This window comes from Intrasporangium chromatireducens Q5-1 (assembly GCF_000576575.1).
Taxonomy (GTDB): domain Bacteria; phylum Actinomycetota; class Actinomycetes; order Actinomycetales; family Dermatophilaceae; genus Intrasporangium_A; species Intrasporangium_A chromatireducens.
Window position 1 is genome coordinate 1 of record NZ_AWQS01000013.1, and the last position, 42,764, is coordinate 42,764.

Annotated in this window: 38 protein-coding genes and 1 tRNA gene; 12 read left to right on the forward strand and 27 right to left on the reverse strand. The window is 72.0% G+C overall.

The annotated features are described in order from the left end of the window. Positions 1-26 precede the first annotated feature (26 nt). The 5 genes from N864_RS03090 to N864_RS03110 all read right to left on the reverse strand — a co-directional run bounded on the left by N864_RS03090 (position 27) and on the right by N864_RS03110 (position 4,038). Positions 27-824, reverse strand: coding sequence for a sugar phosphate isomerase/epimerase family protein (locus N864_RS03090; RefSeq protein ID WP_034713378.1), 798 nt, complete (start codon positions 822-824; stop codon positions 27-29). Between the two features lie 45 nt (positions 825-869). Next, the gene (locus N864_RS03095; protein WP_034713381.1) at positions 870-1,799 is read right to left on the reverse strand and encodes a Ppx/GppA family phosphatase; all 930 of its coding nucleotides are present in this window, start codon (positions 1,797-1,799) and stop codon (positions 870-872) included. A gap of 133 nt (positions 1,800-1,932) precedes the next feature. Next, a complete protein-coding gene (locus N864_RS03100; protein WP_034713383.1) occupies positions 1,933-2,667 on the reverse strand; it encodes an ABC transporter permease in 735 nt (244 codons plus the stop codon). Further along, a complete protein-coding gene (locus tag N864_RS03105; protein ID WP_034713385.1) occupies positions 2,664-3,422 on the reverse strand; it encodes an ABC transporter ATP-binding protein in 759 nt (252 codons plus the stop codon). Before N864_RS03105 ends, N864_RS03100 begins: the two co-directional genes overlap by 4 nt. Before the next feature lie 10 nt (positions 3,423-3,432). Next, on the reverse strand, positions 3,433-4,038 hold the full coding sequence (locus N864_RS03110) for a TetR/AcrR family transcriptional regulator (protein WP_034713386.1): 606 nt from the start codon (positions 4,036-4,038) through the stop codon (positions 3,433-3,435). Positions 4,039-4,178: 140 nt separating this feature from the next. Here N864_RS03110 and N864_RS03115 point away from each other — a divergent pair, with 140 nt between their 5' ends. Both N864_RS03115 and N864_RS03120 read left to right on the forward strand, forming a co-directional pair. Next, on the forward strand, positions 4,179-4,976 hold the full coding sequence (locus N864_RS03115; RefSeq protein ID WP_034713446.1) for a DUF3109 family protein: 798 nt from the start codon (positions 4,179-4,181) through the stop codon (positions 4,974-4,976). Further along, the gene (locus N864_RS03120; protein WP_034713389.1) at positions 4,973-5,662 is read left to right on the forward strand and encodes a class I SAM-dependent methyltransferase; all 690 of its coding nucleotides are present in this window, start codon (positions 4,973-4,975) and stop codon (positions 5,660-5,662) included. Before N864_RS03115 ends, N864_RS03120 begins: the two co-directional genes overlap by 4 nt. Positions 5,663-5,793: 131 nt before the next feature. On the opposite strand, the gene N864_RS03125 is transcribed toward N864_RS03120, so the two are convergent. Continuing rightward, on the reverse strand, positions 5,794-6,684 hold the full coding sequence (locus N864_RS03125; RefSeq protein ID WP_034713392.1) for a Rossmann-like and DUF2520 domain-containing protein: 891 nt from the start codon (positions 6,682-6,684) through the stop codon (positions 5,794-5,796). Positions 6,685-6,712: 28 nt separating this feature from the next. Here N864_RS03125 and N864_RS03130 point away from each other — a divergent pair, with 28 nt between their 5' ends. From N864_RS03130 to N864_RS03145, 4 genes are read left to right on the forward strand one after another with little or no spacing between them, the layout of a single operon-like run. Beyond that, positions 6,713-7,813: an SAM-dependent methyltransferase gene (locus N864_RS03130; RefSeq protein WP_034713394.1), complete on the forward strand. Its 1,101-nt coding sequence runs from the start codon at positions 6,713-6,715 to the stop codon at positions 7,811-7,813. Between the two features lie 4 nt (positions 7,814-7,817). Beyond that, the gene (locus tag N864_RS03135) at positions 7,818-8,378 is read left to right on the forward strand and encodes a copper resistance CopC family protein (RefSeq protein WP_034713396.1); all 561 of its coding nucleotides are present in this window, start codon (positions 7,818-7,820) and stop codon (positions 8,376-8,378) included. A gap of 16 nt (positions 8,379-8,394) precedes the next feature. Continuing rightward, a complete protein-coding gene (locus N864_RS03140; RefSeq protein ID WP_034713398.1) occupies positions 8,395-9,570 on the forward strand; it encodes an NADH-quinone oxidoreductase subunit D in 1,176 nt (391 codons plus the stop codon). Positions 9,571-9,578: 8 nt separating this feature from the next. Beyond that, the gene (locus N864_RS03145; protein WP_034713399.1) at positions 9,579-9,824 is read left to right on the forward strand and encodes a hypothetical protein; all 246 of its coding nucleotides are present in this window, start codon (positions 9,579-9,581) and stop codon (positions 9,822-9,824) included. Positions 9,825-9,940: 116 nt separating this feature from the next. On the opposite strand, the gene N864_RS03150 is transcribed toward N864_RS03145, so the two are convergent. From N864_RS03150 to dacB, 11 genes are all read right to left on the reverse strand, one after another. Beyond that, positions 9,941-10,429 carry a DUF3180 domain-containing protein gene (locus tag N864_RS03150; RefSeq protein ID WP_034713402.1) on the reverse strand — a complete coding sequence of 163 codons (489 nt, stop codon included), beginning with the start codon at positions 10,427-10,429 and terminating at the stop codon, positions 9,941-9,943. Continuing rightward, a complete protein-coding gene (gene folK / locus N864_RS03155) occupies positions 10,426-11,313 on the reverse strand; it encodes a 2-amino-4-hydroxy-6-hydroxymethyldihydropteridine diphosphokinase (RefSeq protein ID WP_034713404.1) in 888 nt (295 codons plus the stop codon). Before folK ends, N864_RS03150 begins: the two co-directional genes overlap by 4 nt. Next, complete coding sequence (gene folP / locus N864_RS03160) at positions 11,310-12,173, reverse strand: dihydropteroate synthase (protein WP_034713405.1); 864 nt, start codon at positions 12,171-12,173, stop codon at positions 11,310-11,312. Before folP ends, folK begins: the two co-directional genes overlap by 4 nt. A gap of 22 nt (positions 12,174-12,195) precedes the next feature. Continuing rightward, positions 12,196-13,935, reverse strand: a complete 1,740-nt coding sequence (locus tag N864_RS03165; RefSeq protein ID WP_205620848.1) for a phosphatidylglycerol lysyltransferase domain-containing protein — start codon at positions 13,933-13,935, stop codon at positions 12,196-12,198. Beyond that, positions 13,932-14,504 carry a GTP cyclohydrolase I FolE gene (folE, locus tag N864_RS03170; protein WP_034713407.1) on the reverse strand — a complete coding sequence of 191 codons (573 nt, stop codon included), beginning with the start codon at positions 14,502-14,504 and terminating at the stop codon, positions 13,932-13,934. The genes N864_RS03165 and folE overlap by 4 nt, the downstream gene beginning before the upstream one ends. Positions 14,505-14,506: 2 nt before the next feature. Next, positions 14,507-16,597 (reverse strand): ATP-dependent zinc metalloprotease FtsH, encoded by a 2,091-nt coding sequence (gene ftsH / locus N864_RS03175; RefSeq protein WP_034713409.1) that lies wholly within the window; start codon positions 16,595-16,597, stop codon positions 14,507-14,509. A gap of 274 nt (positions 16,598-16,871) precedes the next feature. Next, positions 16,872-17,699, reverse strand: coding sequence for a DUF1028 domain-containing protein (locus tag N864_RS03180; protein WP_034713412.1), 828 nt, complete (start codon positions 17,697-17,699; stop codon positions 16,872-16,874). 11 nt (positions 17,700-17,710) lie between these two features. Beyond that, the gene (hpt, locus tag N864_RS03185) at positions 17,711-18,262 is read right to left on the reverse strand and encodes a hypoxanthine phosphoribosyltransferase (RefSeq protein WP_034713414.1); all 552 of its coding nucleotides are present in this window, start codon (positions 18,260-18,262) and stop codon (positions 17,711-17,713) included. A gap of 81 nt (positions 18,263-18,343) precedes the next feature. Further along, complete coding sequence (tilS, locus tag N864_RS03190; RefSeq protein ID WP_034713415.1) at positions 18,344-19,339, reverse strand: tRNA lysidine(34) synthetase TilS; 996 nt, start codon at positions 19,337-19,339, stop codon at positions 18,344-18,346. Between the two features lie 9 nt (positions 19,340-19,348). Next, positions 19,349-20,425 (reverse strand): zinc-dependent metalloprotease, encoded by a 1,077-nt coding sequence (locus N864_RS03195; RefSeq protein WP_051518125.1) that lies wholly within the window; start codon positions 20,423-20,425, stop codon positions 19,349-19,351. 232 nt (positions 20,426-20,657) lie between these two features. Continuing rightward, the gene (gene dacB, locus N864_RS03200) at positions 20,658-22,088 is read right to left on the reverse strand and encodes a D-alanyl-D-alanine carboxypeptidase/D-alanyl-D-alanine endopeptidase (RefSeq protein WP_034713418.1); all 1,431 of its coding nucleotides are present in this window, start codon (positions 22,086-22,088) and stop codon (positions 20,658-20,660) included. Positions 22,089-22,201: 113 nt separating this feature from the next. Between dacB and N864_RS03205 the strand changes: the two genes are divergently transcribed. The 4 genes from N864_RS03205 (at position 22,202) to N864_RS03220 (ending at position 25,839) form a co-directional block, all read left to right on the forward strand. Then, entirely contained in the window at positions 22,202-22,720 is a 519-nt protein-coding gene (locus N864_RS03205; RefSeq protein ID WP_034713420.1) for an inorganic diphosphatase, read from the forward strand. Positions 22,721-22,732: 12 nt separating this feature from the next. Continuing rightward, positions 22,733-23,665, forward strand: coding sequence for a TIGR03560 family F420-dependent LLM class oxidoreductase (locus tag N864_RS03210; RefSeq protein WP_034713423.1), 933 nt, complete (start codon positions 22,733-22,735; stop codon positions 23,663-23,665). Between the two features lie 503 nt (positions 23,666-24,168). Continuing rightward, positions 24,169-24,618, forward strand: a complete 450-nt coding sequence (locus N864_RS03215) for a MarR family winged helix-turn-helix transcriptional regulator (RefSeq protein WP_034713427.1) — start codon at positions 24,169-24,171, stop codon at positions 24,616-24,618. Between the two features lie 6 nt (positions 24,619-24,624). After that, on the forward strand, positions 24,625-25,839 hold the full coding sequence (locus tag N864_RS03220; RefSeq protein ID WP_034713429.1) for an MFS transporter: 1,215 nt from the start codon (positions 24,625-24,627) through the stop codon (positions 25,837-25,839). Between the two features lie 12 nt (positions 25,840-25,851). Here N864_RS03220 and N864_RS03225 read toward each other — a convergent pair whose 3' ends face one another. Both N864_RS03225 and N864_RS03230 read right to left on the reverse strand, forming a co-directional pair. Continuing rightward, entirely contained in the window at positions 25,852-27,186 is a 1,335-nt protein-coding gene (locus N864_RS03225; protein ID WP_081793326.1) for an MFS transporter, read from the reverse strand. A gap of 28 nt (positions 27,187-27,214) precedes the next feature. After that, positions 27,215-28,648, reverse strand: a complete 1,434-nt coding sequence (locus tag N864_RS03230) for an NAD-dependent malic enzyme (RefSeq protein ID WP_034713431.1) — start codon at positions 28,646-28,648, stop codon at positions 27,215-27,217. A gap of 284 nt (positions 28,649-28,932) precedes the next feature. On the opposite strand from N864_RS03230, the gene N864_RS03235 reads away from it, so the two are divergent. Beyond that, entirely contained in the window at positions 28,933-31,365 is a 2,433-nt protein-coding gene (locus N864_RS03235; protein ID WP_051518126.1) for an HAD-IC family P-type ATPase, read from the forward strand. Positions 31,366-31,445: 80 nt separating this feature from the next. Further along, complete coding sequence (locus N864_RS03240) at positions 31,446-32,690, forward strand: MFS transporter (protein WP_034713433.1); 1,245 nt, start codon at positions 31,446-31,448, stop codon at positions 32,688-32,690. Positions 32,691-32,833: 143 nt separating this feature from the next. Here the strand turns inward: N864_RS03240 and N864_RS03245 are convergent, their stop codons facing one another. The 8 genes from N864_RS03245 to N864_RS03285 form a co-directional block, all read right to left on the reverse strand. Continuing rightward, a complete protein-coding gene (locus tag N864_RS03245) occupies positions 32,834-34,351 on the reverse strand; it encodes an acyl-CoA synthetase (RefSeq protein ID WP_034713435.1) in 1,518 nt (505 codons plus the stop codon). 100 nt (positions 34,352-34,451) lie between these two features. Next, positions 34,452-35,972, reverse strand: coding sequence for an amidase (locus N864_RS03250; protein WP_034713437.1), 1,521 nt, complete (start codon positions 35,970-35,972; stop codon positions 34,452-34,454). A 357-nt stretch (positions 35,973-36,329) separates the two neighbouring features. After that, a tRNA-Thr gene (locus N864_RS03260) sits at positions 36,330-36,406 on the reverse strand. A 198-nt stretch (positions 36,407-36,604) separates the two neighbouring features. Beyond that, a complete protein-coding gene (locus N864_RS03265) occupies positions 36,605-37,159 on the reverse strand; it encodes an alpha/beta hydrolase (protein ID WP_034713444.1) in 555 nt (184 codons plus the stop codon). 222 nt (positions 37,160-37,381) lie between these two features. Further along, positions 37,382-38,224: an alpha/beta fold hydrolase gene (locus N864_RS03270; protein WP_051518127.1), complete on the reverse strand. Its 843-nt coding sequence runs from the start codon at positions 38,222-38,224 to the stop codon at positions 37,382-37,384. After that, positions 38,218-40,020 (reverse strand): alpha/beta fold hydrolase, encoded by a 1,803-nt coding sequence (locus tag N864_RS03275; RefSeq protein ID WP_051518128.1) that lies wholly within the window; start codon positions 40,018-40,020, stop codon positions 38,218-38,220. Before N864_RS03275 ends, N864_RS03270 begins: the two co-directional genes overlap by 7 nt. After that, on the reverse strand, positions 40,014-41,570 hold the full coding sequence (locus N864_RS03280) for an alpha/beta hydrolase (RefSeq protein ID WP_051518129.1): 1,557 nt from the start codon (positions 41,568-41,570) through the stop codon (positions 40,014-40,016). The genes N864_RS03275 and N864_RS03280 overlap by 7 nt, the downstream gene beginning before the upstream one ends. 18 nt (positions 41,571-41,588) lie before the next feature. After that, positions 41,589-42,740: a DNA polymerase III subunit delta' gene (locus N864_RS03285; protein ID WP_051518130.1), complete on the reverse strand. Its 1,152-nt coding sequence runs from the start codon at positions 42,738-42,740 to the stop codon at positions 41,589-41,591. Positions 42,741-42,764 lie beyond the last annotated feature (24 nt).

Here is a 42,764-nt window from a genome sequence, read left to right on the forward strand (position 1 = left end):
CGGGTGGTGGGTGGTGGGTGGTGGGGTTAGATGCGGCTGTCCCCGCGGGCCGGCATGAGGTTGAGCTCGGCGAAGGTCAGCGCCTCGATGAGGTCGATCTCGCGCTCGTCCGGCGTCAGCTTGCGGGTGCCGATCTCGACGATGACGTGCCCCTCGTAGTGCGTGTCCGCCAGCAGCTGCAGGACCTCCGAGCACGGCTGCGTCCCGTGGCCCGGCACGAGATGATCGTCCTTGAACGTGTTGAGCCCGTCGGTGAGGTGCAGGTGGGCGAGCCGCGGACCCAGGGCCTTGGCCATCGCCAGGCCGTCGACCCCGGCCGTCGCCGCGTGCGACAGGTCGAGGGTCACGTGCCGGTAGGGCTGGCCCACCGGGTCCCAGTGCGGCAGGTACGCCAGCATCTGCCGCCGCGCCGTGATCCACGGGAACATGTTCTCGACGGCGAGCTTGAGACCCGAGGTGCGCTCGCGGTCAGCGACCCCGTCGACGAACTCAGCGGCATACTCACGCTGCCAGCGGAACGGCGGGTGCAGCACGACCGTGTCGGCACCGACTTCCTGCGCGAGCTCGATGGAGCGGTCGACCTTGCCCCACGGGTCCGCACCCCAGACGCGCTGCGTCAGCAGCAGGGTCGGCGCGTGGATGGAGACGATCGGGATGCCGTGCAGCTCGCTCAGCGAGCGCAGGGCGCCGGCCTCCTGCGTGACCGGGTCGGTCCAGACCATGACCTCCATGGCGGTGTAGCCGAGCCGCGCCGCGGTCGCGAAGGCGGTGGCCGCGTTGGCGGGGTACACCGACGCCGTCGACAGGCCGATCCGGATGGTCATGGGCCCATTCTCCGGTATGTGCCGTCCACGGGTCGTTCCCGACCCTCAGCCCTCGAGGTGGTCGAGCCGCCGCAGGATGAGCCCCTCCCGCATCGCCCACGGGCAGATCTCGAGCGACTCGATCGACAGCAGGTCCATCGCGGCCTCGGCGACGAGGGCCCCGGCGAGCAGCTGCGGCGCGCGGGTGCTCGACACCCCCGGCAGGGTCGAGCGCTCCGCCACGGTCATCGTCCGCAGCCGCGCCACGATGTCGGACGCGTCGGTGCGGGACAGCGCGCGCGGGACGAACGGGCCCTCGTCCGAGGGGGCCGCCCCGGCGATCCGGGCGAGCGAGCGGAGCGTCTTCGACGTGCCGACGTGTCGGTTCGGCCTGCCCGAGCGGAGCACCGGGCGCAGCTCCCGGGCCAGCTGGGCGCGGATGTGCTTGCGCAGCGCGGCAACCTGCTCAGCGGACGGTGGGTCGCCGCGCAGGTGGTCGCGGTGCAGTCGCCCGGCACCGAGCGGCAGGCTGAGCGCGACGTCCGGCTCCTCGTCCAGGCCGGTCGAGATCTCGAGCGACCCGCCACCGATGTCGACGACGAGCAGGCGCCCGCTCGACCAGCCGAACCAGCGCCGCACCGCGAGGTAGGTCATCCGGGCCTCGTCGGTCCCCTCGAGCACCTGCAGCCCGAGCCCGGTGGCCTCAGCAACACCGGCGATGACGTCGTCGCCGTTCGGGGCGTCCCGGATGGCCGACGTCGCGAAGGCCATCAGGTCCTCCACCCCCTGGTCCTCGGCGACGCCCAGGCACTCCTGCACGAAGCCCTCGAGCCGGGCGGCCGTGTCGGGCGAGACGTTGCCGTCGGGAGTGAGGTTCTCGGCCAGGCGCAGCTCGATCTTGTGCGAGAAGGCCGGCAGCGGGTGGGCGCCCACGTGCGCGTCGACGACGAGCAGGTTGACGGTGTTCGAGCCGACGTCGATGACGCCGAGCCTCATGCGCGGGCTCCCGTGGTCACGCTCCGACCCTACAAGCGCCCCGGTCTTCCTGCGTCGGTCGCCCGAGCGGGAGGTATGCCGCTCACCGGCCGCAGCTGGGCGGCATACCTGCCCGGTTGTCGGAGGGCGCGGCTCAGCGCGAGCGGCGGCTCAGCGTCAGCGAGGCGAGCGCGAGGGCGAGCACGATGAAGCCGCCGACGACCGCGAGGTCGGCGCCGACGGTGCCGTACGGGTCGGTCTCGGTCGTGATCGTCTTCATGGCGTCGACGGCGTAGGACAACGGCAGCACGTTCGAGACCCAGTGCAGGACGTCCGGCATCTGGTCGCGGGCGATGAACAGGCCGCAGAGCAGGAACTGGGGGAAGATGAACGCCGGCATGAACTGGACGGCCTGGAACTCGGTGCGGGCGAAGGCGCTCGCGAGCAGGCCGAGGGCGCTGCCGAGGAGGGCATCGACGACGGCGACGACGACGAGCAGCCAGAGCGGACCGGCCACGTCGAGGCCACACACCCAGACGGCAAACGCCGTTGCGACCAGGGCCTGCAGGGTGCCGAGGACGGCGAAGGCGACCGCATAGCCGAGCATGAAGTCGCCCTTGCCGAGCGGCGTCGTGAGGAGCCGTTCGAGCGTGCCGGACTGCCGCTCGCGCAGCGTGGCGACGGAGGTGACGACGAACAGGACCGTCATCGGGAAGATCCCGAGGATCGCCGCACCGGTCCGATCGAAGACCGGGGTGCCGCTGAACATCCACGCGAGCAGCCCGATGAGCACGCACGGGACGACGACGATGAGGGCGATGGTGCGGCGGTCGGTGCGCACCTGTCGCAGCACGCGGGCGGCGGTCGCGAGGGTGAGGGCCGGGTTCATGACGCCGCCTCCTGCGAGCGCTGGGCCGCGTCGACGAGCGCGAGGAACGCGGCGTCGGGGTCGGTCGTGTGGGTTCGGGCGAGCAGTTCGTCGGGCGTGAGGTCGGCGAGGACCACGCCTTCGCGGAGCAGGACGAGGCGGTCGCAGCGGCTCGCCTCGTCCATGACGTGGCTCGACACGATCAGGGAGTGGCCCGCGTCCGCGAGCCGGCGGAAGAGCGCCCACAGGTCGCGGCGCAGGACGGGGTCGAGGCCGACGGTCGGCTCGTCGAGGACGAGCAGGGTCGGCCGGCCGACGAGCGCCGCCGCGAGGGAGACCCGTGACTCCTGCCCGCCGGAGAGGTCCTGCACGAGCTGGTCGGCGTGGCGGGTCAGGTCGACCTCGACCAGGGTCCGGTCGACGGCCTCGGTGAGCGCCGCCCCCGTGAGTCCGACGACCCTGCCGAAGTAGCGGATGTTGTCCCGGACGGACAGGTCGCCGTAGACGCTCGGCGACTGGGTGACATAGCCGACCTCGCGTCGCAGGGACGCCGACCCCGCCGGGTGCCCGAGCACCGTGACGGTGCCGCCCTCGATGACCTGAACGCCGACGATGGCGCGCATCAGTGTCGTCTTGCCCGACCCGGAGGGGCCGAGCAGGCCGACGACCTGGCCGGCCGGCAGGTGCAGGGACAGGTCCGGCAGGACGAGGTGCCGGCCCCGGAGCACCCGGAGCCCGGCGATGACGACGGCGGAGCCCTCCGCGTTATTCATCATGTGATGAAATCTAGTCCGGTTCCGGCGCGGTGTCCACGAGATGGGCCTGCAGGATCGGGCCCAGCCGCTCGACGATGAGGGCGTTCGGGGCGTCGACGAGGGCCGGCACCTTCAGGACGTAGCGCATCACCGCCATCCCGAGCATCTGCGCCCCGGCGAGCGACCCGCGCAGCTGTGGGTCCGACGCCCCGGTCGCCAGCGCGATCCGACCGAAGATCTCCCGGTTGAGGAACTCACGCAGGGCCCGAGCCCCCTCGTCACTCGTCATGCTCGACCGGAGCAGGGCGACGAGGACCTGCCGCCGCTCGGGCGGGTCCCACAGGAGCAGGAAGGTCTCGATGACCCGCCAGCCGAGCCGCGCGGGGTCGCCCTCGAAGATCCGGCCGACGACGACGGTGGGGTCCACGGACAGGTCCACGGTCTCGGCGAACAGCTGCGCCTTGCCGGCGAAGTAGTGGTGCACGAGGGCGGGGTCGACGCCCGCGTCCCGCGCGATCCCCCGGATCGAGGCCTTGTCGTAGCCCTTGGCAGCGAACTGCCCACGGGCGGCAACGATGATCGCGGCCCGCGTGTCGACCCCACCGGGACGCCGACCGCGCCCTCGTGCCGTCGTCATGCCGTCACCGTATCCACCCGTGGGCGGTCGCGGAGGCACCGACGCCACCGCGAGCGGGAGGTCACCAGCGGACGGCAGCCGGCTCAGCGGCATACGGACCGAGCACGGGCGTGCAGCGGGAGGAGGCATACAGTGTGCCGGTGGCCGAAGCACCGCTCGATCTTCCCCGCGTGTGGGTGGAGTTCACCGACCCGGCGGATACGGGACAGCGGTTCCGCTGCGACCTCACCTGGCTCACGAGCAGCTGGACGTGCATCTTCGGGGCCGGCTGCCACGGCATCTACGCCGACCGGCCGGACGACGGCTGCTGCACGCTCGGCGCCCACTTCACCGACAAGGACGACCGCAAGCGGGTCGCCGCCGTCGTCGCCGAGCTCGGCCCGGACGAGTGGCAGTACCACGACGTCGGCACGGCGACGGGCTCGAAGAACGACTGGTCCGAGAAGGAGGACGGCGCGCGCAAGACCCGGGTCGTCGACGGCGCGTGCATCTTCCTCAACCGGCTGGGGTTCCCCGCGGGCGCTGGCTGCGCGCTGCACCAGCACGCCGTGCTGACCGGCGTCGCCCCGCACACGACCAAGCCCGACGTCTGCTGGCAGCTGCCGATCCGCCGCACCTATCGCACCGTCGAGCTGCCGGACGAGTCGAGCTACCTCGAGGTGACGATCACGGAGTACGACCGGCGCGGCTGGGGGCCGGGCGGACACGACCTCGACTGGTACTGCTCCGGCAACCCCGAGGCGCACGTCGGCCGCGAGCCGGTCTATCGCAGCTGTGCCGCCGAGCTGGTCGAGCTGATGGGCCGGCCGGCCTACGAGCAGCTCGTGCTGCGCGCCGAGGCCCACCTCGCCCAGGTGAAGGCTGCCGGGTCGCGCGGTGACCGGGCCCTGCTGCCGCTGCTCGTTCACCCCGCCACGCTGGAGGCCAGGCGCCGATGACCGACATCATCCCGTCCCCGAACATCTGGGAGACACCCGACGTCTACGAGGTCGAGAACCGGGGCGTCGACCGCGACCACGTCATCGAGTCGGCCATGCGGTCGATCGCGGACTGGGCCGGGCGCGACGTCGTCGACATCGGCTGCGGGACCGGCTTCCACCTGCCGCTGTTCGCGTCGACCGCACGCTCGGTGGTCGGCGTCGAGCCGCACCCACCGCTCGCTTCGCTTGCGCGCCAACGCATCTCGGGTATGCCGCAGTGCTCGGTCCTCGAGGACGGCGCGGCCGCGATCGGGGTGCCGGACGCGTCCTTCGACGTGGCGCACGCGCGCTGGTCGTACTTCTTCGGGCCCGGTGCCGAGCCGGGGCTGGCCGAGCTGTCGCGGGTGATGCGGCCCGGCGGCACGGCGTTCGTCATCGACAACGACGCGACCCGGTCGACGTTCGGCGCGTGGTTCCGGCGGGCGCTGCCGCACTACGACGCCCGGGCGGTCGAGCGGTTCTGGGAGCGGCACGGCTGGCAGCGCGAGCGCCTCGACATCCGGTGGGACTTCGACTCGAGGGAGGACTTCGAGGCGGTCGTCGGGATCGAGTTCTCGCCGAGTGAGGCCGACCTGATCCTGGCCGAGCATCCGGACGCGACCGGCGTCGACTACGCCGTGAACCTCTGGTGGCGCCACTACTGACCACCGGCCCTGGTTCGAGGTATTCGGCGGACACCACTGACCGGTAAATACCTCGAACCCGCGAGCCCCGGACCTGGTTCGAGGTATTCGGCGGACACCACTGACCGGTAAATACCTCGAACCCGCGAGGGTCAGGAGTCGTCGGCGAGGGCCTCGAGGACCGGTTCGGCCGCGGCGGCGCTGAGCCGGCCCGACAGCACGGCCCGTTGCGCCGTCGCCCGCGCCATCGCCAGGTAGGTCGCACGGATGTCGGGAGCCTCGGACCCGAGCAGCTCCACGTGCTCGGCGACCGTCTCGGCGTCTCCGCGGGACACCGGGCCGCCCAGCGCCGCGTCACCGAGCTGCAGCGCGTTCGCCAGCGACGCCGACAGCAGCGGCTCGAGGACGCGCGCAGGGTCCTCGATCCCCGCCTCGCCGAGCAGCTGCATCGACTGGGCGACCAGCGTGACGAGGTGGTCGGCGGCATGCGTGAGCGCGGCGTGGTAGGCCAGCCGTTGAGACTCGGGCACCCACACCGGGTCGCCCCCCATCTCGATGACGAGCGCCTCGCCGAGCGGCCGGGCGAGGTCCATCGTCGTCACGGCGAAGCAGCAGTCGGCGAGCCGCTCGACGTCCATCGCCGTGCCGGTGAACGCCATCGCGGGATGGATCGCCAGCGGGATGATGTTGCTGTCAGCGGCCGCCTCGAAGACCGAGATCCCGTGCGCCCCCGAGGTGTGCATGACGATCTGCCCGGGCGTGAAGACCCCGGCCCGGTGCAGCCCCGACACCAGGCCGGACAGCGTGTCGTCCGGCACCGCGAGGATGACGAGGTGCGCGCCGGCGATGACGTCGGGCACCGGCTTGACCGGCGCCCCCGGCAACAGGTCGGCGGCGCGCGACAGCGACGCCTCGCTCACGGCCGAGACGCCGGTGACCCGGTGCCCGGCCCGTTCCAGCGCCGCCCCGAGCACTGCGCCGACGCGCCCGGCGCCGACGACCCCGATCTCGAAGCGCGCCGGTCGCTCGTGCGGAGTACTCACCCCGGCACGCTATCGCTACAGTCCCAGCGTGAGCTCAGTCCCGTGGCGGGTGGCCTGGCAGCGGGCCCTGTATGACGCTGAGCTCGGTTTCTATGTCACGCGCGGCGGTCCCGCCGCGCACTTCTCGACCGCGGCCCAGGGACCGACCGGCCGGGTCCTGGCCGAGGCTCTGCTCCGCCTCTGGGACCGCTACTGCCCGGACCACCTCCCCTCGGCCATCGTCGACGTCGGCGCAGGCCGCGGCGAGCTGACCACCCACCTCGCCGCCCTGACCGCCTCCCTCACGCGTATCTCCGACACTCTCGCCCGCCCCACCACCCCCGAACGGTCCGTTCGCGGTCGAACTGGACGGTCTACCGGCCAGTTCGACCCCGAACGGTCGGTTCACGGAGAAGGGGGTGGGCGCACGCGGGTCGTCGGAGTCGACGTCGTGGACCGGCCACCCGGTCTGGACGCCAACATCGACTGGGTCCGGTCGCCCGGCGGACCGGACCTGCCGGACGGCCTGCGCGGCTTGACGAACGCCCTCGTCGTGGCTCATGAGTGGCTCGACGTCGTCCCGTGCACGATCGCCGAGGTCGACGACGACGGCACCCTGCGCGAGGTGCTCGTCGACCCCGCGACCGGCGAGGATAGCGCTGGCTCGGCCGTGGAGCCCGCGGACCGGCTCTGGGCCGAGCAGCACTGGGCCGCAACCGCGCCCGGCGACCGCGTGGAGGTCGGCCGGAGTCGCGACGCCGCCTGGGCGGACCTCGTCGCCCGCGTCGACACCGGCCTCGTCGTGGGCATCGACTACGGCCACGACGCGAGCGAGCGGCCGAGCGGCGGGACGCTCGCGGCATACCGGCAAGGACACCTCGTGCACCCCGTGCCCGACGGCACGTGCGACCTCACCGCCCATGTCGCGATGGACACCCTCGACGCCGACGCGCTGCACCGCCAGCGCGAGCTGCTCGTCGACCTCGGGATCGAGGCCCGACCCCCTGACCATGACAGCGCCCGCGCCGACCCGCTCGGCTACCTCGGCGCCCTCGAGCGGGTCTCGGCCGAGGCCCGGCTCATCGACCGGGCCGGGTTCGGCGCCTTCTGGTGGGCGGTGAGGCGGGTGCACGGCCCCGACGTACCCTGAGGCCATGCGTCGGTTCCTTGCCCTGGTCCTGCTCGCAGTCGGATTCGTCGTCGTCGGCGCCTCCGCTGCGAGCGCCCACGACGTCCTCGAGTCGACCTCGCCGGCCGACGGGACGACCGTGGACCGGCTCCCCCAGGCCGTCACGCTGACTTTCTCGGACGACCCCCTCGCCCTCGGGACGCAGATCCTCGTCAAGGGCCCCAACGGCAGCGTCGCGCAGGGCGAGCCGACGATCGACGGGCGGGCGGTCCACCAGCAGCTCGACCCGCACGCACCGGCCGGCGACTACGTCGTCACCTACCGCGTCACCTCGTCCGACGGGCACCCGATCTCCGGCACCTTCTCCTTCCACGCCACCGTGGGGCTCGACGGGTCGACGGCCACGAAGGGCGCGGCCGTGCCCGTCCCGCAGCACGACACCCCCGAGCAGGCCGCTGCGAAGAACTCCCAGCTCGTCCCGGTCCTGCTCACCATCGCCGCCGTCGTCATCATCCTCATCATCGGCACCGCCGTCTGGATCGGGTCACGCCGGCGCGACGCGGCGAACGCCGCGCACCGAGGCTGAGCGGCATACTCGAGCCATGACCGAGGCGACCACGTCCGCGCGCGAGCTGACCGTCGGGGTCGGCGCCGGCGGGCTCGCGACGGCCGACATGGTGCTCAACATCGGCCCGCAGCACCCCGCGACGCACGGCGTCCTGCGCCTCCGGATCGTCGTCGACGGAGAGCGCATCGTCAGCGCGGAGCCGATCATCGGCTACATGCACCGCGGCGCGGAGAAGCTCTTCGAGGTGCGCGACTATCGGCAGATCATCGTGCTTGCCAACCGGCACGACTGGCTCTCGGCCTTCGCCAACGAGCTCGGCGTGGTGCTCGCGGTCGAGGACATGCTCGGCATGGAGGTCCCCCAGCGGGCCGTCTGGGCGCGCACGCTGCTGGCCGAGCTGAACCGCGTCCTCAACCACCTCATGTTCCTCGGCTCGTATCCCCTCGAGCTCGGCGCGATCACGCCCGTCTTCTACGCGTTCCGGGAGCGTGAGGAGCTGCAGGCCGTCATGGAGGAGGCGTCGGGCGGCCGGATGCACTACATGTTCAACCGGGTCGGCGGCCTCAAGGAGGACCTGCCGGCGGGCTGGCTCGGTCGCGTCACCGAGGCGGTCGCCGCGGTGCGTCGCCGGCTGCCCGACCTCGAGCGGCTCCTGGTCGGCAACGAGATCCTCGAGGCCCGCACCCGCGGCGTCGGTGTCCTGTCCCGCGACCTCGCCCTCGGGCACGGCGTGTCCGGGCCGATCGCCCGGGCCAGCGGCGTCGACGTCGACCTGCGCCGGGACACGCCCTACCTCGGCTACGGCGAGCTGTTCGGCCCCGGCGGGCCCGGCCGGGTCGTCACCCTCGAGGCCGGCGACTGCCTGGCCCGCCTCGAGGTCCTGCTCGAGCAGACGCGGGTCAGCCTCGACCTCGCCGACGCCTGCGTCGACCGCCTCGCGGGGCTGCCGCAGGGCCCCATCAACGTCAAGCTGCCGAAGGTCCTCAAGGTCCCCGAGGGCCAGATCTACTGCGCGACCGAGAACCCGCTCGGCTTCAACGGCTACTACCTCGTCTCCCGCGGCGACAAGACGCCGTGGCGGCTCAAGCTGCGCTCCGCCTCGTTCAACAACGTCTCCGTGCTGGCCGAGATGCTGCCTGGCCAGCTCATCGCCGACATGGTCGCGATCCTCGGGTCGATGTTCTTCGTCGTGGGCGACATCGACAAATGACTGTCCGTATGCCGCTCACCCGGCTTTCGCGCGCCGGTGCCCTCCGCGCCACAGGGGTCGTCGTGATCACCGCCGTGGTGTCGATCGCCGCCGCGTGCTCCGACGAGGACACCGTCGACACCATCCCGCCGCCGTGGCCGAACGCGACGAACCAGAGCCTCGACGAGGGGCCACAAGTGCCGACCTCCACGACGACCCAGACAACCCGGACGTCGACCGGGAGTACCGCTCCCACCAACTCCACGCGCCACTGAGCGGCAGCCGCGCGGGCCGGTGGGACCTCGGACAACCGGACCACGGCCCGATCGTTGGCGGTCGTGCCCGTGACACCTCCGACTATCGGGCCACGGCCCGATAGTCGCCAGTGCGGTCAGTCGCGGCCCTCGTCGTCCTCGTCGTCGTCCTTGTGCTTGGGCGGCTTGATCCGGCACATCGACTGGGTGACCATGCCGGCCACGCAGAGCAGGATCGCGACGCCGAGGTGGGCGAGCAGTGGCCACAGCCGGGCGAGCTGCGAGGCCACGTCGATGTCGGGCAGCAGGATGAGGGCGTTCGAGGCGTACCAGCCCGTCAGGACCGCGCCCGTCAGGGCCGCCGCCTGACCGAGCACGAGGGTGCGGGCAGCGCGCATCGGGCTCATCGCGGTCTGGCCGCGACCGTCGCGGACCTGCTTGACCTGGAAGCCGGCGACCAGCACGCCGCCCCCGAGGAACGCCATCACCGCGAGGCCGACCCAGCCGGGCTCCGGCACGGCGTGGGCGCCGGAGACCCACCACTTCATCACGACCCAGCCGATGATGAGGGCGACGAGCGCGACGATGACGAGCGTGGTGACCCGCAATCCCTCGCGTGGCCTCATGAGTCCTCCCCTTCGGGCCCGGGCCGGACCCCTGACCGGTCAAGTCCCGCGAGCAGCTCACCGATCGGTCGGATGCCGTCCCGGCCCTTGGCCACGCGCAGCCGGGCGGCCGGGTCGACGAGGTCCCAGGGAACCAGGACGAATGCCCGCTCGGCGGCCCGGGGGTGCGGCAGTGTCAACTCCGGTGTCTCGCTGCACACCTCATCAGAAGAGCCGGGGCGGCCATACTGGATCAGGTCGAGGTCGAGCGTCCTTGCGCCCCAACGGATCTCGCGGGTGCGACCGTGCTCCGCCTCGATCTCGTGCAGCACCCGCAGCAGCGCGTCGGGTGCGAGATCGGTGCGTGCGAGCGCCACGGCGTTGAGGTAGGGCGGCTGGTCCGCGGGGCCACCGACGGGGTCCGTCTCGACGACGGGTGACACTGCGGCGACAGTGATGTCTGGCCGCGCCGCGAGGACGTCGACGGCGCTGTGGAGCGTCTCTCCGCGGTCACCGAGGTTGGACCCGAGCGCGAGGACGACGGGGACGCCGCCGCGTCGCACCCGCACCTGCACGTCGGTGAACGGCTGACCGACCGGCGCCTCCGGCTTGTGCACGACGACCTCGACGGCATCGACCCGGTCGCGCCGGAGCACGTCGGCTGCGATGACCTCCGCGAGGCGCTCGATCAGGTCGAACCCCGGGCCGGTGACGCGTCGCACGACGTCGTCCGCGACCTCGGCATAGCTCACCGTCGTCGACAGGTCGTCGCTCCGACCTGCCTCCGACAGGTCGAGCTCGAGGGTCACGTCGACGACGAACGTCTGGCCCTCGCGCTTCTCGAAGTCGAGCACGCCGTGGAACCCGCGGGCAGAGACGCCCTGCAGGAGGATGCGGTCGGTCACCAGGCCCCCTCCTCGACCGGGGCATGGGCCTGGGCGGCCGCGACGACGGCGAGCGCCCGCACCGTGCGGGGCACATCGTGCACCCGCACGCACCACAGCCCGGCCATCGCGGCCATCACCGACGTTGCCGCGGTCTCGAGGTCGCGCTCCAGCGGCGGGCGCGGCTCTGCTGCGGCCGGGCGCCCGACCCGGCCGAGGAAGCCCTTGCGGGACGCGCCGAGGAGGACGGGCTGGCCCAGGTCGTGCAGCCGCGGCAGCGCCGCCATGAGGGCCCAGTTGTGGTCGGCGGTCTTGGCGAACCCGAGGCCGGGGTCGAGGACGAGCAGCTCCTCGGCCAGCCCCGCGCCCAACAGCTCGTCGCGGCGGGAGGCCAGCTCGCGGCATACCTCCTCGACGACGTCGTCGTAGACGGCGCGCGCGTACATGTCGGTGCTGTGACCGCGCCAGTGCATCGCGACGTAGGGCCGCTGGGCGCTGACGACGTAGGGCACCATGTCGGGATCGGCGTGGCCGCCCGAGACGTCGTTGATGATGGCCGCACCGGCCGCGACGGCCGCCTCAGCGACCTCCGCGCGCATCGTGTCGACGGACACCACCGCCCCCTCGGCTGCGAGCGCCTCGACGACGGGCACGACCCGGCGCAGCTCCTCGGCGACGGACGGCCGCTCGGCGCCCGGCCGGGTTGACTCGCCGCCGACGTCGATGATGTCGGCGCCCGCCGCGAGGATGTCGCGGCCGTGGTCGATGGCGGCGGCCGGCTCGAACCACACGCCCCCGTCGGAGAACGAGTCGGGCGTGACGTTCACGACGCCCATCACCAGCGTCCGGTCGCGTTCGGCAAGCAGGTCGGCCGCGGTCATGGGGACCATCCTGCCACTGGGCTCACGCACGCCGACGGGCGAGCAGGCGGGGCGGCGACGGCCACGACACGAAGGCCTCGGCGCGCAGTGCGGCGAGGGCGACGCGGGGCAGTGTGCCGGCCGGGTAGACGAGGAACCGGCCGATCCACCGGGGCTGGAACTTGCTGTTGAAGCGGTAGAGCGACTCGAGCTGGAACCAGCGGGAGCCGAGCCCGAGCAGGCGGCGCATGCCCCGGGTGATCGGGCCCGCGCCGAGACGCTCGGCCCGCTCGAAGACGCTCCGGAAGGCCGCGAAGTTGAGGGAGACCCGGCGGATGCCGAGGCCCTGGGCGGCCTCGAGGACCGAGACGATGAGCAGCTCGTTGACGCCGGCTTCGGCCTCGCGGTCCCGACGCATGAGGTCGAGCGAGATGCCGTCGCTCCCCCAGGGGACGAACTGGAGGAAGCCGCGCACGACGCCCTCGTGCACGGCGAGGACGACGAGCGCGTCGGGATCCCGGGGGTCGGCGACCCGCCCGAGCGCCATGGAGAAGCCGCGCTCCGTCTCGCTGCCGCGCCAGGCCTCCGCGTCGTGGAGCAGCTCGTCCCGCGCCGTCGCCGACATGTCGCGGACCCGCACGATCCGCGTCTCGTAGCCGGCGCGCCGGACGCGGGTCACCATCTGGCGCACGTTGCGCATCGCCCGACCGGACAACGAGAAGGCCTCGGTGTCGACGACCGCCTCGTCGCCGAGCTCGACCGCCGCGAAGTCGGTGAGCCGCTGCCAGGCGCGGCCCGCCCGCTCGGAGCAGCCGAGCGCCGCCGGCACCCAGGCGTGCCGGTCTGCCTCGAGGAGGAAGTTGGTCATCGCACCGGGCCACGCCTCGGGGTCGCCGATGGGGTCACCGCTCGCCAGCATGACGCCCCCGACGACGCGGTAGGCCACGGCAGCCTTGTGCGTGTCGGACCACAGCACGCTCTTGTCGCTGCGGAGGTTGAAGTAGCCGAGCGAGTCGGGGGCCTGGGGCAGCATCGTCCGGATCGCCGCAGCGTCCTCGTCGGACAAATGCGGCAGGGGCCGTGGCGAGCGAAGGGCCAGCACGATCGGGACGAGGACGGTGACGACGCCGAGCCCGAGCAGCACGTCGGAGATGAAGTCCTCGAAGCGGCCCTGCCGGAAGACGAGGTCGCCGGAGACCCCGACCATGCCGAGCCACACCTGCTGCATCGCCAGCCATACACCGGGCCAGCCTCCGACGACCTCGCGCTCATACCACGCGAGCATGCCGAGACCGATCAGCGTGCTGCCGACGAAGAGCGCGACCGCGGTCCACAGGGCCCGCCACCTGGTCGTCGGGTCGCCGGCGGCGTAGAACTCGTCGCGGTGCCGCAGCAGCAGGTAGAGCAGGATCGCCGACGCGGTCGCGATGCCGAGCCGGGCGTGGACCGCGTCGAGGATGGTGGCCGCCACGGTGAGGGGGACGGCGGCCCGCCAGGCGCGGTGCTTGCGTCGCTTGAGGGCGTGTCCGAGCAGCGCCAGCAGGACGCCGAACACGACCATGCCGGCGGCCGCGAGGTTGCCGAGGCCCCACGGCAGGAAGCTGCCGAGCCAGTGCGCCCGCCCGCGGAAGCCGTGGGTGAGCCCGCTCGCGATGTTGAGGGCAGCGACGGCGTAGACAATGGTCCCGACGATGCGGGGCATGTGTGTCGAGACGGCCCGGACCCGGCCCAGCGCGTCGGTGACGGCGGTCCGGTTGTCGGTGAGCTGCCGGTCCCGGCTCACTTGTTGCCCTCGAGCATGAGTGCCATAGCCTCTGCTCGAGTGGCGGGATCGCGCAGCTGGCCCCGGACGGCGGAGGTGATCGTCGACGCGCCCGGCTTGCGGATCCCCCGCATCGACATGCACAGGTGCTCGGCCTGGATGACGACGATGACGCCCTGCACGCCGAGGTGCTCGACGAGGGCGTCGGCGATCTGGGAGGTGAGCCGCTCCTGGACCTGGGGCCGGCGGGCGTACACCTCGACGAGCCGGGCCAGCTTGGACAGGCCGGTGACCCGGCCGTGCTTGTCGGGGATGTAGCCGACGTGGGCGACCCCGTGGAACGGCACGAGGTGGTGCTCGCACGTGGAGTAGAGCTCGATGTCGCGGACGATGACGAGCTCTTCGTGGTCCATGTTGAACGTCTTGTCCAGGACGTCGGCGGCCTCCATGTCGAGGCCCGCGAAGACCTCGGCGTAGGCGCGGGCCACCCGTTCGGGGGTGTCCCGCAGTCCCTCGCGGTCGGGGTCCTCCCCGACCGCGATGAGCAGCTCGCGGACCGCCTTCGCGGCCCGCGCCTGATCGACCGCCACGGTCAGCCCTTCTCGTCGGGGTCGACGCGGTGGTCCTCGGGGACCTCGACGACCTCGGCGGGCGGGTGCTCGTCGGCGAGCGGGTGTGCCCCGACCGACGCGGCCTGGTCGATCTCCTGCTCGAGCCGCTTGTCCGGCGGGACGGGCGGCGGCAGGTGCCCGTTGTGCTGGGCGGCGATCTCGGCCGGCGTCAGCACCGGCGGGATGGTGCTCGGCTGGCGGGTCTGGGAGGAGAGCCAGGTGGGGCGCTGCGGCAGCTTGACGACGTTCTTGAACACCTCGGCGAGCTCGGCCTGGTTGAGCGTCTCCCGCTCGAGCAGCTGGAGCACGAGGTGGTCGAGGACGTCGCGGTTCTGGTTGAGCGCGGTGTAGGCCTCGTCGTGCGCCGACTCGATGAGCTTCTTGACCTCCTCGTCGACGATCCCCGCGACCTCCTCGGAGTAGTCGCGCTGGTGGCCCATGTCACGGCCGAGGAACACCTCACCGTTGCTCTGCCCGAGCTTGATCGCGCCGATCCGCTCGGACATGCCGAACTCGGTGATCATCTTGCGGGCCATCCCGGTGGCCTTCTCGATGTCGTTGCTCGCGCCGGTCGTCGGCTCGTGGAAGACGATCTCCTCCGCGACCCGGCCACCGAGGGCGTAGGCGAGCTGGTCGAGGATCTCGTTGCGGGTCGTCGAGTACTTGTCGTCGACCGGCATGACCATCGTGTAGCCGAGCGCGCGACCACGCGGCAGGATCGTGATCTTCGTGACCGGGTCGGTGTGGTTGAGCGACGCGGCGACGAGGGCGTGGCCGCCCTCGTGGTAGGCCGTGATCTTGCGCTCCTTGGCCGACATGATCCTGGTGCGCTTCTGCGGGCCGGCGATGACACGGTCGATCGCCTCGTCGAGTGCCCGGTTGTCGATGACCCGCTTGTCGCTGCGGGCCGTCAGCAGGGCGGCCTCGTTGAGCACGTTGGCGAGGTCGGCGCCCGTGAAGCCGGGCGTGCGCCGGGCCACGGCGAGCAGGTCGACGTCAGGCGCCATCGGCTTGCCCTTGGCGTGCACGTCGAGGATCCGGTGCCGGCCGATCATGTCGGGGGCCTCGACGGCGATCTGCCGGTCGAAGCGGCCCGGGCGGAGCAGCGCCGGGTCGAGGATGTCGGGTCGGTTCGTCGCGGCGATGAGGATGACGTTGGTCTTGACGTCGAAGCCATCCATCTCGACGAGCAGCTGGTTGAGGGTCTGCTCGCGCTCGTCGTGGCCACCGCCGAGACCCGCGCCACGGTGCCGGCCGACCGCGTCGATCTCGTCGACGAAGACGATGGCGGGCGCGTTGGCCTTGGCCTGCTCGAACAGGTCGCGGACGCGGCTGGCACCGACACCGACGAACATCTCGACGAAGTCGGAGCCGGAGATCGAGTAGAACGGCACCCCCGCCTCACCGGCGACGGCGCGGGCGAGCAGGGTCTTGCCGGTGCCGGGCGGCCCGTAGAGCAGGACGCCCTTGGGGATCTTCGCGCCGACGGCGAGGAACTTGGCCGGCTCCTGGAGGAACTCCTTGATCTCGTGGAGCTCCTCGATCGCCTCGTCGACACCCGCCACGTCGGCGAAGGTCACCTTGGGCATGTCCTTGGTGGCCAGCTTGGCCCGGGACTTGCCGAACTGCATGACCCGCGAGCCGCCGCCCTGCATCTGGCCCATCAGGAACCAGAACAGACCGAGGATGATGATGATGGGCAGGACCGAGTAGAGCATCGACCCGAGCCAGCTCTGCTGGTCGATCTGGTCGGTGTAGCCCTTCGGCGGGTTGGCCTTCTCGATCGCGTCGACGACCTGCGCACCGCGGGCGTCGACGTAGTAGGCGTAGACCGTCTTCGCGTCCTTGACCGTGCCGTCCGGCGAGGAGTAGGGCGTCTTGAGGTCGAGGGTCACCTGCTCGTTGTTGAGCAGCGTCGCCGACTCGACCTGACCGGACGAGATGAGCTTCATCGCCTCGGACGTGTCGATGCGCGGCGGCCCGGCGTTGGAGAACATCAGGCCGAAGACCAGTGCGCCGATGAGGAGCAGGATCCACACCATCGGGGTGCGAAGAATGCGCTTTGCGTCCATGTACGTGCGGGGCTGCGCCCCGGTCCTCCTGCTCGTCCGGCGATGGTGACTGCTCGATCAACGTCTGGGCAGGCTTCAGTGTTCCGTATCCGCCCCGTCAGTGCCCAACCAGCGAAGGTCGGATCTGAACCTTCCGGTACCCCTCGGACCAGCCAGTATGCCGCTCACCCCGGTTCCGTCGGTTGGTGGCCTCTCGACGTGGTTGTCGTCGAGAGGCCAGCAACCGACGAAGGGCCAGTAGCCGACGAAGGGCCAGTGACCGACGAAGGGCCCGTCAGTTCGGCGTCGCGGCCCGCAGCGCCTCGAGGACCCGACCGTCGATGCCCTCCGGGGAGAGCCGGGACTCGTAGTTGACGATGCCGGCCCAGTCGGCGAGCGCCGCCGCGACGTCGTCGTTCGGGTGACCGAGCCGGGCGAGCCGGCCACGGACCTCGTCGGCGAGGTCACCCTCGAGCGGCAGGACGTCCTCGGCGTGGCCGAAGACCATCTCCCACTCCCCGAGCAGGCGGCCGACCTCGCGGACGGGGTCGGCGTGGTCGTCGACGCGAAGGTCGACGAGCACCCCCGAGCTGTCGTAGCCGGCACCCGGCTGAACGGCATACAGGGCAGCACTCTGCCGACCACGTGCGTCACCGCCGGCGGCGTCACCCGCCCCGAGCGCGGCGAGGAGGCGGCGGGCGAACGGCTCGCCCTCGGAGGCGAGCCAGGCACGCTCCATCTCCGCGACGACGTCCGGGCCGGTGAGGATGTTGCCCTGGATGGCGTATGCCGCGGTCCCCGAGTCGCGCGCGACCCCGCCGCACCAGGGGAGGCAGTTCGCACCCGTGTAGGTCGCGGCGCTCGAGGGGCCGACGAGTCCGAGCTGGCGTTCGTCGCGGCCCTCGTCGGCTGCGGTCGTCGCCGCGATCGCCGCCTCGGCGTCGTCTCCGGCCTTGAGGCGCTCGAGCAGCTCGTCGATGTAGGCGACGCGGGCGAAGGACTGCGTCGCGACGGCTCCCACACCGGAGCGCGCCCCGGGCACGACCGCGCCGACGGCGAGGAACTTGCTGGCGACGGCGACGCCGTAGGCGTCACCGACCCGCGCGACGATCGAGAAGGTCATCGGCGCGGCCCTCAGGCGTAGACGTGCGGGGCGAGGGTGCCGACGCAGCGGAGGTTGCGGTAGCGCTCCGCGTAGTCGAGGCCGTAGCCGACGACGAACTCGTTGGGGATGTCGAAGCCGACGTACTTGACGGGGATGTCGACCTTGACGACGTCGGGCTTGCGCAGCAGCGTGCAGATCTCGACGGAGGCCGGCTTGCGGGACTCGAGGTTGGCCCGGATCCACGACAGGGTCAGGCCGGAGTCGATGATGTCCTCGACGATGAGGACGTCCTTGCCGGTGATGTCCGCGTCGAGGTCCTTGAGGATCCGCACGACCCCGGAGCTCTTCGTGCCCGAGCCGTAGGACGAGACCGCCATCCAGTCCATCGGCGCCGTGCCGGGCAGGGCCCGCATCAGGTCGGCCATGACGACGACGGCGCCCTTGAGGACGCCGACGAGGAGCAGGTCCTTGCCCTCGTAGTCGTGCCAGATCTGCTCGGCCAGCTCGGAGAGCCGGGCCTGGATCTGCTCCTCGGTGAGGAGGACCTTGGCCAGGTCGTCTCCCATGTGCTCGCTGTCCACTAACGGCTCCTCACGTGTCGGGCTGGGCGAACCGACCCCCATTCAACCGGATCGGCGGCGGGGTCCGGCGGGGCGCTGGGGTCAGCGGTCGGCGACGGCGATCGGGCTGAACCGGATGGCGCCGTCGTCGCGGGCCACGGCGATGCCGCCGGGCACGTGCAGCGGCCCCTGTCCGTGCCACGAGGTCAGCAGGGCGTCGAGCGACTCGACGTGTGCGGCCGAGACGTCGGCGATCGGCGCGCCCGCCTCGGAGGCGAGGATCCGCCAGACCCGGGTCCGGATCGCGCGGGGCAGCGCGGCGAGGGCGTCGAGGTCGACCCCCGGCTGGCCCGGCGCGTTGGGCAGCTCGGCGCGTGCTCGACGGGCGAGCTCCTCGAGGTGGTCGGCGTCCTCACGCAGCAGGTCGGCGGAGCGCGCCAGGGCCGCGCCGAAGCCGGGGCCGAGCTCCGCCTCGAGGATCTCGAGGACCTTGCGGGCACGGACCCGACGGAACGACTCGTCGCCGTTGTGCGGGTCGTCCCACGGCTCGATGCCGTGCGCGGCGCACACGGCGCGCGTCGTCGCCCTCGGCAGCGCGAGGAAGGGCCGGACCACCCGGCCCCGGCGCACCGGCATCCCGGAGAGGGAACGCGCCCCGGACCCTCGGGCGAGGCCGAGCAGCACCTGCTCGGCCTGGTCGTCGCGCGTGTGGCCGACCAGGATGAGCGCCGCCCCAAGCCGGGTGGCGGCCGCGTCGAGGACCGCATACCGGGCGGTGCGGGCGTCCGCCTCGGGGCCCGCGCCGGTCGTCGGGACGTCGGCGGTGTCGACCTCGACCGGCGAGAGCCCGAGCTGGCGGCACGTCGCTGCCGCGCGGTGCGCCACGGTGCTCGACTCGTCCTGCAGCTGGTGGTCGACGATGACGGCCCCGCCGCGCATGCCGGCACGGGGTGCCTCGAAGGCGAGGGCGGCGGCGAGTGCCATCGAGTCGGTGCCGCCGGAGACGGCGGCGACGACGAGGGAGCCCTCGGGGACGTCCTTGAGGTGCTCGCGCACGGCGAGGCGCGCCGCGGCGACCGCGGGATCGGGTCCGGTCACGTCGCCGCCTCAGCCGTGCACGCGCCGCACCCAGGCGGCGGGGTCGAGAATCTCCGGTGCCCGTGGGAGCGTCTCGGGCGAGGCCCACACGGCGGCCAGGCCCTCCCGGCCGACGGCGTCCATGACGGCCCGGACGAACCCCGCGCCGTCGCGGTACTGCCGCAGCTTCGCCTCGAGTCCGAGCAGCTTGCGCAGCAGGCGGTCCACACCGACCGAGCTCATCCGGCGCCGGTCGAACTTGGATCGAATCTCCGCCACGGAGGGGATGACGCGCGGGCCCACGTCGTCCATGACGACGTCGGCATGCCCCTCGAGGAGCGACATGATCGCCGTGATGTCGGCGATCTTGGCCTTCTGCTCGGGGGTGGCGAACAGCTGGCCGAGGCCCTCGCCCGAGCGGATCACCTCGGGCAGCCGGTTGGCGAGCTGCTGCAGCCGGTTGCCGATGTCCTCGGGCGTGGGCGCGAGGTCGACGGCGAGCTGCTGGGACTGGCGGATCATGTGCTCGCGCAGCCATGGCACGGCGGTGAACTGGACCCGGTGGGTCTCCTCGTGCATCGCGACCCAGCGCCGGAAGTCGTGCGGGTCGACGTCGAGCTGCCGCTCGACCTGGACGATGTTCGGCGCGACGAGGAGCAGCCGCGGTGTCCCGCCGGGCGCGAGGTCGTACTGGCCGAGGATCTTGCTCGAGAGGAAGGCGAGCAGGCCGCCGATCTCGGCGCCCGTCACCTTGCTGCCGATCGCGGCCGCGGTGGGGCCGAGGTTGACCTTTCGCTTGGCCGTGAGCTTGTCGATGATCGGGTCGAGCATCGCCTCGAAGGAGTCGACGTTGGCGCCGATCCATCCGGCCCGGTCGACGACGAGCGGCGGTGGCGCGGCGTCCGGCGCGCGCATGCCCGACGTCTCGGCGACCGGTTCGACCGCCTCGGCGGCCGCGGCCCGGAGGTCCGCGACGATCTCGGCCGCCTCCTCGGGGCTGACCTGGGGGCCGGCCTTGGTGATGACCTGCCCGGTCCGCTTGGCGAACTCGTAGTCGACGTATGCCGCTGCCCCGGCTGGCGCCGGCAGCCTGGTCGATTCGCTCATGCTGAGTCTCTCGCCCGTCTGTTCTCGGTCTCGTCCTCGAGGCCACCCCGCTTGCTCGAGGCAGTCACCGGACCAACGCTACGCGCCGGTTCTTCGTTCCCGGAGGACCCTACTCGCGAGGGTGGACAGGACCTGCCGGAACGGCAGGAACAGCCCTTGAGGGGGCGGCAGGAACCCCCTCGGCAACCGCAGGCCCAGCAGGACCAGCGCGCGCCGCGGTCAGCCCTGGCGCTCAGCCGCGGCACCCGCAGGCGGCCAGCTCGGTGACGAGACGGTCGAGCGCCGCGCGGGCGTCCTCCCGGCCGGCCGAGGGGACGAGACCGGCGAAGACGAGGAGTCGGCCGTCGTCGTCCACGACGCTGCCGGCGAGGGCGTTCGCGCCCGTCAGGGTGCCGGTCTTGGCCCGGACGCGGCCTGCTGCGGCGTGGCCGGCGCCGGACAGGTACCGGTCCTCGAGGGTGCCGGTCAGACCGGCGATCGGCATCCCGTCGACGGCCAGCCGGAGGGCTGCGTGCCGGCCGTCGTAGGCCTTGGCGAGCAGGTCGGTGAGGAGGAGCGCGGTGACCCGGTTCTCCCGGGAGAGGCCACTCGCGTCGCTCAGGGTCACCCCGTCGACACCGATGCCGAGGCTGGCGACCCGCTTGACGATCCAGGCCCCGACACTGGCGAAGTCGGTCTGGGCGCCGGCGCGGAAGGCGGCCTGGCGGGCCAGGATCTCGATGAGGGCGTTGTCCGACTCGGTCAGCGCGAGGGCGAGCTGGTCGAGGACGGGAGCGGAGTCCACCGAGCCGAGGACCGGCCCGTCGATGGGTGCGAGTGCCTCCCGCGCCGCGGAGGCGGTCGCGGTGATGCCCCGGCGGCCGAGCTGTTTGACGAAGAGGTCGAGCGTGGTCGCCACCGGGTCGGCCGGGCCGGGGCTGCCCGGCAGCGCGCGCTGGTCGGCGCGACCGAGCATCGCGACAGCCCCGGTGATGCCGTCGGGACGGAACGACGAAGCCCACGTCGGCGCGACGAGCGGACCCGGCGCGTAGGACACGTCAACCGCCACGGTGACCTTCTTCGTCCCGCTCTGGCGCAGCGACGCGGCCACCTGCGTCGCGAGGTCGCCCAGACCCGCGTGCCCGACGACGGAGCGAGGGTCGCCCCGGTCCGGCGCGAGCAGCGAGTCGCCTCCCGCCACGAGGACGATCGACCCCCCGGTGGTGCCGCGCACCACCTTGGTCGTCAGCACGTCGTCCGGGCCGAACACCTGCCCGACGGCAGCGGCCGACAGCAGCTTCGTCGTCGAGGCGGGCACCTGCGGCACGGCACCACGCTCGTCGAGCAGCACCGTCCCGGACTGGCCGTCGCGGACCACGAGCGACGCGGACCCGAGGGCCGGCAGCCGCAGCACCGCATCGAGCCGCGCCCGCAGGGCGGCCGCGCTCGGACCGGCCGCGTCGTCGGCAAGCGAGCCCAGCGGCATACCGACCGAGGTCGACGGGGTGGGCGGGGGGACCACCGGCAGCGTGCGGATGCCGGGCGTCGCGGTGGGCGCCGGGGGCGGAAGGGGACGGGTCGTGAGCACGCCGGGAGCCACGTCGACGGCGTCGAGCGCGGCGTAGCCGACGAGCACCGCGAGGACCGAGCCGATGACGACCGAGCGCCGGACCGCGCGCCTCACCCGTCCACCCCCGTCGTCGTCGTTTTCCCGTCGCGCTGCCGTGTGCGCAAGACTGTCCCGGAACATTCTGTCAGCAGCCGGCCTCGGAGCCGGCGGAGGAGAGAGGCACGAGGGTGGAGTTCGACGTTACGATCGAGGTCCCGCGCGGCCAGCGCAACAAGTACGAGATCGACCACGAGACGGGACGGATCCGCCTCGACCGCTTCCTCTTCACGTCGATGGCGTACCCGACGGACTATGGCTACATCGAGTCGACCCTCGGCGAGGACGGCGACCCCCTCGACGCGCTCGTCATCATCCCCGAGCCGCTCTATCCCGGTGTCGTCGTCGAGGCCCGCCCGATCGGCGTCTACCGGATGACCGACGAGGCCGGCGGCGACGACAAGGTCGTGTGCGTCCCGACCGACCCCCGGATGGACGCGATCCAGGATGTTGCCGACCTCGACCACTTCAAGCGCGACGAGATCAAGCACTTCTTCGAGCACTACAAGGACCTCGAGCCGGGCAAGCACGTCGAGGGCTCCGACTGGGCCGGTCGCGAGGAGGCCGAGCGGATCGTCGGCGAGGCCCTCGAGCGGGCCAAGCAGCAGGGCCTGTCGACGGCCCGGTGGGCGCCGCCGGCCGGTCACTGAGGGGCCGCTCGGATGGTCGAGCTCCGGATCTTCACCGAGCCCCAGCAGGGCGCGACGTACGACGACCTCCTCGCCGTGGCGCAGGCCGCCGAACGGCTGGGCTTCGGCGGGTTCTTCCGGTCCGACCACTACCTGCACATGGGCGGCGACGGGGGGCCCGGGCCGACCGACGCCTGGGTTACCCTCGCCGGGCTCGCGCGCGAGACCTCGACGATCCGGCTCGGCACGCTCGTCACGTCGGCGACGTTCCGGCTCCCGGGACCCTTGGCGGTGGCCGTCGCCGGCGTCGACCAGATGAGCGGCGGCCGGGTCGAGCTCGGCCTCGGGGCCGGCTGGTTCGAGGAGGAGCACCGCGCCTACGGCATCCCGTTCCCTGCCCTCGGCGAGCGGTTCGACCGGCTCGAGGAGCAGCTCGAGGTGGTCACCGGGCTGTGGGCGACGCCGCCGGGCTCCCGCTACTCGCACGACGGCGCGCACTACCCCATCGTTGACTCCCCCGCGCTCGCGAAGCCGGTCCAGGACGGCGGCGTCCCGATCATCATCGGCGGCGGGGGCCGTCGCCGCACGCCCGCACTCGCAGCACGGTATGCCGCTGAGTTCAACGCCGCTTTCCGGTCCGCTGACGAGACGGCTGAGTTGTTCAAGGGCGCCCGACAGGCGTGCTCCCGGATCGGGCGCGAACCCTCGTCTCTCGCCCTGTCGGCGGCGCAGGTGGTGTGCCTTGGCCGGGACGAGGCGACCGTGCGGCGCCGGGCCGCCGCGATCGGGCGCGAGGTGGACGAGCTGCGGGCCAACGGACTGGCGGGGACGCCGGACCAGGTGGCCGACAAGCTCCGGTCCTTCGCCAAGCTCGGCGCGGAGCGGATCTACCTGCAGGTCCTCGACCTGTCCGACCTCGACCACCTCGTCGACATCGCCGAGACCGTCCTGCCACTCGTCGCCTGAGAACCAGGCCCCCGGTACGGCCGGGTGTGGTCGACCGCGGCTGAGCGCCGCACTCCTCCCCTGCCGCTGATGACCTGCTGCGTGTGAGTAAGCAGGGGGCCCGCTGCTGCGTGTGAGTAAGCAGGGGGCCCGCTGCTGCGTGTGAGTAAGCAGGGGGCCCGCTGCTGCGTGTGAGTAAGCAGGGGGCCCGCTGCTGCGTGTGAGTAAGCAGGGGGCCCGCTGCTGCGTGTGAGTAAGCAGGGGGCCCGCTGCTGCGTGTGAGTAAGCAGGGGGCCCGCTGCTGCGTGTGAGTAAGCAGGGGGCCCGCTGCTGCGTGTGAGTAAGCAGGGGGCCCGCTGCTGCGTGTGAGTAAGCAGGGGGCCCGCTGCTGCGTGTGAGTAAGCAGGGGGCCCGCTGCTGCGTGTGAGTAAGCAGGTGCCGAGTGCTGACCACCGGCAGGGGGTCGGGATGCCAAAAATGAGACGCGGCACATTTACATAGTTTGTCTATGTAAACTGTGCGTCATGACCAGCCGGCAGAGTGCAGCGAACGACCTCCTCAGGGCCGCCGCGCGCCTCAACCGGTGGGCGAGCCAGGCAGCGGCGTTCGACGTCCCCTACGCACAAGCGCGGCTGCTGGCCCTCATCGACGAGATGCAGCCGGTGCGGATCAGCGCGCTCGCCGAGGCCGACCACAGCAGCCAGCCGACCGTCACCACCCAGGTGCAGCGGATGGAGACCGCCGGGTGGGTGCTGCGGCAGACCGATCCGGACGATGCGCGGGCCACCCTCGTGAGCCTCTCCCCCGCCGGCGCGCAGGCGCTCGACGAGGTTCGGGCCGCCCGCGCCCAGGTGCTCGACCCCGCTCTCGACCGGCTGGACGGGCCGGCGCTCGAGCGGGTGCACGCCGCCGTGTCGGTCATGACCGAACTGCTCGAGCTCGCCTCGAGCACCGCTTCCCGAAAGGACTCCTGACCCCCTATGTGGCGCCAACCCAAGACCGTCTGGTCCGTCGCCTTCGCCTGCGTGATCTCCTTCATGGGGATCGGGCTCGTCGACCCGATCCTCAAGCCGATCGCCGACGAGCTCGGCGCCGGCCCCTCGCAGGTGTCGCTCCTGTTCACCAGCTACATGGCCGTCATGGGCATCGCGATGCTCGGCACCGGCTGGGTCTCGAGCCGTGTCGGCGCCAAGCGCGCCCTCATGATCGGACTCGTCCTCATCATCGCCGGCTCCGCCTTCGCCGGCATGCAGGACACCGTGGGCGGGATCGTCGCCTTCCGGGCGCTGTGGGGACTCGGCAACGCACTCTTCATCGCGACCGCTCTGTCGACCATCGTGAGCGCCGCGAGCGGCTCGGTCGGCCAGGCCATCGTCCTCTACGAGGCGGCGCTCGGCGTCGGTATCGCGGCCGGCCCCCTCCTTGGCGGCTGGCTCGGCGGGATGTCGTGGCGGGCGCCGTTCTTCGGCGTCGCCGTGCTCATGCTCCTCGCCCTCGCCGCGACGGCCGTCACCCTGCCGCCGACGCCTCGGGCCGAGCGCCCGTCGTCGCTCCTCGCCCCGCTCCGCGCGCTGGGCCATCGGGGGCTGCTCACCGTCGGCATCACCGCGCTGCTCTACAACTTCGGCTTCTTCACCCTGCTCGCCTTCACGCCCTTCCCACTCGACATGGGAGCGCAGGCCATCGGGTTCATCTTCTTCGGCTGGGGCCTCCTGCTTGCCATCACGTCGGTCTTCGTCGCACCGTGGCTCCAGCGCCGGATCGGCACTCTGCCGGGCCTCGTCGGCGCCCTCGTCGGCTTCGCGGCCGTGCTCGCCGTCATGGGCTTCGGGGCCCACACCAAGCCGGTCCTCGTCGTCGGGGTGGTCCTCGCTGGCGCCTTCCTCGGGATCAACAACACCCTCGTCACCGAGACGGTCATGAAGGTCTCCCCCGTCGAGCGGCCGGTCGCGTCAGCGGCCTACAGCTTCGTCCGGTTCGGCGGCGGCGCCGTCGCCCCGTGGCTGGCCGGCACCCTCGGCGAGCGCTCGATCCAGCTGCCGTTCTGGGTCGGGGCCGGCGCGGTGCTTCTCGGGGTCGCCGTCCTCCTGACGGCCGCGCCCATCATCCGGCGGATCGACCAGCAGCCCGGCCACGGGGCCGAGGCGGTCAACTCGGAGATCGAGGCCGAGGCTCTGACGGTCGGCGACGCCTGACCGGTCCGCCCGTCAGTGGAAGGTGACCGAGTTGCTGCCGCCACGGAGCGCCTCGTAGCCCTCCGGGTCCATCGCGAGCGCCGCCCGCCGGGCCTTGCTCCGGTAGCGGAGCACCTGGACGATGCCGAGCCCCCAGACGAGGTACTGCACGGCCATTGCGGGCCGGAAGGCGTCGATGTTCCACGTCGACGGCCCACCCGGCGCGACGCGGTCGAGCACGATCCCGATCAGCGCCACGGCCGATAGGGTCGCGATGAAGCCGCCGGTGTTGACGATGCCCGTGGCACTCCCGATCCGGGTCGGCGGGTTGAAGGTGCGGGCCAGGTCGAAGCCGATCATCGAGCCGGGACCGCCCGCCGCGATGAGCACGACGAGGACGACCAGCAGACCGACCGGCGCCCGGCCCGGCCAGAGCAGCACCACCGTCCACGCCGCGATCCCGACGACGACGATCCACAGGACGAAGGTCGACCGCGAGAAGGGGAAACGGGCGGTCAGCGAGCCGAACACCACGCTGAAGACCATCGTCGCGGCCACCATGATCATGAGGAGCAGGCTCGCGGCGAAGGGTGAGAGCCCCTCGCCCGAGACGAGGAAGGGGTAGCCCCAGAGCAGCGTGAACAGGTTCGCCGAGAACTGCGAGGTGAAGTGGCTCCACAGCCCGAGCCGCGTGCCCGGCACCTGCCAGGCCGACTTGAGCGTGCGGGCCAGGGCACGCAGGCGCAGCTCGTCCCGCGCGTGGTCGTCATAGGGGCTGTCCCGGACGAGGACGACGATGAGGACCCCGGTCAGGGCACCGACCCCGGCCGAGACGGCATACGACGGGGTCCAGCCGAAGTGCGTCAGGGCGGCGGCGAGCGGGCCCGCCGCGAGGAGCGCGCCGAGCTGCCCGAGCAGGCCCGTCACCTGGGTCACCATCGGTGAGCGTCTCGGGGAGAACCAGAGCGCGACGATCCGCATGACGGAGATGAAGACCATCGCGTCGCCCATCCCGAGGAAGACCCGGCACACGAGGGCGGCACCGAGGGTGTCGACGAAGGCAAAGGTGAGCTGGGCGGCGGTCATGAGCGTCAGGCCGACGCCGAGCAGGCGCTTCGAGCCATAGCGGTCGAGCAGTGCCCCGACCGGCAGCTGCATCGCGGCGTAGACGGCGAGCTGGACGATCGTGAAGAGCGACAGCTGCGAGCTGCTGATCTCGAACCGCTCGGCCGCCTTCAGCCCCGCCACCCCCAAGGAGGTGCGGTGGAAGACGGCGAGCACGTAGACCGCGATCGCACTGACCCAGACGAGCCAGGCGCGACGGCCGTCGATGGCGTACCGCTGGACCCCGGCGAGGCCTCCGCTCACCCGCCCCACCGCCGCCTCCGCGTCGCGCTCACTGGGTCATCGGGATGGAGGGCTCGGGCGCCTTCGGGACACAGTCGACGATCGCCTTCGCGACGGTCTTGCTCATGTCGGGGTGGAAGACGCTCGGGATGATGTAGTTCGGGTTGAGCTGCTCGTCGGTGACGACCGAGGCGATCGCCTCGGCGGCCTTGATGAGCATCTCGGTCGTGACGTCCGTGGCGCGCGCGTCGAGCAGGCCCCGGAAGACGCCGGGAAAGGCGAGCACGTTGTTGATCTGGTTGGGATAGTCGCTGCGGCCGGAGGCGACGACGGTGGCGCGCTGGGTGGCCTCGAAGATGTCGACCTCGGGGTCGGGGTTGGCGAGGGCGAAGACGACGCGCTCGGGCGCCATCTCGTCGATCCACTCCGGCTTGAGGATCCGGGGTGCGCTGACGCCGATGAAGACGTCGGCGCCCTGGATGCCGTCGCGCAGGGTGCCGCGGAGCCCGCGCGGGTTGGTCCGCTCGGCGAGCTGGCGCCAGGCCGGCGTCAGCGACTCGTCGTCCTTGTTGAGCAGACCCGGCCGGTCGAAGACGGTGACGTCGACGGCGCCCGCGGCGAGGAGCAGCTGGACGATGGCGGAGCCCGCGGCGCCGCCACCGGAGACGAGGATGCGGGCCTCGGGCAGCGGCTTGTCGATGACGCGCAGGGCGTTCGTCAGCGCGGCGAGCACGACGATCGCCGTGCCGTGCTGGTCGTCGTGGAAGACCGGGATGTCGAGCCGCTCGCGCAGCTTGGCCTCGATCTCGAAGCACTTGGGGGCGGCGATGTCCTCGAGGTTGATCCCGCCGAAGCCGGGCGCGATGAGCTCCACCGCCCGGACGATCTCGTCGGCGTCCGTCGTGTCGAGGCAGATCGGCCACGCGTCGATGTCGGCGAAGCGCTTGAAGAGGGCCGCCTTGCCCTCCATGACCGGCAGCGCCGCCTGCGGGCCGATGTTGCCCAGACCGAGGACTGCCGTGCCGTCGGTGACCACCGCGACAGAGTTGCCCTTGATCGTCAGGCGCGGCACGTCCTCCGGGTGCTCGTAGAGGGCCATGCTGACGCGCCCGACGCCCGGCGTGTAGGCCATGGCGAGGTCCTGTCGGTTGCGCAGGTTGACCTTCGACTCGACGCTGATCTTGCCGCCGAGGTGCAGCAGGAAGGTGCGGTCCGAGACCTTGTGGACGCGCACGCCGTCGAGCGTCTCGATCGCCTCGACGATCTCGGCCGCGTGGTCCGCGTCCGATGCCGAGCAGGTCAGGTCGATGACGAGCCGGTCGGGGTGCGAGTCGACGATGTCGAGGGCGGTCGTGATCCCTCCGGAGTCGGCCACCTTGATGGCGAGCTGCCCGATGACGGCCGGGTCGGTCCCGGCGTGGATGCGGACGGTGATGGAGTAGGAGGCCGTGGTTGCCTTCGCACGCTGGATCGACTCAGTCACGCCGACATGGTCCCACCGCTCGCGATGCGGTCGCCAATCGGTCCGTATGCCGCTCACTCGCGTCCCGCGCGACCGCGCGGTCCGCGCGTCGCCGGCTCAGCGCCGTACCCGCGTCGGTTCGTGGCCCTTCGACGGTTGGTGGCCCTTCGTCGGTTGGTGGCCCTTCGACGATTGAGACGTCGAGAGGCCAGTAACCGACGAGAGGCCACTCGTGGCGAGTGAACAGTTCGTCACGAAACGGCGGTCCGGCGTGACGCCGCCGGCTCCCCCGGGACAATGACGGCGTGACGACACGCGGCGAGCAGGTCCGAGTGACCGCCCACCCCCAGCGCGACACCGGCCTGACCCGCGCCGAGGTGGCCGAGCGGGTCGAGCACGGCCAGACGAACGAGCTGCGCGAGCGGACGTCACGCTCGCTCGGCGAGATCGTCCGCGCCAACGTCCTCACCCGGTTCAACGCGATCCTCGGCGCGCTGTTCGTCCTCGTCATGACGACGGGTAGCTTCGCCGACGGCCTGTTCGGGATCGTCCTCGTCATCAACTCGGCGATCGGGATCGTGCAGGAGTACCTCGCCAAGCGGAAGCTCGACCGGCTCGCGCTCCTCAACGCGCCGCGGACCCGGGTGGTGCGCGAGGGCCAGCTCAGCGTCATACCGACCCGCGAGGTCGTCCTCGGCGACCTCATCGAGCTGCGGACCGGTGACCAGGTCCCCGCGGATGGGCAGCTGCTCAGCTCCGTCGGGCTCGAGCTCGACGAGTCGAACCTCACCGGCGAGGCGGATCCTGTCCATCACGCTCCGGGCGACGAGATCCGTTCGGGGACAACGGTGGTCGCCGGAATGGGCCGGTTCCACGCCAGCGCCGTGGGGCCGGACGCCTACGTCAACCGCATCGCCGCGGAGGCGCGGCGCTTCACGCGGACGCACTCGGAGATCCAGGCATCGATCAACAAGCTGCTCACCTACATCACCTGGGTCATCATCGTGGCGCTGCCGCTGCAGATCTGGTCCCAGTGGCGGGCGGTCGGTGGCGAGGGCTGGCGCTCGGTCGTGATCCGCTCCGCGGCGGGCCTCGTCGGGCTCGTCCCCGAGGGGCTGGTCCTGCTGACGTCGATCGCGTTCCTGCTCTCGGCGGTCCAGCTGACCCGCAAACAGGTCCTCGTCCAGCAGCTGCCCGCGGTGGAGGGTCTGGCCCGGGTCGACGTCGTCTGCCTCGACAAGACGGGGACCCTCACCGTCGGGGACATCGCGTTCGAGGACGTGGAGGCGCTCGACGGCCTCTCGGTCGAAGACCTCCGCGACGCCCTGGGGGCGCTCGCCGACGACCCGAACCCGAACGGCACCCTCGCCGCCGTGGCCGCCTCTCTCCCGGCGCCCGGCGGCTGGGAGCGGACCGGCACGATCCCGTTCACGTCCGAGCGCAAGTGGAGCGCCGGCTGCTTCGGGGAGCGGGGCACCTGGCTGCTGGGCGCGCCGGAGGTGCTGCTGCCGGACGGCCCCGGACGAGCGCGGGCGGCGGAGCTCGCGGCGACCGGACGCCGTGTCGTCGCCCTCGCCTGCAGCGACGAGCACCTGACCGAGCCGACCCTGCCGAGCGACCTCCGTCCGGCGGGGCTGGTGCTGCTCACCGAACAGGTGCGCGACGACGCGCACGAGACGCTGCGCTACTTCGCCGACCAGGACGTCGCGATCAAGGTCATCTCGGGCGACAACCCGCAGACCGTGGCCGCGGTCGCGCGGCGCGTCGGGCTCGACCCCGGCGCACCAGTCGACGCCCGCACCCTCGCCGACGACCCCGAGTCGCTGCGCGAGGTCGCCCGCGCCACGACGGTGTTCGGCCGGGTCACGCCGGAGCAGAAGCGCGCCCTCGTCCACGCCCTGCAGGCCGACGGACACGTGGTTGCGATGACGGGCGACGGCGTCAACGACGCCCTCGCCCTCAAGGACGCCGACATCGGCGTGGCGATGGGCAACGGCGCGCAGGCGACGAAGGCGGTCGCCGAGCTCGTCCTGCTCGACGGACGTTTCGCGCACCTGCCCACCGCCCTGCACGAGGGACGCCGCGTCATCGGCAACGTCGAGCGCGTCGCGAACCTCTTCGTCGCCAAGAACGCCATGAGCCTCGTCGCCATCGTCGCCACCGCCCTGATGGCGACGGCCTTCCCGTTCCTGCCCCGGCACCTGACCCTCGTCTCGTCGGTGACGATCGGCATCCCGGCGTTCTTCCTCGCCCTCGGCCCGAACCGACGCCACTACCTGCCGGGGTTCCTCGGCCGGATCCTCCGGTTCGCCGTGCCGGCCGGGGCCGTGGCCGGCCTCGCGGTCATCGCCTCCTACCTCATCGCCGGGAGCCACTACGGCGTGCCGAAGGACCAGTTCCTCGCCCAGTGCGCCTTGACGACCGGCCCGGTCTCCCCCGCCTGCTGGGAGCCCGGGACCGGCGCGACGATCACCCTCCTCGTCGTCTTCTTCGCGATCCTGTCGGTCCTGTCCCGGCCGTTCCGGCTGTGGAAGGCGCTCCTGCTCGGCGCCATGGTCACCCTCGCCGTGCTCGCCATCGCGGTCCCGTTCGCGCGGGACTTCTTCACCTTCAACGCGCCGGCCCGGCTGGTGTGGGAGTCGCTGGCCGTCGGTCTCGTCGGCGCGGTCCTCGTCGAGCTGATCCATCGCGTCGCGGGCCACCACCGAGCGGACGGCGGGGACGCCGGACACCTGTAGAATGGACCCGTACAGGGCTCCGGCGTGACCTGATGGGCGGGAAGGCACGCACTCGATCTGCCCACCCGTCAAGGAGCGCCTTGTCCCCGCTGCAGTCCTATCGCCGCCTGTTCGGCCTGACCGGCCCGACGTATGTCGTCGTCGCCTTCCTCGCCCGATTGCCGCTCGCGATGAGCCAGCTCGGCGTCCTGCTCCTCGTCGCGACGGCCACGGGCAGCTACGGCGCCGGCGGGGCCAGCGCTGGGGCGCTCGCCATCGCGAACGCGATCGGCGCACCCCTGTGGGGAGCGCTCGCCGACCGGGTCGGCCAGCGGCCGGTCGTCCTCGTGCAGTCGATCGGCGGCGCGCTCGGCATCGCCGGCCTGCTCGCCACCGTCCACAGCGGCGCGCCGTGGGGCTACGCCGCGGCGACGAGCGCCGTGGCCGGGCTGCTCCTGCCCCAGATCGGCCCGCTCGCCCGGGTCCGGTGGCGGCCCATCACGGCGGGCACCGGCGAGCACCGCCCCCGCCTCGTGGCCACCGCGTTCTCCTACGAGGGCGCGGCCGACGAGGCGTCCTTCGTGCTCGGCCCGGCCCTCGTCGGGCTCGGGGTGTCGATCGCCAGCCCGACGGCAGCGCTGGCGGGGGCCGCGGTCGTGCTCGCCCTCTTCGGTGCGTGGTTCGCGCTCGACCGCACGGCCCGGCTCACCGATGCCGCGCGCAGCGCGGGCAGCGCCGGGGCTGGACGCCTGCTCACCCCGGCCCTCGTCCTGCTCTGTGTGTCGCAGCTCGTCATCGGCACGGTGTTCGGGTCGGTCCAGACCGGCACGTCCGTCATCGCGACGGCTGCCGGCCAGCCGGGGCTGACCGGCTACTTCCACGCCCTCCTGGGCGTCGGCAGCGTCGTCGCAGGGCTCGGCATGGCGGCCGTCCCGGCGCGGTTCGCGCTCGCTGCCCGGCTGCGCTGGTTCGCCGTGACGCTGCTCGTGCTCGCGGTGCCGCTGCTGCTCGTCGGTTCGCTCGGCACGCTCGCGCCGGTGCTGCTCGTGCTCGGCTTCAGCGTGGCGCCCTACATGATCACGACGTTCATGCTCGGTGCTCGCGTCACCTCGGCTGCGCGCACGGGCGCGGCGATGACCCTCCTCGCGGCGGCGACGGGGCTCGGCTACGCGCTCGGTGCGGCGATCGCCGGGCGTCTGGCCGACTGGGGCGGGCACACGCCGGCCTTCGCGGTGACGGTGGGCGCCGGCGTCCTCGCCGTGCTCGTCTCGTGGAGTGGCGCAGCCACCCTGACCCGCGCAGACGTGCCGCACCCCGAGCCGGAGCCCCAGCCGGTCACGGCCTGACGGGCCAACAGGCTGGAACGACGAGCGTTCTCTCGCTCTGCTGAGCACGAGTGACGCGGCTCGCTCCGGCCGCTCGACCCACAAGAGGTCGTATGCCGCTGAGCTGGCTTGCGCTGGAAGCCAGCTCAGCGGCATACGACGTCTCAGGCGCCTCGCAACTCGCGCTTGAGGATCTTGCCGGAGGCGTTGCGGGGCAGCTCGTCGACGAAGGTGATCCGCTTCGGGATCTTGAAGCCGGCCAAGGTGTTGCGGGCGTGGGCGGCGAGTTCGTCCTCGGTGACGTCGCCCTTGCGCACGACGAACGCGGCCACGGCCTCGATCCACTTCTCGTCCGGCACGCCGATGACCGCCACCTCAGCCACGGCGGGGTGGGTGTAGAGGGCGTCCTCGATCTCGCGGGAGGCGACCATGACCCCACCCGTGTTGATGACGTCCTTGATGCGGTCGACGACGAAGACGTAGCCCTCCTCGTCCATCCGGACGAGGTCGCCGGAGTGGAACCAGCCTCCGGCGAACGCCTCGTCGGTCGCCTCTGGGTTGTTCCAATAGCCGTCGCAGAGCTGCGGTGAGCGGTAGACGATCTCGCCGGTCTCGCCGACCGGCACGTCGTTGCCCTCGGCGTCGATGACCCGCGCCTCGACGAAGAGGCAGGGGCGACCGGCGGAGTCGGGGCGGTCGGCGTGCTCCTCGGGGCGCAGGATCGTCGCGAGGGGGGCGATCTCGGACTGGCCAAAGCAGTTGTAGAAGCCGAGGCCCGGCATCTTCGACTCGAGGCGCTTGATGATCGGCACGGGCATGATCGACGCACCGTAGTAGGCCTTGCGCAGGCCGGACAGGTCGCGGGTCTCGAAGTCCGGGTGGTTGGTGAGGGCGACCCAGAGCGTCGGCGCCGCGAAGAAGGCCCGGTGCCCGTCCTGCTCCATCCGGCGGAGGATCTCGGCGGCGTCGGGGACCTCGAGGAGGGTGTTCGTCGCGCCGATCGCGAGCCAGGGCATGAGGAACACGTGCATCTGGGCAGAGTGGTACAACGGCATGACGTGCAGGGGCGCGTCCTCGGGCGTGAGGTCGAGGCCGACCAGGCAGGAGAGGTACTCGTGCACGAGGGCCCGGTGGCTCATCATCGCCGCCTTCGGCCGGGAGGTGGTGCCCGACGTGTAGAGGAACTGGCAGAGGTCGGTGTCGGTGACGTCGGCCTCGATGGCCGCGACGACGCCCTCGGTGGCGGTCTCGATGACGGAGCCAGCGTTGTCCCGCAACGGGATCCGGTGCTCGAGCTGCTCACGGACGTCGAGGTCGACGCCGTCGAGGGCGGCCTCGAGGGCGGGGTCGACGAGGATCGCCCGTGAGCCCGACTGGCCGATCAGGTAGCTGAGCTCGGCACCGGTGAGGTTGTAGTTGAGCGGCACGTGGACGAGGCCGGCCCTGGCGCAGGCGAGGAAGCCGATGAGGTAGGCGTCCGAGTTCTTGCCGTAGGCCGCAACGCGGTCGCCCTTGGCGAGCCCGAGACCCAGCAACCGGCTCGCCGCACGGGTCACGGCGTCGTCGAGAGCGGCATACGTCCACTCCCGCTCGCCGAAGACGACCGCCACCCGGTCGCGGAAGGTGTGGGCACTGCGGCGGATGATCCCGTCGACCGTGCTGCTGCGAAGGGCGTGGCTCATGGGCACTCCTGGGGATCGGCCCCGTCCGGGGCGTCAGTGTCGCTTGCCCCCGACTCTATTGCCCGGGTCGGCTCACCGAGCAGGCCTCACCGGCGACGCCTCACTCGTCGAGGATCGGGGGCCGCCGACGCTCGGGCCACCGCGTCGCGGCATCCCAGGTCATGGCGAGGCGCAGGACCGCCGTGTCGGCATGGCTCGGCCCGATGACCTGCAGACCGATCGGCAGGCCGGATGGGCCGAAGCCGGCGGGCATCGCCAGCGTCGGCGCGCCGAGGAGCGTGCCGACCGTGGTGACCTCCATCCACCGGTGGTAGGACGACATCGTCCGACCGGCGACGGTGCCCGGCCAGGTGGTGTCGAGGTCGAACGGCATGACCTGCGCCGTCGGCAGCAGCGCGAAGTCGGCGCCCTCGAAGAGCCCGACGAACCCGCGGTAGAGGTCGGAGCGGCGAACGGAGGCGGCGAACAGCTGGGCGGCCGTGATCGGGCCTGACCCGTCCAACCCGTGCAGCAGCCCCTCGACCTCATAGACCGCCTCGGGCTTGAGCATCGCGCGGGTGTCCGGGTCGTCGTAGAGCGGTCGGTTGGATCCCCCGCTCAGGACGTGGCGGTAGGTGCGCCAGAGCTCCCACAGGTCCGCCGTGCCGGTGAAGCTGCCGTGTTCCGGCAGGTCGTCTCGCACCGTGACGTCGAACCCGAGCCCGCTCAGCTGCTCGACCGCGGCGTCACACACCTCGAGGACCTCCGGCTCCACCGGCAGGTAGCCGCCGAGGTCGCGGAACCAGACGATGCGGCCGCCGGTGAGGGGACGGCCGAGGGCGGCGAGGTCGACGCCGGGCCCCGGGATCGACAGGGGCGCTCGGGCGTCCGCGCCGGCCATCGTGTCGAGGAGGAGGGCGAGATCGAGCGGCGTCCGCGCGATGGGGCCGTCGACGCTGCCCTGGTTGACGAAGAGGTCGCCGGTGTCCGACGGGACTCGCCCGAAGGACGGACGCAGGCCATAGACGTTCGTCCAGCCCGGCGGGTTGCGGAGCGACCCCATGAAGTCGCTGCCGTCCGCGACCGGGAGCATGCGCAGCGACACTGCAACCGCGGCTCCCCCGCTGCTGCCGCCGGCGGTGCGGCCCAGGTCGTACGGGTTGCGGGTCGTGCCGTGGACCGGGTTGTAGGTGTGCGAGCCGAGGCCGAGCTCGGGGGTGTTCGTCTTGCCGATGAAGATTGCCCCGGCGGCACGGATGCGCTCGACGAAGATCGCGTCGGCCTGCGCTCGCGGGACCGACTCGAGCGGGCGGAAGAACCCCTTCGTCGTCGGCAGCCCCCGGACGTCGGAGAGGTCCTTGACCGCATGGGGGAAGCCGTGCATCCAGCCCTGCCGTTCGCCTCGCGCCAGCAGCGCGTCCTTCTCGGCTGCCTCGGCGAGCAGCTCTTCCCGGGGTCGGAGGGAGACGATGGCGTTGACGCGTGGGTTGAACCGGTCGATCTGGTCGAGGTAGGCGGTCATGACGTCCACGCAGCTGACGAGCCGCTGCTCGATCGCCGAGGACAGCTCTCCTGCGGTCCAGTCCACGATCGCTCGCAGGTCGTCCGGTCGCGTGACGCTCGGCAGGTCAAGGCTCGTCATGCCGTCTCCTCCACGTTGGGGCTTCTCAACTGCAGGGTGCCACCCGGGCGGGGCCGTGGGCATGGGCAGACCACTCCAAGGGGCGGGGTCCGGCTTCGTCACTCGTCTCCTCCGTGGCCGCGGCCGTCCTCGGGGAAGGACGGCGCTCCTCCCCCGCGCTGGCCAATCTCGACGATGGCGCTGAGCTCGCGGGCATGTCCAGGTAGTCGAGCAGCAGGCCGCGCAGGTCGTCGGTGGATGCCGGCTCCGGGAACGGGATCAGGGCCATGCCGCATCCTCTCGTGCGGCGAGGCGAACCTCCAGGGCGACCGTCGTGCAGGGAGCAGGAACGCCCCCGACCGGAGTCGAGGGCGCTGGTGGAGCCGCCTGTCGGAATCGAACCGACGACCTATTCATTACGAGTGAATCGCTCTGGCCGACTGAGCTAAGGCGGCGTGACCGGACCGGTCGACGAGCGACCGGCGGCACGGTGGATGAGTATACGCAGACGTCGCGGAGTCGTGGAAATCGACAGCCGGGCCCACGAGAACGGGAGTCCTCACCCGCCGTCGTGGCGAGAGCGCCGACTCGACCACGACAACCGACCGCGTCGCCAGTTCTCGTGGCGCGCCGCGACGGCGGTGCCGCACCGGTCACTCGGCCGGACAGCGGGTGTCGTCGGGGGGCGCAATGCCCGACACGAGGTAGGCGCCGACGGCCTGGTCCGCGCATGCGTTGCCCGACCCGTAGGCGCCGTGCCCGTACGCGTCGACGCGGACCAGCCGGGACCGCACGAGCACCGAGGCGAGGTACTCGGTGCCGCCGATCGAGGTCACCGGATCGTGCTCGTTGCCGATGACGACGATGGGGGTGGCCGGCTCGGCGCCGACGAGCAGATTCTGCCGCCGCGGCCCCGGCCACCCGGCGCACGGGTCGCCCGAGCGCGGCGACAACCGCGCCAGCAGGGGGAACTCGCGCACGACCTGCGAGCTCGGCGCCATCGTGTCCCACCTCGTCGGCGGCCAGTCGGCGCACGTCACCGGCAGATGGTTCTTGCCGAAGCTCGCGCCCGGATACGTGCCGTCCTCCTCGCGGCCCGTGTCGGCCATCGCGAGCCACGCCAGGTCGGAGCCGTCGCCCTGCTGGGCCCTCTCCAGCGCCTCGACGAGGTAGGGCCAGACGCCCTCGTCCTCGAGCCCGGCTCGCACCGCAGCTGCGGCCCACCCCCTCGGTCAGCCGCGGCAACGTCTCGAACTTCGTTGGCAGCGGACGCCGCTCGAGCCCGTCGAGCACTCTGACGATGGTGTCCGACACGGCGGCACCATCGCCGCCGAGGGAGCAGCCACCGCCACACGCCTCGGCGAAGTCGGCGACCGCTGCCTCCAGCTCCCGCCCCTGCGCGCGGGCGTCGGCGTCGTACTCCGCCTGGGTCACGTCGGGGGTGTCGAACCCGTCGGAGACCACCCGGAGTCGAGCACGATGTAGCCGACCCGGGACGTGAAGAAGTCGGCGTACATCGCGCCGATCATCGTCCCGTAGCTCACCCCGAGGTAGTTGAGCCGCTCGTCGCTGACGGCGGCGCGGAGGATGTCGAGGTCGCGGGCGACGCTCTCGGTGCCCATGTGGAGCGCGAGCGGACCGCCGCGCGCAAGGCAGCCCCGCAGCCGAGCGCGGTCGGCACGGTCCAGCGCGCGTCGCTCAGCCGTTGTCTCGGGGGTGGGGTCAGCGGCATACAGCTCGTCGAGGTCGCGGTCGGTGAGGCAGTCGAAGCCGGCCGACTCGCCGATGCCGCGTGGGTCGAAGCCGACGACGTCCCACACGGAGCGGACGTCCTCCCCGAGGTAGCGGTGGGCCTCCCGCGCGAAGTCGGTCCCCGACCCGCCCGGCCCGCCGGGGTTGATGAACAGGGTGCCCTTGCGCTTCGCGGGCAGGCCCGCCGGCAGCCGGTAGAGGCTGATCGGGACGGTCGCACCCTCGGGGTCGTCGTGGTCGAGCGGCACCCACACGCTCGCGCAGTCGCCCCAGCCGCGCGCGCACCGACCCCAGGCGACCCGCTGGCCGTAGAAGCGCTCCAGCCCGGCCGGGTCTGCAGCGACCGGCTGGGTGAACGAGATGGCGGGCTGGGTCGCCGTGGCGGTATGCCGCACCGCCGGCTTCGCGGCCACGACCGCCGGCGCGGTGGCGGGCTCTCCCGTCGTGCTGCCGGTGGCCAGGGCGAACAGGACGGCGAGGGCGGCGACGGCCGTCGCCGGAGCGCGCAGCCGCCTCAGCACGCCTTGCCGTTCGGGGGCACCGTGCCGGCCACGAGGTAGCCGTCCACGACGCGGTCGATGCAGCTGTTGCCGGACAGGTAGGTGCCGTGTCCGTCGTTGTTCGACGTGACGAGGACGCCGGAGGCGAGGTCCTTGGCGAGCTGCCTCGTGCCGCCGATGGGGGTCGCGGGATCGCGGAGGTTGCCGATGACGAGGATCGGCGCGGCGCCCTTGCCGATCGTCGTGCCGGTCGGCTGTCGGCCGGGGGCCGGCCATGCCTTGCAGTTGTCGTAGAGCTCACCGGTCATCCGGGCCCAGAGCGGGTGGGCCGCCTGCAGCTTGCGCTGCTCCGCCTGGCGGGCCGGCGTCTCGGGCGTGCGCGGCCAGTCGGCGCAGCGCACCGGGATCATCGCCTGCAGGTAGGACGAGTCGGCAAAGTTGCCCTTCGCGTCGCGCTCGACGACCTGGCTGGCATAGGTGAGCAGGATGTCGCCCGTGCCCTTCTCGATCGCCTGCGCCAGACCGCGGTTGAGGGTGGGCCACGACGTGTTCGAGTAGAGGCACATGAAGATCGCGAAGTTGACCCAGCCCTCGCCGATGCTGGTCAGGCCGCCCTTCGTGGTGCGGAGCGGGTGCTGGTCGATGTGGTCGATCAGATCGACGATCTTGCCGGCGGCCGCCTTCGGGTCCCGGCCGAGGGCACAGTCGTCACGCTTGACGCACCAGGCGATGAAGGCATCCATCGAGGACTCGAAGCCCTGGATGTCGTACTGCGTCTGCTGCAGGTCCGTCTGGTTCGGCGACATGGCCGAGTCGAGGACGAACCGGCCGACGCGCTTGGGGAACAGGTCGGCGTAGAGGCCGCCCAGGAAGGTGCCGTAGGAGACGCCGTAGTAGTTGAGCTTCTCGTCCCCCACCAGCGCCCGGATGATGTCCATGTCCTTGGCGACCTCGGTCGAGCTCATGTGCCGGGCCCGCTCGCCACCGCTCGTCGCACAGCTCTTCGTGATCACGTCGGCGTCGGAGAGCAGCTTGTGCCGCTCGGCCGCCGTGTCGGGGGTGGGGTCGTCCGCGAATAGGAGGTCCATCTGTTGGTTGGTCAGGCAGGCGACGGCGTCGGACTGCCCGATGCCACGCGGGTCGAAGCCGACGACGTCGTAGGCGGCCCTCAGGTCCTTGCTGAAGACGAACGCCGCGTACTCGGCGTACTGGACCCCGGAGCCACCGGGCCCGCCGGGGTTGATCAGCAGCGAGCCGATGCGCTTCGACGGGTCGGTGGCGGGCGCCTTGCGCAGGGCGAGGGTGAAGGTGTCGCCGGCAGGTTTGGCGTAGTCGACGGGGACCTTGATCTTGGCGCACTGCTGTGCCGACGAGTCTCCGCAGGACGACCAGGACAGGGACTGGGTGTAGAAGCGGTCGAGCACCTTGGGATGGTCGGTGCTCGCCGGGGCGGGCGTCGTCGCCGGCGGCCCCGAGGTCGGCGGGGCCGATCCGGTGGCCGACGGGCTGCTGGTGGGGACGGCGACCGGTGGCAGGTCGACGGGGCGGAACGCCCAGACCCCGAGGCCGACGACGGCGAGCAGGGCGATCACCGCGACGACTGCGACCACGGGGTTGAGCCAGGCCGGACGTGGGCGCGGTGCCGGAACGCCCGCCTGCGTCACCGGTGGCCGCACCGGCTCCGGCACTCCGGCGAGCGGCTCGTCATGGGACCCGGCCCCCGGCGGAGGGGGGCCGCCAGCGATCCGGCGCACAGCGGCATACGGCTCCTCGGGGGCCTCGGGGAGGTCACCGGGCTGCGGGTCGTCACTCAGCACTTCAGTCCGTCCTTGGGAACCGTGCCCTGCACGTAGTAGCCGTCGATCGCGTCGTTGACGCAGCTGTTGGAGCGCATGTAGGCGGTGTGGCCGTCGCCGTTGAAGGTGATGAGGGAGGCGTTGGCGAGCTGGTCGCGCAGCCGGACCGACCATTCGTAGGGCGTGGCGGGGTCGCGAGTGGTGCCGACGACGACGATCGGGCCGCTGCCCTTGGCCGAGATGGTGCGCGGACCCTCACCGCCCTTGACCGGCCAGACCCCGCAGGGCAGGTTGCCCCAGGCGAGGAACGGACCCCACGTCGGCGCGACCTTCGAGAAGTCCTTGGCGTACTGCTCGTAGCTGGACAGGTCGGGGCTGTCCGGACGGTCGAGGCAGTTGACCGCGTAGATGACCTCCATGATGTTGCCCGTGTAGCGGCCACCGGGGTCGCGGTCGGCGTAGGAGTCGGCGAGCCGCATGAGCTCCGAGCCGTTGCCCTGCTGCGCCGCGACGATCGCGTCGGTGAGGATGCCCCACGAGCCCTGGTCGTAGAGCGCGGCCGCCATGCCGAGGGAGGCCCACGCCTCGTTGAGCTCCGGCACGGCGGGGTCGCCGCTCGGAATCGGATGCGCGTCGAGGCGCCCGAGGAAGTCGCGCAGCCACTGCATGCCGGCGTCGACGGTGTTGCCGAGCGGGCAGCTGCCCTGGTCGATGCAGTCCTTGACGTAGGTGCGGGTGGCGAGCTCGAAACCCGCGGCCTGGCCCTTGGCCATCTCCTCACCGGTCAGGTCCGGCGCGACGACCCCGTCGAGGACGAAGCGGCCGACGCGGGTCGGGAAGTGCTCGGCGTAGGTCGCCCCGAGGAAGGTGCCGTAGGACTTGCCGAGGTAGTTCAGCTGGGCGTCGCCGAGGGCCGCCCGGAGCACGTCCATGTCCTTGGCGGCGTCGACCGTGGACACGTGCGGCAGGAGCGTCTTGTTGTGGGCCTCGCAGCCGCTCGCCATGTCCTTGGCCTCGCCGAGCAGCTGCTGCTCCTCGGGCCGGTTGTCCGGAGTCGGGTCGGCGCTGAGGAACTGGTCGAGCTGGTGGTCGGAGAGGCAGTCGATCGGGGCCGACTGGCCGACGCCGCGGGGGTCGAAGCCGACCACGTCGAAGTACTTGCGGACCGACGGCCCGACGATGTTGTCGGCCGACGCGGCGTACTGCACCCCGGAGCCGCCGGGACCGCCCGGGTTGACGACGAGCGAGCCGATTCGGTCCTTCTGGTCGCGGGCCGCGACGCGCAGCACCTTGATCTGGATGTCACCCTGGCTCGGCGCGGCATAGTCGATCGGGACGGTGAGGTCGGCGCACTGGAAGGAGCCGTCGCAGGCGCTCCACTCGAGCCGCTGCGCGTAGTACTTGGCGAGGGACGCGGTGGGTGCGGCGGTGACGGCTGCGCCATCGGTCGGGGCCGCGGGCCGCACGGGTGAGCCGCCGGGGGTGGTGCAGCCGGCGAGGCCGACGGCCGCGATCAGTGCGGCGGCACCGACGGCGGCGACCCCCGGGGCGCGGATCCTGCGACGACTCATGACCGAAACCGTAACCGCTCAGATGCCGAGGTTCCGCGGCACGCGCAGCTGCAGGGCCATCGCCTCGAGGGCGAGCAGCGGCGGCACGTTGGCGTTGATCCGCTCGCGCGCCTCGGAGATCGCGTCGAGGTGCCCGAGCAGCTGCTCGGCGGAGGAGAGAGTCGCGAGGCCGCGCACCTTGTCGATCGCGTCGGGGTTGACCAGCTCGACGTCGGACCCGATGCGCAGCACGAGCGCGTCGCGGTAGATCGAGGCGAGGTCGATGAGCGACCGGTCGATGACGTCGCGGATGTGGCGCTTGGCACGGGCCTTCTGGTCCCTCTCGAGGGCGGCGAGCTGCGAGCGGATGTGCGGGGGCTGGGTGCGGGCGCCCGGGTCGGCGCCGAGCGTCTCGAGCAGCCGCGCCTTGTCGGCGGCGTCGCGCTCGGCCGAGGCGGCGACCGACTCCTCCTCGGCGATCTTGTTGAGGTTGTCGGCAGCCAGCACCGCCTCGCCGACGCCGGTGATGCGGGTCGCCAGCGAGATGGTGTCGTGGCGCCGGTTGCGCGCCTTGTCGTCCCGGGCGAGCCGGCGCGCGAGCCCGATGTGCGACTGCGCGGCGCGGGCGGCATAAAGGGCCATCGGCCCGTCGATGCCGTCGCGGCGCTGGAGCAGCTCGGCGACCGCGGCGACAGGCGGCGTGCGCAGCCGCACGTGCCGGGAGCGGGAGCGGATCGTGATGATGACGTCCTCGAGGCTCGGCGCGCAGAGCAGCCAGACGGTCCTGGGGGTCGGCTCCTCGAGGGCCTTGAGGAGCGCGTCGGCGGCCCGCTCGGTGAGCCGGTCGACGTCCTCGACGATGATGACCCGCCAGGCGCCGACCGAGGGTCGCAGGCCGGCTTCCTGCACGAGGGCGCGGGTGTCCTCGACCTTGATCGACAGCCCCTCGGTCGCGACGACCTTGACGTCGGCGTGGGTGCCGTCGAGCGCCGTGCGGCACTCGCGGCACTGGCCGCAGCCGCCCTCGGCGCACTGCAGCGCCGCCGCGAACGCCCGGGCCGCGTTGGAGCGCCCCGACCCGGGCGGCCCGGTGAAGAGCCACGCGTGGGTCATCGACGCCTCGTCGCGCACGGCGCGCGAGAGGGTCTCGATCGTGGGCTCCTGCCCGACGAGGTCGTCCCAGACGCTCACTGGTCTACCTTCCTTGTGTCGGCG

Coding starts and splice junctions, on each gene's coding strand:
- N864_RS03100 (WP_034713383.1), bottom strand. CDS start 2,667: ATGAACCCGGCCCTCACCCTCGCGACCGCCGCCCGCGTGCTGCGACAG.
- N864_RS03220 (WP_034713429.1), top strand. CDS start 24,625: ATGTGGCGCCAACCCAAGACCGTCTGGTCCGTCGCCTTCGCCTGCGTG.
- N864_RS03105 (WP_034713385.1), bottom strand. CDS start 3,422: ATGATGAATAACGCGGAGGGCTCCGCCGTCGTCATCGCCGGGCTCCGG.
- N864_RS03215 (WP_034713427.1), top strand. CDS start 24,169: ATGACCAGCCGGCAGAGTGCAGCGAACGACCTCCTCAGGGCCGCCGCG.
- N864_RS03245 (WP_034713435.1), bottom strand. CDS start 34,351: ATGAGCCACGCCCTTCGCAGCAGCACGGTCGACGGGATCATCCGCCGC.
- N864_RS03180 (WP_034713412.1), bottom strand. CDS start 17,699: ATGACCTTCTCGATCGTCGCGCGGGTCGGTGACGCCTACGGCGTCGCC.
- N864_RS03095 (WP_034713381.1), bottom strand. CDS start 1,799: ATGAGGCTCGGCGTCATCGACGTCGGCTCGAACACCGTCAACCTGCTC.
- N864_RS03280 (WP_051518129.1), bottom strand. CDS start 41,570: ATGAGTCGTCGCAGGATCCGCGCCCCGGGGGTCGCCGCCGTCGGTGCC.
- N864_RS03145 (WP_034713399.1), top strand. CDS start 9,579: ATGCCGCTCACCCGGCTTTCGCGCGCCGGTGCCCTCCGCGCCACAGGG.
- N864_RS03150 (WP_034713402.1), bottom strand. CDS start 10,429: ATGAGGCCACGCGAGGGATTGCGGGTCACCACGCTCGTCATCGTCGCG.
- N864_RS03110 (WP_034713386.1), bottom strand. CDS start 4,038: ATGACGACGGCACGAGGGCGCGGTCGGCGTCCCGGTGGGGTCGACACG.
- N864_RS03090 (WP_034713378.1), bottom strand. CDS start 824: ATGACCATCCGGATCGGCCTGTCGACGGCGTCGGTGTACCCCGCCAAC.
- N864_RS03210 (WP_034713423.1), top strand. CDS start 22,733: ATGGTCGAGCTCCGGATCTTCACCGAGCCCCAGCAGGGCGCGACGTAC.
- N864_RS03120 (WP_034713389.1), top strand. CDS start 4,973: ATGACCGACATCATCCCGTCCCCGAACATCTGGGAGACACCCGACGTC.
- N864_RS03250 (WP_034713437.1), bottom strand. CDS start 35,972: ATGACGAGCCTTGACCTGCCGAGCGTCACGCGACCGGACGACCTGCGA.
- N864_RS03135 (WP_034713396.1), top strand. CDS start 7,818: ATGCGTCGGTTCCTTGCCCTGGTCCTGCTCGCAGTCGGATTCGTCGTC.
- N864_RS03195 (WP_051518125.1), bottom strand. CDS start 20,425: ATGAGCGAATCGACCAGGCTGCCGGCGCCAGCCGGGGCAGCGGCATAC.
- ftsH (WP_034713409.1), bottom strand. CDS start 16,597: ATGGACGCAAAGCGCATTCTTCGCACCCCGATGGTGTGGATCCTGCTC.
- folP (WP_034713405.1), bottom strand. CDS start 12,173: ATGACCGCGGCCGACCTGCTTGCCGAACGCGACCGGACGCTGGTGATG.
- N864_RS03140 (WP_034713398.1), top strand. CDS start 8,395: ATGACCGAGGCGACCACGTCCGCGCGCGAGCTGACCGTCGGGGTCGGC.